The sequence below is a fragment of the Pseudomonas sp. REP124 genome (assembly GCF_020164475.1).
Lineage (GTDB): Bacteria > Pseudomonadota > Gammaproteobacteria > Pseudomonadales > Pseudomonadaceae > Aquipseudomonas.
The window spans coordinates 1-57,671 of the sequence record NZ_JAIQWX010000013.1 but is presented as its reverse complement, the minus strand read 5'-3'; the positions used below and the strand labels follow the sequence as shown (position 1 = coordinate 57,671).

Annotated in this window: 43 protein-coding genes and 1 pseudogene (1 of these 44 running past the window's edge); 18 read left to right on the top strand and 26 right to left on the bottom strand. The window is 61.4% G+C overall.

The features are described 5' to 3' along the window. Together msbA and K9857_RS05560 are read right to left on the bottom strand one after the other, a co-directional pair. On the bottom strand, positions 1–1,504 hold the 5' portion of the coding sequence (msbA, locus tag K9857_RS05565; RefSeq protein WP_224533858.1) for a lipid A export permease/ATP-binding protein MsbA. The gene continues 302 nt to the left of window position 1, outside the view; 1,504 of the gene's 1,806 nt are visible here — the first part of the coding sequence; the start codon lies at positions 1,502–1,504; its stop codon lies off the left edge, out of view. Between the two features lie 15 nt (positions 1,505–1,519). After that, positions 1,520–2,692, bottom strand: a complete 1,173-nt coding sequence (locus K9857_RS05560; RefSeq protein ID WP_224533857.1) for an O-antigen ligase family protein — start codon at positions 2,690–2,692, stop codon at positions 1,520–1,522. A gap of 148 nt (positions 2,693–2,840) precedes the next feature. Here K9857_RS05560 and K9857_RS05555 point away from each other — a divergent pair, with 148 nt between their 5' ends. After that, positions 2,841–3,410, top strand: coding sequence for a toluene tolerance protein (locus tag K9857_RS05555; protein ID WP_224533856.1), 570 nt, complete (start codon positions 2,841–2,843; stop codon positions 3,408–3,410). On the opposite strand, the gene K9857_RS05550 is transcribed toward K9857_RS05555, so the two are convergent. From K9857_RS05550 to glnE, 15 genes are all read right to left on the bottom strand, one after another. Further along, positions 3,402–4,496: a glycosyltransferase gene (locus tag K9857_RS05550; protein WP_224533855.1), complete on the bottom strand. Its 1,095-nt coding sequence runs from the start codon at positions 4,494–4,496 to the stop codon at positions 3,402–3,404. The genes K9857_RS05555 and K9857_RS05550 overlap by 9 nt on opposite strands. 32 nt (positions 4,497–4,528) lie before the next feature. Further along, positions 4,529–5,485 (bottom strand): glycosyltransferase, encoded by a 957-nt coding sequence (locus tag K9857_RS05545; RefSeq protein ID WP_224533854.1) that lies wholly within the window; start codon positions 5,483–5,485, stop codon positions 4,529–4,531. Between the two features lie 83 nt (positions 5,486–5,568). Next, positions 5,569–6,969, bottom strand: coding sequence for a PIG-L deacetylase family protein (locus K9857_RS05540; RefSeq protein ID WP_224533853.1), 1,401 nt, complete (start codon positions 6,967–6,969; stop codon positions 5,569–5,571). Between the two features lie 8 nt (positions 6,970–6,977). After that, positions 6,978–7,874, bottom strand: coding sequence for an antimicrobial resistance protein Mig-14 (locus K9857_RS05535; protein WP_224533852.1), 897 nt, complete (start codon positions 7,872–7,874; stop codon positions 6,978–6,980). Then, complete coding sequence (locus tag K9857_RS05530; RefSeq protein ID WP_224533851.1) at positions 7,874–9,004, bottom strand: glycosyltransferase; 1,131 nt, start codon at positions 9,002–9,004, stop codon at positions 7,874–7,876. Before K9857_RS05530 ends, K9857_RS05535 begins: the two co-directional genes overlap by 1 nt. After that, positions 8,988–10,745: a carbamoyltransferase gene (locus K9857_RS05525; RefSeq protein ID WP_224533850.1), complete on the bottom strand. Its 1,758-nt coding sequence runs from the start codon at positions 10,743–10,745 to the stop codon at positions 8,988–8,990. Before K9857_RS05525 ends, K9857_RS05530 begins: the two co-directional genes overlap by 17 nt. A gap of 164 nt (positions 10,746–10,909) precedes the next feature. Continuing rightward, the gene (locus K9857_RS05520; protein ID WP_224533849.1) at positions 10,910–11,245 is read right to left on the bottom strand and encodes a YceK/YidQ family lipoprotein; all 336 of its coding nucleotides are present in this window, start codon (positions 11,243–11,245) and stop codon (positions 10,910–10,912) included. A 192-nt stretch (positions 11,246–11,437) separates the two neighbouring features. Then, positions 11,438–12,889 (bottom strand): lipopolysaccharide kinase InaA family protein, encoded by a 1,452-nt coding sequence (locus tag K9857_RS05515; RefSeq protein WP_224533848.1) that lies wholly within the window; start codon positions 12,887–12,889, stop codon positions 11,438–11,440. Continuing rightward, positions 12,889–13,641, bottom strand: a complete 753-nt coding sequence (locus tag K9857_RS05510; RefSeq protein WP_224533847.1) for a lipopolysaccharide kinase InaA family protein — start codon at positions 13,639–13,641, stop codon at positions 12,889–12,891. Before K9857_RS05510 ends, K9857_RS05515 begins: the two co-directional genes overlap by 1 nt. Continuing rightward, positions 13,638–14,372, bottom strand: coding sequence for a lipopolysaccharide kinase InaA family protein (locus tag K9857_RS05505; protein ID WP_175375403.1), 735 nt, complete (start codon positions 14,370–14,372; stop codon positions 13,638–13,640). Before K9857_RS05505 ends, K9857_RS05510 begins: the two co-directional genes overlap by 4 nt. Further along, positions 14,372–15,178 (bottom strand): lipopolysaccharide core heptose(I) kinase RfaP, encoded by an 807-nt coding sequence (rfaP, locus tag K9857_RS05500; protein ID WP_224533846.1) that lies wholly within the window; start codon positions 15,176–15,178, stop codon positions 14,372–14,374. The genes K9857_RS05505 and rfaP overlap by 1 nt, the downstream gene beginning before the upstream one ends. Further along, the gene (locus K9857_RS05495) at positions 15,179–16,300 is read right to left on the bottom strand and encodes a glycosyltransferase family 4 protein (RefSeq protein ID WP_175375401.1); all 1,122 of its coding nucleotides are present in this window, start codon (positions 16,298–16,300) and stop codon (positions 15,179–15,181) included. Beyond that, positions 16,300–17,361, bottom strand: coding sequence for a lipopolysaccharide heptosyltransferase I (gene waaC / locus K9857_RS05490; RefSeq protein ID WP_224533845.1), 1,062 nt, complete (start codon positions 17,359–17,361; stop codon positions 16,300–16,302). The genes K9857_RS05495 and waaC overlap by 1 nt, the downstream gene beginning before the upstream one ends. 1 nt (position 17,362) lies before the next feature. Then, complete coding sequence (gene waaF / locus K9857_RS05485; RefSeq protein ID WP_224533844.1) at positions 17,363–18,397, bottom strand: lipopolysaccharide heptosyltransferase II; 1,035 nt, start codon at positions 18,395–18,397, stop codon at positions 17,363–17,365. Between the two features lie 183 nt (positions 18,398–18,580). Beyond that, positions 18,581–21,520 (bottom strand): bifunctional [glutamate--ammonia ligase]-adenylyl-L-tyrosine phosphorylase/[glutamate--ammonia-ligase] adenylyltransferase, encoded by a 2,940-nt coding sequence (glnE, locus tag K9857_RS05480; protein ID WP_224533843.1) that lies wholly within the window; start codon positions 21,518–21,520, stop codon positions 18,581–18,583. A gap of 384 nt (positions 21,521–21,904) precedes the next feature. Between glnE and aceE the strand changes: the two genes are divergently transcribed. From aceE to msrA, 5 genes are all read left to right on the top strand, one after another. Beyond that, complete coding sequence (gene aceE / locus K9857_RS05475; protein ID WP_224533842.1) at positions 21,905–24,550, top strand: pyruvate dehydrogenase (acetyl-transferring), homodimeric type; 2,646 nt, start codon at positions 21,905–21,907, stop codon at positions 24,548–24,550. Between the two features lie 11 nt (positions 24,551–24,561). Then, positions 24,562–26,523 carry a dihydrolipoyllysine-residue acetyltransferase gene (aceF, locus tag K9857_RS05470; RefSeq protein ID WP_224533841.1) on the top strand — a complete coding sequence of 654 codons (1,962 nt, stop codon included), beginning with the start codon at positions 24,562–24,564 and terminating at the stop codon, positions 26,521–26,523. Between the two features lie 239 nt (positions 26,524–26,762). Continuing rightward, positions 26,763–28,142 carry an alkaline phosphatase D family protein gene (locus tag K9857_RS05465; protein WP_224533840.1) on the top strand — a complete coding sequence of 460 codons (1,380 nt, stop codon included), beginning with the start codon at positions 26,763–26,765 and terminating at the stop codon, positions 28,140–28,142. 265 nt (positions 28,143–28,407) lie between these two features. After that, the gene (locus K9857_RS05460; protein WP_224533839.1) at positions 28,408–31,101 is read left to right on the top strand and encodes a GGDEF and EAL domain-containing protein; all 2,694 of its coding nucleotides are present in this window, start codon (positions 28,408–28,410) and stop codon (positions 31,099–31,101) included. 197 nt (positions 31,102–31,298) lie between these two features. Continuing rightward, positions 31,299–31,949, top strand: coding sequence for a peptide-methionine (S)-S-oxide reductase MsrA (msrA, locus tag K9857_RS05450; RefSeq protein WP_224533838.1), 651 nt, complete (start codon positions 31,299–31,301; stop codon positions 31,947–31,949). Positions 31,950–32,044: 95 nt separating this feature from the next. Here the strand turns inward: msrA and K9857_RS05445 are convergent, their stop codons facing one another. Further along, the gene (locus K9857_RS05445) at positions 32,045–32,881 is read right to left on the bottom strand and encodes a 23S rRNA (adenine(2030)-N(6))-methyltransferase RlmJ (RefSeq protein ID WP_224533837.1); all 837 of its coding nucleotides are present in this window, start codon (positions 32,879–32,881) and stop codon (positions 32,045–32,047) included. Between the two features lie 283 nt (positions 32,882–33,164). Beyond that, complete coding sequence (gene putP, locus K9857_RS05440; RefSeq protein ID WP_224533836.1) at positions 33,165–34,649, bottom strand: sodium/proline symporter PutP; 1,485 nt, start codon at positions 34,647–34,649, stop codon at positions 33,165–33,167. A gap of 459 nt (positions 34,650–35,108) precedes the next feature. Here putP and putA point away from each other — a divergent pair, with 459 nt between their 5' ends. Further along, positions 35,109–39,062: a trifunctional transcriptional regulator/proline dehydrogenase/L-glutamate gamma-semialdehyde dehydrogenase gene (putA, locus tag K9857_RS05435; protein WP_224533835.1), complete on the top strand. Its 3,954-nt coding sequence runs from the start codon at positions 35,109–35,111 to the stop codon at positions 39,060–39,062. Positions 39,063–39,307: 245 nt separating this feature from the next. Then, complete coding sequence (locus tag K9857_RS05430; RefSeq protein WP_224533834.1) at positions 39,308–41,110, top strand: acyl-CoA dehydrogenase; 1,803 nt, start codon at positions 39,308–39,310, stop codon at positions 41,108–41,110. Between the two features lie 141 nt (positions 41,111–41,251). Here the strand turns inward: K9857_RS05430 and K9857_RS30495 are convergent, their stop codons facing one another. From K9857_RS30495 to K9857_RS05415, 4 genes and pseudogenes are all read right to left on the bottom strand, one after another. Next, positions 41,252–41,983 carry a methyl-accepting chemotaxis protein gene (locus tag K9857_RS30495; RefSeq protein ID WP_411961546.1) on the bottom strand — a complete coding sequence of 244 codons (732 nt, stop codon included), beginning with the start codon at positions 41,981–41,983 and terminating at the stop codon, positions 41,252–41,254. A gap of 135 nt (positions 41,984–42,118) precedes the next feature. Next, positions 42,119–43,144, bottom strand: a pseudogene (locus K9857_RS30490) (cache domain-containing protein); the annotation flags it as partial. A gap of 145 nt (positions 43,145–43,289) precedes the next feature. Then, positions 43,290–43,589, bottom strand: coding sequence for a cell division protein ZapA (locus K9857_RS05420; protein ID WP_224533832.1), 300 nt, complete (start codon positions 43,587–43,589; stop codon positions 43,290–43,292). Then, positions 43,586–43,816, bottom strand: coding sequence for a hypothetical protein (locus tag K9857_RS05415; protein ID WP_224533831.1), 231 nt, complete (start codon positions 43,814–43,816; stop codon positions 43,586–43,588). The genes K9857_RS05420 and K9857_RS05415 overlap by 4 nt, the downstream gene beginning before the upstream one ends. A gap of 419 nt (positions 43,817–44,235) precedes the next feature. Between K9857_RS05415 and K9857_RS05410 the strand changes: the two genes are divergently transcribed. Genes K9857_RS05410 through selO form a run of 3 tightly spaced genes read left to right on the top strand, consistent with a single transcriptional unit; the run spans position 44,236 to position 50,879 of the window. Continuing rightward, on the top strand, positions 44,236–45,978 hold the full coding sequence (locus K9857_RS05410; RefSeq protein ID WP_224533830.1) for a potassium/proton antiporter: 1,743 nt from the start codon (positions 44,236–44,238) through the stop codon (positions 45,976–45,978). A 35-nt stretch (positions 45,979–46,013) separates the two neighbouring features. Beyond that, positions 46,014–49,367, top strand: a complete 3,354-nt coding sequence (gene mscK, locus K9857_RS05405) for a mechanosensitive channel MscK (protein ID WP_224533829.1) — start codon at positions 46,014–46,016, stop codon at positions 49,365–49,367. A 48-nt stretch (positions 49,368–49,415) separates the two neighbouring features. Continuing rightward, positions 49,416–50,879 carry a protein adenylyltransferase SelO gene (gene selO, locus K9857_RS05400; protein WP_224533828.1) on the top strand — a complete coding sequence of 488 codons (1,464 nt, stop codon included), beginning with the start codon at positions 49,416–49,418 and terminating at the stop codon, positions 50,877–50,879. Positions 50,880–50,885: 6 nt separating this feature from the next. Here selO and K9857_RS05395 read toward each other — a convergent pair whose 3' ends face one another. Together K9857_RS05395 and K9857_RS05390 are read right to left on the bottom strand one after the other, a co-directional pair. Next, on the bottom strand, positions 50,886–51,287 hold the full coding sequence (locus tag K9857_RS05395) for a type II toxin-antitoxin system HigA family antitoxin (RefSeq protein ID WP_224533827.1): 402 nt from the start codon (positions 51,285–51,287) through the stop codon (positions 50,886–50,888). Next, the gene (locus K9857_RS05390) at positions 51,284–51,580 is read right to left on the bottom strand and encodes a type II toxin-antitoxin system HigB family toxin (protein ID WP_224533826.1); all 297 of its coding nucleotides are present in this window, start codon (positions 51,578–51,580) and stop codon (positions 51,284–51,286) included. The genes K9857_RS05395 and K9857_RS05390 overlap by 4 nt, the downstream gene beginning before the upstream one ends. 191 nt (positions 51,581–51,771) lie before the next feature. Here K9857_RS05390 and trxC point away from each other — a divergent pair, with 191 nt between their 5' ends. Beyond that, positions 51,772–52,206, top strand: coding sequence for a thioredoxin TrxC (trxC, locus tag K9857_RS05385; RefSeq protein ID WP_224533825.1), 435 nt, complete (start codon positions 51,772–51,774; stop codon positions 52,204–52,206). A gap of 50 nt (positions 52,207–52,256) precedes the next feature. Here trxC and K9857_RS05380 read toward each other — a convergent pair whose 3' ends face one another. Beyond that, positions 52,257–53,027 (bottom strand): ParA family protein, encoded by a 771-nt coding sequence (locus tag K9857_RS05380; protein ID WP_224533824.1) that lies wholly within the window; start codon positions 53,025–53,027, stop codon positions 52,257–52,259. Between the two features lie 362 nt (positions 53,028–53,389). On the opposite strand from K9857_RS05380, the gene K9857_RS05375 reads away from it, so the two are divergent. The 6 genes from K9857_RS05375 to K9857_RS05350 are packed head-to-tail and all read left to right on the top strand — an operon-like array spanning position 53,390 to position 57,632. Further along, positions 53,390–54,109, top strand: coding sequence for a beta-ketoacyl synthase chain length factor (locus K9857_RS05375; RefSeq protein WP_224533823.1), 720 nt, complete (start codon positions 53,390–53,392; stop codon positions 54,107–54,109). Then, positions 54,085–54,897, top strand: coding sequence for a lysophospholipid acyltransferase family protein (locus K9857_RS05370; protein WP_224533822.1), 813 nt, complete (start codon positions 54,085–54,087; stop codon positions 54,895–54,897). Before K9857_RS05375 ends, K9857_RS05370 begins: the two co-directional genes overlap by 25 nt. Beyond that, complete coding sequence (locus K9857_RS05365) at positions 54,875–55,150, top strand: phosphopantetheine-binding protein (RefSeq protein ID WP_175375378.1); 276 nt, start codon at positions 54,875–54,877, stop codon at positions 55,148–55,150. Before K9857_RS05370 ends, K9857_RS05365 begins: the two co-directional genes overlap by 23 nt. 9 nt (positions 55,151–55,159) lie before the next feature. Then, positions 55,160–55,414, top strand: coding sequence for an acyl carrier protein (locus K9857_RS05360; RefSeq protein ID WP_007992314.1), 255 nt, complete (start codon positions 55,160–55,162; stop codon positions 55,412–55,414). Further along, entirely contained in the window at positions 55,411–55,956 is a 546-nt protein-coding gene (locus K9857_RS05355; protein WP_224533821.1) for a hypothetical protein, read from the top strand. The genes K9857_RS05360 and K9857_RS05355 overlap by 4 nt, the downstream gene beginning before the upstream one ends. Continuing rightward, positions 55,953–57,632 (top strand): acyl-CoA synthetase family protein, encoded by a 1,680-nt coding sequence (locus tag K9857_RS05350; protein WP_224533820.1) that lies wholly within the window; start codon positions 55,953–55,955, stop codon positions 57,630–57,632. Before K9857_RS05355 ends, K9857_RS05350 begins: the two co-directional genes overlap by 4 nt. Positions 57,633–57,671 lie beyond the last annotated feature (39 nt).

The following is a 57,671-nucleotide window of genomic DNA, read 5'->3' as shown; positions in this document are numbered from 1 at the left end:
GACGCTGACGCTGGCCGCCGGAAAGCAGCACGCCGTTTTCCCCGACCTGGGTGTCCAGGCCATCAGGCATTTGCGAGATGAAGTCCATCGCGAAGGCATCGGTGGCGGCTTTTTCAATGTCGGCGCGGGGAGCGCCAGCCAGGTCACCGTAGGCGATGTTATTGGCAATGGTGTCGTTGAACAGGGTCACGTGCTGGGTGACCTGTGCCACATGCCGGCGCAGATTGCGCAGTCGATAATCTTCGATTTCGACGTCATCAAGGAGGATTTCGCCAATATCGTGATGATAGAAACGCGGAATCAGGCTGGCCAAGGTCGACTTGCCGCTGCCGGAACGGCCGACCAGGGCAATCATCTGTCCAGGCGATGCCGTGAAGTTGATGTTTTTCAGCACTTCACGGTCGGTTCCAGGATAAGAGAAGCTGAGATTGCGCACTTCCAGATGGCCGCTGATGCGCTCACGCTCGACGGTGCCGTTATCGACCTCGGGCTCGACGTCCAGCTGCTCGAAAATGCTTTCGGCACCGGCAACGCCCTTCTGGATGGTCGAACTGACTTCCGACAGTTGCCGGATCGGCTTGGGCAGCAGGCCCGCAGCGGTGATGTAGGCCACCAGATCACCGGCGGTGGCATCACCGCGCAGGAACAGCACTAGGAACATCAACACGGCCATGGCGGTGTAGATCACCAGCTGCAGCATCGGCGTGTAGACCGCGCCGGTCTTGGTCATGCGCAGTTGCTTGTCGGTGTTGCCCTGGCTCGCGGCGGCAAAACGCTGCTCTTCATAGCTCTCGCCACCGAAGCTGCGCACCACGCGATAGCCCTGGATGGTCTCGGAAGCGACATGGGTCACGTCGCCCATCGCCACCTGGATCTTCTTGCTCTGTTTGCGGAATTTCTTGCTGGTGTTGCCCACCATCAACGCGATCAGCGGCAGGATCGCCAACATCACCAGAGTCAGCTTCCAGTTCATCCATACCAGGTAGGCGAACAGGAACACCACCGTCAGGCCTTCGCGGATCACCACCTTGATGGCATCGGTGGCGGCACCCGTCACCATGGTCACGTTGAATGTGATGCGCGAGATCAGATGTCCGGAGTTGTGGGTATCGAAATAGCGATTGGGCAGAACCAGCAGCTTGTTGAACAACTCGACACGCAGGTCATGGACCAGGCCCAGCGAAACCTTCGCCAGGTAATAGTTGCCGAGAAACGAGCCGAGGCCTTGCCATGCGGCGATCAGGATGATCAGCAACGGCACCGCCATCAGCAGCTGCAGGTCTTTGAGGTAAGGAACGTTGGGGAAGAGCACCGCTTCGGGATTGCTCAAGCCATCGACGAAATATTTGAGAATCCCGGCGAGCATCGGCTGCGTGGAGGCAAAAATGACGAAACCCACGATACTCAGCAGGAAAAGGCCGATATAGGGTTTTACATATCCCAACAGCCGAAGATAGATTTTCAGGCTGGAATCCTGTCCCGCGTCTGGCGGTGCATCACTCATCGTAGGGCTCACTAATCAGGAAGAACGCGAAATTTTATCACAAGCGCCGGACTTGGCCCGTGACCATACCAGGACACTGGCCAGGCCAATGGGCAGCCAACTGATGAACCACTCGGCTCGCGGCGTGCCACTCATGCTGGCGGCGTCGAATTGCATGGCCAGGGTCGAGAACAGCCAGATGCCAATGATGCCTTTGCCATACAGCGTCTCGCGGGCCTTCCAGGCTTCGCGCAGTACACCCAGCCAGACCGCACACCACAACAGCAACCCCGGAATGCCCAGTTCGATGGCTACGTGGGAAAACAGGTTGTGCGCATGGTCGAAATAGATACCGGAGGAGAACACCCTGTAATCGCTGCCAAGACCCAAACCGCTCCAGGGACGCTCGGCGATCATTTGCAGACTGGCCATCAGGATCTGTGGCCGATAAGACACTCCACGTGCGGTGACAAAGGATTCAAAAAACCAGAAAGCAAGGAACGCAACCACAAGAGCGGCCCCTGCGACGACGCGACTGCGGTGGTCGCGGCACCAGATCGGCATGGCGAGTATGGTGAAAAACAGTGCCAGACCGGCGCCACGACTCTGGCTGAGCAGCACAAATACGCCCAGCACCACCAACGCTGAAAACCAGACCGCCTGAGTTGGACGGGTGCGTGGTGACCAGAGCAGAAGCCAGACTGCTGCCAGCCCGATGACATAGCCCCCAAGAATCGGGTGGGCCAATTCGCCCAACCCCTCGGCCCTCGCACTCAAGGGGTTGCCGTCGATCCCGTAGAATCGGACGATCGCAATCAACGCAGTGACCGCCAGCCCGACACCTCCCCATTGCATGATGCGAATCACACGGTTGGGCTGACCATTGGCGAGAATCGGGAAGAACAGCAGAAACACGGCGATGTACAACAATCGCTTGGGCTCGCGACTTATGTCCGTCGCACTCGACCATGTGAGACTGATGAGCGACCACAAAAACAGCCCGAGCAGAGGCAGATAGACCCAGCGTTGCGCGTAGAACAATTCCACAATCCGGGTCCTCGCCGACCAGGCGAAGGCCAGCGCCGGCAACCAGACAAAGGCGACGAGCCCCTGTTGATAGACCTTGTTGGTAGGCGCGATGGCGATGGCCAGCAGAAACCACAGCAGGCCCATCGTCATCCATGCTTGCGCCCAACGTTTTTCGTGCATCAAATTGCTCCTGAGAGTGTTCACCCACCCAACCGGCATGGTTAAAGCTGAAACTTTTCGGCATCATTGCCCGCCAAAGTGCCCCGTTCTCCCAACAAGGCTTTCTACGATGCAATGTTCTCGGCTTCCGCAGGCCGCTCTAAATCAAATGATTGATGGTGCCAAGGTGCTGGAAGCCGATAGCTTCGGGCCGAAAGTCTACCTGTTGCAGGACGGGAATATTCTGAAACTGTTCCGTCGCAAGCGTATTTTTTCATCGGCGTTGTTTCGTCCCTATTCAAAACGCTTCATCGACAATGCGGTCGAACTGCAAAAGCTCGGCGTACCGACCTTGCAAGTGCTCCAATACTATCGACTGCAAGCGCCAGGCATGACGGCTGTGCTTTACCAGCCATTGCCAGGAGAAACCTTGCGTCAGGTAGCCAACAAGGAAGGTTTCAGCTGGCAACAGGCCCTGCCGGACCTGGTCGGCCTGATTCGCAGTCTTCATCAATCGGGGATCTATTTCCGGTCCTTGCATCTGGGCAACATCGTGATCACCCCTGACCAGCGCATGGGCCTGATCGATGTGGCCGACATGCGATTTCTGCGAAAGCCGCTGCCTGCGCACTTGATCAAGCGCAATCTGCAGCACTTCGCCCGTTACATTGCACGGGAAAACCTGAACGAGAGCTTTCCAATGCAGGCACTGGAACAGGCGTTGCTGTCTTCAAAGTAGTAGTGATCGGGCGGTCTGACTGAAATTCTGCCAGGCCTTTTCCGGCGCCAGCGCCTGATACTGTTGTGCCGCGATCGCCTGGGGAGTGGCTTCAACGGCCCGCACGATGGCCGCGTGCCAACTGCTCACATCCTCAACAGGCGCATACCAGCCAGCAACTCCCAGTTGCTCGCGAAAGACTTCAAGATCGCTGGACAGGACCGGAACGCCCGCCAGAACCGCCTCCTGCATGATCAACCCAAGCCCCTCGCTCAAGGAAGGAATGGCGATCCAGTCGAATGCCCGGTAAAGCTGCGCAGCGTCGTTCAAGTGACCGGGCAACGAGACCTTGTCGCGCAACCCCTTGGCCTCGATCTGCGCTTGCAACGCCGATCGCTCTGCGCCTTCGCCGACAATCACCAAGCGCAGATTCGGCCGCTCGCGCAATGCCTGCGCGAATGCATCGATGAGGCAGGCAAACCCCTTCCCCGCGACCAGTCGCCCTACCGCACCCAGCACCTGTGAATCGTCAGCGGGCAATCCCAATCGCGAACGCGCCTGCTCGCGGGTCAGCAGTGCGGATTGGACGGCGGCAGGATCGAATGCGCTTCGCAAGGTCACGACAGGCAGTTGCAGGTCCGCGCTCAACTCTTGCGCCAGGGTGTTCGAGACGGCAGCCAATGTGAGCTGCGACGTCGGGGTCTTCTTGAAAAGCGCGCGATCGGCAGGAGACAGCCGGGTCGAACCGTGGAAAACCACCACGGCACGCAATGACGGCAATGACGCAAGCAGCGGCACCATCGTGCGCGCAACGCCCAGGCCATCGAGCAGCATCAGACGCACATCGCTTTCCTTGAGGGCCTTCTTGAATCCTGCTTGCATCCAGGGCTTGGTAAAGCGCCAGAAACTCCGCCCCTTGAGCTGAGCGGAAGACAACCCCCACTCACGAACCTCGCCGACAGTCGCCCCGGATTGAGAGGCGCTGCCCTGAAGCAACCAGGTATTGACCGGCACGGATGGCGAGGCGTGGGCGAGAATCTGCTGATGCACTTTATGAGTGGAGGCGAACGCAGCGCCGCTTGCCCACATGACGTTAAGAATGCTCATAGAACGAAAAGCCAGTGTATGGAGTGCTGTTGTCAGATGCCCAGTTTCAGGCGGATTTTTTCGAGCAGGCTCAGCGGCGCTCGGGGGCGCAATGCAGGCTCCATTACCTCGACGATACGCTGGCCTATGCGGGCGAAACTGAACTGGCTCACCGCCAGTTCCCGACCGTTGTGCGCAATACGCTGCGCCAGCTCCGGGTCGTTGCGCAAGACGGCCAGCTTTTCCTGCAGTTGCGCAATGCTCTGGTAGAACACCACGTTGTGCATATCCTGCAGACCCAGCGCCTGGCTTTCCTCTGCGCCCTGGTCAAAGGCCAGCAAGACACAGCCACAGGCCATGGCTTCGAAGTTCTTGATCATGAATTCGCCCATGCCGACATCGGCACTGACGAAAAAGCGAATGCGGTTGAGGGTGTCGCGGTATTCCTCGCCGGACTTGGTGCGGGTCACCACCAGAGGTTCGACCTGCGCCAACTCGTCGAGCAACGCCTTGCGCCCGCTATAGGCGACGCTGTTGGTGCTGCCGACAAAGGCCAGCTCGATATCCCGTTCACGTCCCTGATCTTCGAGTTGGGTCTGGTCGTAGCCCTTGGGCACGAACACCGCATCGAAACCTTCCTGACGCAGGCGCTCGGTGACCACGAAACCGGAGCTGATCACCCGCGCCCACGGCAGGCGGCGGTAATGCGCGCTGAACTTGCCGGTGTATTTGCAAGGAATGTAGTTCTGGTAAGCGTCGTGCTCGAGAATTACCAGGTTGGGGATCGTGCGGATGAACGAGGCCTGACGGATTTCCTGCTTGAAGCGCAGGAAAAACACGATGCGGTCGTACCGCGACACATCGACTTCACGTCGGAAATAGCTGCGCAGGTTGCGCTGCTCATCGCTGCTCAACCACCGCAGATCGCATTCGCAATGAGCCGCCACGCCTTCGTACAGACGGTCCAGGATGGCCCGCTGTTCTTTCTGCACCAGAAATAAAACTTTCATCGTTTTCCTTGCCGCAACAGGCAAACCGAGCAATACCTGAATGAACCCCGCCCGAAGCAGATGCCCGTCAGGCCCGAAACACCTTACAAACGCCAGAACAGTTCGTGGCGACGCACAGCCTTGCGAAAAAACTCATTCTCGCCGTAAGGCGAACCGGAACGCCCCGCCAGCAGCCGCTGCAAACCGCGGCGCAAGCGGCGCTTGAACGGTGCGGGAGGTTGCAGGTCATGCATCATGCCCAGAGCCATGGCCTTGTCATGCTGTTGCGCCGTGGACAACGAGAGGCAGCAGGGATGCAGCGAAGCCGCCGGGTCGAATACAGGAGGAAGGGTGATACCGGTGCCATTGTCACCCATCGGCCAGCGATCGTTGTCGTGCAGGTGATTGGCGTAACCCAGCAGGGTCGGTTGCCATTCGAGCCCTTTCAGGGCTTCGAGCACCGCTTGCTGGGCGCAGATGTGATCGGGATGAGGATCGAGGGTCGGATGCGGCATCACGATCACTTCCGGCTGCGCCCGCTGCAACAGTGCTCGCAGATCGGCCACAAGATTGTTCCAGGTCGGCGCGCCATCGACGTCACCCGGCAGGGTAAACGGATTCAACTGACGGAACAGACGCGTGTCGCTCAAATCCGCTTCGCGAGAACCCACCGGTTGCGAAGGTGAGGCCTGCATGGCTTGCAACTGAAGACAGAAATAACCCAGCTGCACGCAGTGCGCCTCGGGCACTCCGGCCCAGCGCGGCACGGCAATGCTGTCCCAGGCGCGCAAACGGCCTTTGAGCCGCGCCGCCTCGACCTTGCCCAGCCCCATCTGCTGATAGTGCTCGGCTTCGATTTCACCGGCGGTGAGGGTGACGATCCAGGCTTCTTCGGCCTGGCTGTACAAACCGTAGGCTGCCAGCTCGGCATCATCGGCATGGGGAGCGATGACCATCACCCGCTGCCGGCGGTAATCGGGATGCTCAATCGCCCAGAGCACTGGCTCGCCGACCAACCGGCAGTGACGTCCGCGCAAACGCAACTCACCCTTTGACAACACCTTTGCCTGACCGCTGAGGTTTAGAAAACGCAGGCCATTGACGCCGCGCTCGAAAGTCTGACGGTCCGGATTTTCGCCACCGACCAGTTCCACTACCGGATCAAGGAAACGCCCCAGCCAGGTGCTCTTGATTCGCAGCGCCAGCACCAGCGTCGCGTCGTCGACCAGCATCACTCCTTCGTCCAGCCGCAGGTGCTCGCCGTTCAGATGAACCTTGGGCTGCGGTGTGAAGGGAGGAAAGTTGTACTGGTAATCGTCTTTCGGCGAATAGAACAGATGATCGGCAAACCAGGCCTCGTGGGCGATCCAGCCCAGCACTGCCAGCAGCAGCGGCAACCACCAGGCCACCCAGATGCCGCAGACGATCAACAGCGCCAGGGCAACCAGCAGAGCGAGGCGTTTGTTGCGTCGATGGCGCTTGAGCAATTGTTGTTTGCGGCTCATGGGCTGACTCATACGGTGTAGACCGGCACAGGATTGCACCAACGATCCTTGTATTCGCGATCGGCGCGGCCGAAGGAGAAGCGCAAGGGTTTGTCCAAGGCCCGGGCATGTTCCCAGGCGCTTTGGGTGTTGAGGAAACTCAGCACGCTGCCGGGGCTGAACTCGCGGGTTTCAGGGTCGACGCCGCCATTGATGTATTCGACGCTGATCCACTGCGGCGCCTCTACGCGGTAAACCAGCTGGATCGCGATCGGTGCATCGTTGAGGAAAATCACCGAGCCGATCAGCAGTTCGCGCAACAACTCGACGACATCGGCCATGCGCGCAGCGCCCGTAGCCGGGAAACCCCAGCGGCGCTGGAACAGATCGCAGTAGATCGCCGCCAGCTCGGCAGCGGAGAAATCGGTGACCGGTCGAACCACGCCCCCCGCCTCTTCCAGCAACCTGAGTTCGCGGCGCTGGTTGTAGCGAAACTTCTTCGACAGTTCTTCCGGCGTGCGGGCCATGGCCAGTTGTTCGGCCTGCAACTTGATGTCGCTGAAGCGGTTTTCGTTCAGCGCCGACAGGTAGCGGCCACGATGCCGCAGAGGCGCCTGGGCATTTTCGGCGGCGGGCAGGATGATCTCGGCGTTGCCCAGATCGAACAGGCCCTTTTTGCCGTTGCGTTTGAGCACTTCCTTGGACAGGGCCAGATCGCGGCCCCAGGTCGGAAGCGCCGCCTTGATGTCGCCGCCCTGTTCCCAGACCAGATAGCGGACGGGGATGCCGGCCAACTGCGCCAGTCGCGCGACCACCAGCGGGTGAGTCGCGACGCTGCCGCCATAACGCTGCCAGGTTTCGGCGTAGGTCGAGGCATCAGTTACGGACCAGCCGCGTTCGCGCCAGCCTTGAAATCGGTTGAGCATCAGCCCCTCGGTGCCAGTTCGATAACGTGCGGCAGATGCCAGAAAGCATCGCGTACCGCGCGGTCGGAGAAACGCTCGTGCAGGCGGTCGAGCATCAGCTCGGCGCATTGCTGACGTTGCCGGGCGTCCATCGCGGCCAGATGTTGCAGCCCCTGGGCCAGATGTTCGGCGTCCCCCAGCGGGAACAGAATGCCGACACCTTCGACCACTTCCTTCGCCCCGCCGCACGCAGTGGCCAGCAACGGCACGCCGGCGGCCATGGCTTCGAGCAGCACCATGCCGAACGGTTCGTTATCGGAGCTCAGGGCGAACACGTCGAAGGCACGGAAGTAGCGTCGCGCATCGGGCACCTGGCCGAGGAACAGCACACGGTCGCCAATGCCCAGCTCGCGGGCCTGGGCCTTGAGATCTTCTTCCAGCCGGCCTTTGCCGAGAATCACCAGCTGACTGTTGGCCGGCAGGCCCGGCAATGCCTGGGCAAAACCGTCCAGCAGCGTGGCCTGATCCTTGTCCGGATGCAGGCGCCCGACATTGCCGACAATCCAGGCATCGCTGGCCAGGCCGAGGGTTTCCCGGGCTTCGTCAGCCGATACCTGGCTTTGCTGCAATGCCGGCACGTCGATACGGTTGTACAGCGTCTGGATTCGCGTCGCCGGCCACTTCGGCAGGCAACGGCGCATGTCGTCGCGCACGGCATCGGAGACACCGAGCAGGCTCAGGCGCTTGCGGAAAATGTGGGCGAACAGTTTGCGCGAACCGCGTTTGTAATCGTCAAACGCGTGGTGCACGCCAATCACCGGCAGCGAAGTGCCGAGCAAGGCGATGTAGATCGGCTTGAAGCGATGGGCGATGCAGAAACTGAAATTGCGTGAGGCGGCGATCTTGCGCAGATCGCCGATGGCACCCAGCTTCAGGCCACGAATGGCCTTGGAGCTGTATTCCATGAACAACACTTCGTCGGAGGCGCAACCCGCGGCGACTTCGGCATCGGCGACCCCGGTGAGAAACACCGTGGTCACGCGATAGCCGGTCCCCGCGAACAGGCTGGCGTACTGCCGGGCGCAGTCCAGGAACGGCCCGTCATAGCCGTGGCAGAACTGCAGCACATGGCGTTCAGCCGAGCGTGTCATAGGCGTTCGCGCCCTCTTTGACCACCAGGATGTCTTCCATGATCAGGTACTGCAGATCGGAGCCGAAGAACATGTTCAGGGCGTCGGTCGGCGAGCAGATCATCGGTTCGCCACGACGGTTGAGCGAGGTGTTCAGAGACACGCCGTTGCCGGTCAGGTTCTCGAGCGCCTTCATCATGTCGTAGTAGCGCGGATTGTATTCGCGCTTGAGCACCTGGGCGCGGGAGGTGCCGTCTTCGTGAACGACTTCCGGTACGCGGGTCTTCCACTCTTCCGCCACTTCGAAAGTGAAGGTCATGAAAGGCGCCGGGTGGTCGATCTTGATCATCTGCGGCGCGACGGTGTCGAGCATCGACGGGCAGAAAGGCCTCCAGCGCTCGCGGAACTTGATCTGATGGTTGATGCGGTCGGCCACGCCGGCCACGCTCGGGCAACCGATGATCGAACGACCGCCCAGTGCGCGCGGACCGAACTCCATGCGGCCCTGGAACCAGGCCACCGGGTTGCCGTCGACCATGATTTTGGCGATCTGCTCCGGCATGTTGTCGAGCTTGCGCCAGGTCGGCTTGTTCTCGTGGCGGGCGCAGGCGGCGATCACGTCTTCGTTGCTGTACGACGGGCCGAGGTAGACGTGTTCCATCTTCTCGACCGGCACGCCACGGGCGTGGGACACATAGGCCGCAGCACCCACCGCGGTACCGGCGTCGCCGGACGCAGGCTGCACGAACAGTTCCTTGACGTCGTCGCGGGCGATGATTTTCTGGTTCAGCTTGACGTTCAAGGCGCAGCCGCCGGCGAAGGCCAGCTTGCCGGTTTCCTTGAGTACGTCACCCAGGTAGTGGTCGATCATCTGCAACGCCAGTTTCTCGAACAGCGCTTGCATGCTCGCGGCGTAGTGGATGTAAGGCTCGTCGGCGATGTCGCCTTCGCGCTTCGGACCCAGCCACTCGATGAGTTTCGGCGAGAAGTAGAAACCCTTGCCCTTCTCTTTATAGCGACGCAGGCCGATCACGTTGGCGTATTCGGTGTTGATCACCAGTTCGCCGTTCTCGAACGAGGCCAGGCGCGAGAAATCGTATTTGCTGGCGTCGCCGTACGGCGCCATGCCCATGACCTTGAACTCGCCGTCGAGCATTTCGAAACCGAGGAACTCGGTGATCGCGCCATACAGGCCGCCCAGGGAGTCCGGATCGAAGAATTCCTTGATCTTGTGGATCTTGCCGTTCTGACCGTAGCCGAAGAAGGTCGTGGCGTACTCGCCCTTGCCGTCGATACCGAGGATCGCGGTTTTCTCTTTGAAACCGGAGCAGTGGTAGGCGCTGGAGGCGTGGGCCAAGTGGTGTTCGACCGGCTCGATCTTGATTTTCTTCGGATCGAAGCCCAGTTGCTCCAGGCACCAGACGATCTTGTTGCGATAGCGCTTGTAGCGACGGTTGCCCATCAGGATCGCGTCGAGGGCGCGGTCCGGGGCGTACCAGTAACGTTTTGCGTAGTGCCAGCGGGCCTTGCCGAAAAGACTGATCGGGGCGAACGGAATCGCCACCACATCAACGTCCGAAGGCTTGATGCCGGCCTGTTCCAGGCAGAACTTCGCCGATTCGTAGGGCATGCGGTTCTTTGCATGTTTATCGCGTACGAAGCGCTCTTCTTCAGCCGCCGCGACCAGCTTGCCGTCGATGTACAAGGCTGCTGAAGGATCATGGCTAAGGGCGCCGGACAGGCCAAGAATCGTCAATGCCACAGGGGTCTAGCCTCTTTAGTCTGCATGTCAGGCGCCGTAGCGCCTCAAAAATGATCTGCCCTCGCCGGGAGCGTGGGGCAGCTAAAGGGCGGGATTATAGCTTAAAAGCAGCTGCAAGCCGCTAGCTGCAAGCTGCAAGGGGGTTGAGCGGTGACTTTGAGGGCTTATCCGGGGGATGGGCGCCAGTAAATGGAGATATTGCCGTCGGTGGCTTGGCGGTAGAGGGTGTAGGGCAAGGCTACTGTGTCCAGGGCGCCGGAGAGGGCCATGTCGGCCAGGATGAAGGGAAGAAACATGCCCGTGGGGTCAGGTGGCGCGTTCAATACGCAGAAATCGTAGGCCAGGCCGCTGTAGGTCCTGGGAATGGATTGGCAATAGGTTTTTTGCTTGCGCAGCCCCTGGGCTGCTTCAGCTTCGTCCTGAAATACCGTTGCGAAGGTGCCGCATCCGGTCAGAGTCAGCGAGATGACACCTGCTGCGACGGCCATTTTGATGGTCAAGGTCTGTCCTCCATGAAGGACAGCCAAGCTAGCATCGCGGTTGATCAGGCCACAGTTCATGGTTTCCCAAGATTGTGTAGGACCATTCTGGCCTCATCGCGGGCAAGCCCGCTCCCACAGGTTTATGTGTTGCTCACACATGCTGCGACCGACACAAAACCTTGTGGGAGCGGGCTTGCTCGCGAAGACAGCTTAAGCTGCGCCGGAAATATCCTTGGGCAACCGCTGATCAATCACCTCATGCAGAGCACTGCTCTCAGGCCAGTTACGCATGAACCGCGCACGATCCTTGGCATAGGCCGGAGCAAAGTTGCCGAGAGAGCGATGCTGACACATCGAATCCAGATCGATCAGCGCCCAGCGATCCTGCTGCCAGAACAGGTTGTGCCCCTTGAAGTCGCCATGGCTGATGCGCAGGCGAATCAGTTCGGCGAACAACCGGTCCAGCGCCGCCAGTTCCGCCTCGGGGGCATCGCCGCTTTCCACGTAAGGCGCAAAGCGCTCGATGATGTCCGGCCCCGCCAGATGCTCGGTGATCAGGTAAGCCCGACCGCGCAGCCAGAGAAAACGCTTTTCCAGCAGCGCCAGGGGTTTGGGCGTGGCAATGCCGAGAAACGCCAGGCGATTGCCTTCGTGCCACGAGTGCCAGGCGCGACTCGGACGCCAGAAGCGCTTGAGCCAGTGGGCGAAGCCCTTGATGTTGTAGCGCTTGATCACCAGCGTGCGGCCATCCACCTCGACTTTGCCGACGCTCGCCGCGCCACCGGTTTTATAAAGGTGACCTTGATCGAGCAACGCATCGGCCCGATCCAGAACCGGCAGCATCGAAGCCTCTTCTTCACGCCGGATCGCGCGCAAGCCGAACGCACCGCGCTGGACGCTGAACAGCGTGCACTCGCGCCCGACCTTGATCAGGTAATCCTTCAGCCGCCAGCTGCGCACCTTGTCGATCTGCTTCTGCAAGGCTTCCATCGGCAAGGCATGCTCGCCGTTGCTCAGCAGGTAGTACACCAGCAACTCTTCGGTGAACGGCTCCAGCGCCTGGGGCAACTGGGCGAAAAACACCCCGAGGTTTTCCAGGACTTTCTGCCGCGACAACGGCTGGCCCGGGGTTTCGGCGCGGATCCCCGCACCGTCGATCAAATACAGGCGACTGCCCTGGCGCAGCAGGTTGTCCAGGTGCAGATCTTCCTGCCACAGGCCTTTGCGGTGCATTTGCCCGATCGCGCCCAGCGCTTCGGCCAGCACCGCCGATTGCTCATCGGCCAGCGCCGGCAGGTGTTCGACCTGCTTCCAGGCGTCGCCCAGGCTCGCGGCCTCTTCCAGAAACTCGAACAGCAGCCAGCCGCCCTCGCCGTCCTTGAGCCCGTCGGCCAACAGCAGCGGCGTGGTCAAGCCTTGCGCCGCCAGCAGGCGCACGCCGTCCAGCTCCCGCTGGAAATGCCGCGCTGCCTTGCCGCCGACCAGCAACTTGGCCAGCACCGGACGACCGCGCCAGATGCCAGCGCCGACGTAGCGCTGCCCCGGCAAAACCCGCAACAGACTCAGTAGCTGCAAATCCGCGGGACCGGCGGCATCGGCCAACGAAACACTCAGCGGCAACGTCGGGCTGCGACCGGCATTCTTCAGCTCGGACAAACGCATCAGCGCTTCTCCTTATGGCTGCGTCGCGCGGTCAGGCGCGTCAGCCAGCTGTCGATCAGCGTGCTGTTTTGAGGCTGGTCCAGATAGGCGCCCAGCAGAATGCGCAACTGCGCGTCACTCCACTCCGGCGCCCGGCGCAACAGCGGCTCCAGATCCTTGACCCGATCACGTTGACCTAACAGCAGCGGCCGGGTCTTTTCCAGATCGATCAACTGCGCCTGGTAGCCGTCACCGGTGGCGCAGAGGAAAATATGCTTGGGGTAAAAGCAGCCGTGCACCTGACGCACGCCGTGCAGGCGCCGCGCCAGTTTTCCACAGGCTTGAAGAATCGCGACATGTTGCGCCTCGCCCAGGTCAGACCAGCGCTGCAGCAGCGAATCCAGGTCATCCCAGCCGTCCAGGGCGCGGGTCAGCAGAATCGCCCGGACTTCGCCGTCGACCTTGCGTTCACCAAAGAACGCCGCTTTCAGCGCCGGAATACCGAGTTTTTCATAGCGGCTGATGTTGCGGAATTCACGGGCGAAGCTCGGCTCGCCAAAGGGCGCGTGCAACGTGTGCATCATGTAGTTGCTCTGACGCTTGAGGTAGAAGCCCTGACCCTCCAGATCCAGTCGAAACACGCTGCTCCAGCCACCACGAATGGTGTTGGGTTCATCCACGGCGTCGAGTTGCCGGGCCCAGAGTGCGTCGAAAGTGCCCAAGCCGTGGCGCTCGAGCAGCGCACGGTCTTCGGCAGCCAGAAAATCAGTCATTCGCGTCCCTCGAAAAATCTCACCACGTGCCGGATCCGTTTCTTGTCGGCGTCGTTGAGCCGGTCCCGTTGGCGGTATTGCAGGTAAAAGCGCAGGCGCTGGGTGGCCGACAATTGATACTTGGCGACCTTGTCCAGGCAGGCCAGGTCCTTGGTGATGCGGTACTTGAGCCAGAAACCGCTCCAGAAATCACCGTTGGGGCAATCGATCAGGAACAGTTTGGCCTGATCGTCGATCAGCAGGTTGCGCCACTTCAGATCGTTATGGGTAAAACGATGCTCGTGCATGGTCCGGGTGTGGCTGGCCAACTGACGGCTGACCTGGTCGACCCAGGCGCGATCCGCCAGTTTCGGGTCGTGCCGCTCGGCCAGCGCGGACAGATCCTCGGTATGCGGCAGCTCGCGGGTGATCATCGCCCCGCGATCATAGGCCGCCCCGCGCCGCTCCAGACCCCAGGCCACCACCTCGGCCGTGGGAATGCCCCACTTGGCGAAGCGCTTGAGGTTCTGCCATTCCATTTTTACCCGGGGTTTGCCCAGATAACGACGCAAGCCCTTGCCGGCCCCCGAGTAGCGCTTGACGTAATAGTTGACGCCGTTGCGCTGCACGCGGATGACCTCGGACAGCGGGTCGCGGGTCAGGCGCTCGCCCTGCAGCGCAAACACCGCATCGAGGCTGCCGAAATCTTCTGCCAGATCGCTGTAGGCCGGCTCCAGTGTCCAACCCGCCATCAGAGCGCATCCCCGTAGCGTTGCTTGCGGTCGTAAAGCTTGTTGGCCTTGCCTTCGAGCCAGCTCAGCAGCCCGGCCTCTTCACTGAGGATCTGCCGCAGCGGCCGCTGGAAGTAGCCCTTGAGAAAACGCAGTTTGTCGCGACGGGTCAGGCCGATATCCAGGGCCGAAAAGTACAGCGCCGCCAGATCCTTGTTGCGCCAGCGCGAGGTAATGGCCGGGCGTGTCTGGGCGCGGTGCAGGTCGATCACCGAGAGTTTGAAATCGTCTGCCGTCACCGGTTTGTCGGTGTGCAGCAGGAAATGGCAGATGTAGCAGTCACGATGGTTGACCCCGGCGCGGTGCATCATGCCGGTCATGCGCGCCACTTCGGCGATCAGCGCGCGTTTGAGCCTCGGCTCCGGCGGCTGCTTGAGCCAGTTGATGCTGAAGTCTTCGAGGCTGACGGTCGGCGCCAGCTCTTCGGTGACGATGAACGAATGCTGGTCCGCCGGATTGCTGCCCTTCTCGCCGTAAGCCACGGCGGTCATGGTCGGCACACCGACTTCCTGCAGGCGCTGGATGGCTTTCCATTCCTGGCCCGCGCCGAGGACCGGCAACTTGGCGGTCAGCAGGTTCTTGAAGATCTCGCCCCAACCGATGCCACGGTGGATTTTCACGAAAAAACCATTGCCGTCCACTTCAGTGCGCAGGGTCCGGCGCGCTTCCAGTTCGCGGTAAACCTCGCCCTGCAAGCCTTCGACTTCGGTGAACGCATCGCGTCCGGCCCAAAGGCTCTTGAACGGTTCAGCCAGCATCAACTTCATTTAAGCGTGCTCCGCCAGAATCACATCGGCCGCGTGCTGCGGCATGCTGTAGAGGTCGGCCGTTTCGGCAAAGGCCAGACCGTTGCGGCTCCAGGCCGCCCGTGCTTGATCGTCGTTCAACATGCCGGTCAGGTATTGGGTCAACTGCCCCTGATCGAACGGCTCGTCCAGCACCAGGCCGGCATCGGCCTCGGCAATGTAATGGGCGTAACCGCAGACCGCGCTGACCAGCACCGGCAGACCGGCCACCAGCGCTTCAAGCAGCACGGTGCCGGTGTTTTCGTTGTAGGCCGGGTGGATCAACAGATCGGCGCCAAGCAGGAAACGCGGGATATCGCTACGCCCCTTGAGGAAGGTCACGTTATCGCCCAGGCCCAGTGTGGCGCTCTGCATCTGGAACAATTTGGGGTCATCCTGGCCGATTACAAATAGCCGGGTACGTTTCTTCAGATCGGCGGGCAACGCCGCCAGCGCCTTCAGACTGCGATCCACGCCCTTGGTCTTGAACCCGGAGCCGATCTGCACCAACAGCAGCTCGTCGTCCTTGAGGTTGAATTCGGCGCGAAAGCCGGCGCGGATCTGGTCGGCATCCGCAGGCCGGCGGCGGTCCTGGGCGATGCCCGGCGGCAGCAGGTGAAAGCGCTTGAGCGGGGTGTCGTAATGCTTGATGAACAGCGGCTGCTGCACTTCGGAGATCATCAGCACTTCGGTCTTGGCGTCCTTGGCGAACACCGCCCGCTCGTACTCGGCGAAGTGGCGATAGCGGCCCCAGCGGCGGTACAAAGAGTTGCGCAGGTTCTGCGCCTTGTCTTCGAAACAGCCGTCGGCGGCGTAGTAGACGTCCAGGCCCGGCATTTTGTTGAAGCCGATCAGGCGATCGACCGGGCGCTTGGCCAGGTCCGCCTCCATCCATTCGCTGAGCTTTTCATTGCGCCGATGATTGAAGAACGCCTTGACCGGCGCCACCAGCACTTCGAAGCCCGGCGGCACGTCGCCTTCCCAGATCAGCGTGTAGACGCGAATCTGGTGGCCGCGCTTCTGGCACTCCAGGGCAATGCGCATGAAGTCACGCTGCAAACCGCCGAAGGGAAAATACTTGTAAAGGACAAATGCCAATTGCATCAGCGCAGCTCCTCGGTGAGTAACAACGTGCTCAGCCGGCTGGCGACGCGTTCGGGATTCACGCGGGTGAAGCACAACGGCCACTCGCGTTTGAGGTCGAACCGGCGGGCATCTTCGGCCGTCGGTTGATAGGTGCATTTCTTCGACATGCAGGGCGCGCAAGGAAAATCGCTGGCCAGATGGATCTGCGACTTGCCGTAGGCACCGGTCAGGCCGGGGTTGGTCGGACCGAACAGCGACAGGGTCGGCACGTCCAGCGCCGCGGCCAAATGGCCGAGGCCGGTATCCACCGCCACGCAGGCCTGAGCGCCGGCCAGCACCTTGCCAACACCGGCCAGATTCAGCTTGGGCAGCACTTCAACGTGCTTCATGTCCTTGGCGATGCGTTCGGCGCGGGCCTTCTCGACCGCATTGCCCCAGGGCAGCTTCACCCCGACACCCAGGTAACCGACACGCTCGGCCAGCTCGCGCCAATAGGCTTCGGGCCAGTGCTTGGTGTCCCAGGTGGTGCCGTGCAGGAACAGCACGTACGGATTCTTGCGCGGCAATTCCACCAGGCGCTCGACGTTCAGGCCGTAGTCGCCCAGGCCTTTGGGCAAGTCGTAACCCAGGGCCACGGCGAACAGCTGACGCACCCGTTCCACCGCATGCTGCCCACGGGCCACGGCCAGGCGACGGGAATAGAAGCGCGCGGCAATCGGCTCACGGGCCGAGTCCTTGTCCAGCCCGGCGATCGGGGCTTTGACGTAGCGCGTCAGCAAGGCACTTTTCAAAAGGCCCTGGGCATCGATGACCAGATCGTATTTCGTCGCGCGCAGGCTTTGCTTGAAGCGCTTCCACTCGCCGCTCTTGATGGTTTGCCAGATGTTCTTGCGCCAGCGGCGGATCGCCACCGGGATCACCTTGCCAACGGCCGGGTGCCAGGTGGGAATTTCGGCGAAGCCCTCTTCCACCACCCAGTCGAAGGTGATGCCGGGAATTGCCCGCGCCGCGTCGGTCAGCGCCGGCAACGCGTGAATCACGTCGCCCAGCGATGAAGTCTTGATCAGCAGTACCCGCAAACTATTGAACCTCGACCACAGTGCCCTGCAACCGCTGCAAGGCTTCGTTCACCGCTTGCGGCATCAATTGGCGCAGGCAGTTGTAATGACCGAACCGGCAGGTGCGATCGAAGCACGGGCTGCATTCGATGCCCAGGCGCACGATCTCCACCTGCTCGGCCAGCGGCGGCGTGAAGCCCGGCGATGTCGAACCGTAGATCGCCACCAGCGGCCGATTCAATGCGGCGGCGACGTGCATCAGGCCCGAATCGTTGGACACCACCGAATCGGCGCAGGACAGCAGATCGATCGCCTCGGCCAGGGAGGTGCCGCCGCTGAGATTCATCGACTCTTCACGCAGGCCTGGGATCAGCCGCGAACGGATGTCTTCGCCCACCGCATGATCGTTTTTCGAGCCGAACAGCCAGACCTGCCAGCCTTCGCGAATCTTCGCCTCGGCGACCTTGGCGTAATGCTCGGACGGCCAGCGCTTGGCTTCACCGAATTCGGCACCGGGACACAGCGCCAGCACCGGACGGTCGAGTTCCAGGCCGAATTTGGCCAGTGTCGCTTCGCGGGTTACCGGGTCGATCTGCAAACTCGGGCGAGGATAAGGCTTGGGCAGGTCCGTGCCCGGCTCATAGGCCAGGGCCATGAAACGCTCGATCATCAGCGGGTAGCGTTCTTTATCCAGCGTGCGCACATCGTTGAGCAGGCCGTAGCGGAACTCGCCACGCCAACCAGTGCGCTTGGGGATGCCGGCGAAGAACGGCACCAGCGCCGACTTCAGGGAGTTGGGCAGGAGGATCGCCTGGTCGTACTGGCCGGCCAGGGATTTGCCGATGCGCCGACGCGTCGCCAGCTCCAGCGCGCCGTGGCCGAGCGGAAAGCTCAAGGCCTGGCGGACTTCGGGCATGCGCTCAAGAATCGGCCGGCTCCACTCGGGGGCCAGCACGTCGATTTCGCATTGCGGGTGGCGCTGTTTGAGGCACTGAAACAGTGTCTGCGCCATCACCATGTCACCGACCCAACTGGGCCCAACGATCAGAATATTCATGTGGCTTCCATAAACGAACCGGGGAGGCATACGCCTCCCCGCCTCGATAATTCTACAAAACACTGCATTGCAACTGTAGGAGCGAGCTCGCTCGCGATAAGGCCGTCACATTCGACATTCATGGCGCCTGACACTCCGCTATCGCGAGCAAGCTCGCTCCTACAGTGGACCTGTGTACGCCGTTCAGCTTAGCCCCAGCTCTCGCCAGATCCGCATGACCTGTCGCCGTTCGTCCGCAAACTGATCGCCCGGTATCACTCCCGGATCCTTCTGCAAGGCCTGTCGGTGAGCGGCGGAGCGGTAAGCTTTATAGGCTTCGCGCAGCAGGCTGGCATCTTCGGCGGGCATCAGCCCTTCGTGCTCCAGCTCTTCCAGAATGCGGATATTGTCGGTCCAGCGCAGCAATGGCGGGTGTGTTTCGGACCACGCCAGGGCCGCGTATTGCACCATAAATTCAATATCGACGATACCACCGGCATCCTGCTTGAGATCGAACGGCGCCGTGGCCTCGAAGGCATTTGCCCCAGTGCCGGCCGCCGTGCTCTTGCTGCCCAGGTTATCGCGCATCTTGGCGCGCATCTCGCTGACTTCCTGACGCAGCTTCGCCAGATCCCGCGCCTTGCCCAGAATCGCCGCCCGCACCTGCTCGAACGCACGCCCCACATCTTCACTGCCCACCAGCACCCGCGCCCGCACCAGCGCCTGATGCTCCCAGGTCCAGGCTTCGCCTTCCTGATAACGGGAAAACGCTCCCAGCGAACTCACCAGCAACCCCGCCGCACCGGACGGCCGCAGACGCATGTCCACTTCATACAATTGCCCGGAATTGGTCTGTGCCGTGAGCAAATGAATGATTCGCTGCCCAAGACGGGTGAAAAATTGCGCGCCATCGATGGATTTCGGTCCGTCGGTTTCCGCCTGCGGGTCGCCATCATGGATAAACACCAGATCCAGGTCCGAACCATGCCCCAGTTCCAGGCCGCCGACTTTCCCATAACCGACAATGATGAAGCCCGGATCGCACAAGGTGCCGTCGGTGCGCAGCGGCGTGCCGTACTTGGCCACGGTCTGGCGCCAGGCCAGGGCCAGCACTTGCTCCAGAATCGCCTCGGCGAGCCAGGTCAGGTAGTCGCTGACTTTCATCAGCGGCAGGTGCCCGGCGATTTCCGATGCGGCAACCCGCAGGCGGTGCGCCAGCTTGAAATGGCGCAGCGCTTCCATCTGCTGTTCGAGGTCGTCCTCGGGAATCCGCGTCAGGCGTTCGCGCAACTCGGCGGCCAATTCCGGCGCCAGCGGCGGCTTGAACAGCCGTCCTTCGTTAAGCAGTTCATCGAGCAGCAGCGGGAAACGAGTGATCTGTTCGGCGATCCACGGGCTGGCCGCGCACAAGGTCAGCAGGCGGCGCAGCGCACCCGGGTTTTCGGTCAGCAACACCAGATAAGCCGAACGACGCGCCACGGCCTCCACCAGGGGCAGCACCCGCTCCAGCACCAGATCCGGATTGGCGTGTTCCACCGCCTGCGCCAACAAACGTGGAATAAAGGCATCGAGACGTTCGCGCCCCAGACGCTGCATCGCGCGCAATTGCGGGCTGCTGCGCAGGCCGGCCAGTGCCCTCAGGGCTTTCGGCGCGTCGGTGAAACCGCCTTCCTGCAATTGCCGGCAGGCCGCTTCTTCATCCTGAGCTTCTTCCCACAACGGCAGCCATTCACCGCCGACCACCACTTCGCTTTCGGCGCCTTGCTCTTCATCGGGATCGGCAATGACCTGGGCGAAGTGCCAGGCGATACGACCGCGCCAGAACATCAGCTTTTCATGGAAGGACGCCCAGTCGTCGAAGCCCAACATAAAGGCAATGCGCGCCTGATCCTCAGGGCCAACCGGCAGCATCTGGGTCTGGCGATCGGCAATCGCCTGGATCGCATGTTCGGTGTAACGCAGAAATTCATAGCCTTCGCGCAGCTCGCTGACCACCGCCGGCGGCAGGTAGCCCTGACCTTCCAGAGTGCTCAGCACTTTCAATAGAGGACGCTGCTGCAGACTCAGGTCGCGACCACCGTGAATCAGCTGGAAGGCCTGGGCGATGAACTCCACCTCGCGGATGCCGCCGGAACCCAGCTTGATGTTGTCGGCCATACCCTTGCGCCGCACTTCCTGCTGGATCAGCTGCTTCATGGTGCGCAGCGCTTCGATCGCGGAGAAATCCAGGTAACGCCGGTAAACGAAGGGCCGCAACATCTCTTGCAGTTGTGCGCCAGCAACTTGATCGCCAGCGACCACCCGCGACTTGATCATCGCGTAGCGTTCCCAGTCGCGACCCTGATCCTGGTAGTACTGCTCCAGCGCGTTGAAACTCAGGACCAGCGCGCCGGACGAGCCATAAGGCCGCAGGCGCATGTCGACGCGGAACACAAAACCGTCGACGGTCATCGGGTCCAGGGCCTTGATCAGGCGCTGGCCGAGACGGATGAAGAATTCCTGGTTATCCAGCGCCCGCTTCACGCCGACGGTTTCGCCGCCTTCGGGGTAGGCGAAGATCAGGTCGATGTCGGACGACAGATTGAGCTCCACCGCGCCGAGTTTGCCCATGCCGAGCACGACCATCTGCTGCGGTTCGCCGCTGCGGTGGCCGGTGGGCACGCCGAATTGCTGGCAATGCCGCGCGTACAACCATTGATAGGCCTGATCGATGCTGGCATCGGCCATGTCGGAAAGGTCGCGGCAGGTCTGGATCAGATCGGCCTGGCGCGTCAGGTCACGCCAGATGATCCGCACTTGATGACGGGCGCGCTGCCGGCGCAGGGCACGGCCCAGCAGATCGTCGGTTTCGGCGACGCTCGCCGCGGCGGCGATCTGGGCGCACAGCTCGCCGGGGGCATAGGCGCGATCCAGTTCGCCTGAGCGCACCAGTTCCAGCAGCATCACCGGATCACGCACACATTGTTCGGTCACGAAGTCGCTGGCGGCGGTCACCCGGGCAAATTGTTCCCAGCGCTCGGGCGTCCAGGCAGACAGCCCGTGATCGTCATCCAATGCCTCCACCGCGGCGCGGAACGACTGCTCGGCGCGGGTGACAAACGGCAGCAGGACAGGGGGGAGTTGGGCAAGCAAAGGAAGGCTCATGGTCTATCCTTGATCGGCGAGTTATCAGCCAAATGTAGTGATTTGTACGAATGCACTACCAAAAGGACTGTCGAACAAAAGTTAGAAATAGCTGAAATTTCTTTATTTTTGGCAGCCAACATCAAAGTTTCACCTTTCCTTATTGGAAAAAGACCAACCTTAACGATTATTCTCACAACCCAGTTGGAGGCTATAAGCCAATCATCTGTAGTTTTACTACTCGTATATACATTCGGATAGCTGAAATGCCCGATGATTTGTAGTAAAACTACACGCCGCCGGAACCTACCTCTCGGCAATCCAAGAATTCATAACGTCTGCCCACAAGGCCAGTCGCTAACTCAGGCAACCGATTCTGGTAGCCTTTCCGCCCTGGAGCAAGCCATGCAAGACCTCGATCCCGTCGAAACCCAGGAATGGCTGGACGCCCTGGAATCGGTTCTCGACAAAGAAGGCGAAGACCGTGCTCACTATCTGATGACCCGTATGGGCGAACTCGCGACCCGCAGCGGCTCGCAACTGCCTTACGCCATCACCACGCCTTACCGCAACACCATCCCTGTTACCCACGAAGCACGCATGCCAGGCGACCTGTTCATGGAACGCCGCATCCGCTCGCTCGTGCGTTGGAACGCGATGGCCATGGTAATGCGTACGAACCTGAAAGATTCTGACCTGGGTGGTCACATCTCCAGCTTCGCTTCCAGTGCGACCCTGTATGACATCGGCTTCAACTATTTCTTCCAGGCTCCGACCGACGAACACGGCGGCGACCTGATCTACTTCCAGGGCCACACCTCCCCAGGCGTTTATGCCCGTGCGTTCATGGAAGGCCGCATCAGCGAAGACCAGATGAACAACTTCCGCCAGGAAGTGGACGGTCAGGGCCTGTCGTCCTACCCGCACCCTTGGCTGATGCCTGATTTCTGGCAGTTCCCGACCGTATCCATGGGTCTGGGTCCGATCCAGGCGATCTACCAGGCACGCTTCATGAAGTACCTGGAAGCCCGTGGCTTCATTCCGGAAGGCAAGCAGAAAGTCTGGTGCTTCCTGGGCGACGGCGAGTGCGACGAGCCGGAATCCCTGGGCGCGATCTCGCTGGCTGGCCGCGAGAAGCTCGACAACCTGATCTTCGTCATCAACTGCAACCTGCAGCGCCTCGACGGCCCGGTTCGCGGCAACGGCAAGATCATCCAGGAACTCGAAGGCGTGTTCCGCGGTGCTCAGTGGAACGTATCCAAAGTCATCTGGGGCCGTTTCTGGGACCCGCTGCTGGCCAAGGACGTCGACGGCATCCTGCAACGTCGCATGGACGAAGTCATCGACGGCGAATACCAGAACTACAAGGCCAAAGACGGCGCGTTCGTACGTGAACACTTCTTCAACTCGCCAGAACTCAAGGCGATGGTTGCAGACCTGTCCGACGACGAGATCTGGAAACTCAACCGTGGCGGCCACGACCCGTACAAGGTCTATGCGGCCTACCACCAGGCGGTCAACCACAAAGACCAGCCTACCGTCATCCTGGCCAAGACCATCAAGGGTTATGGCACCGGTGCCGGCGAAGCGAAGAACACCGCGCACAACACCAAGAAAGTCGACGTCGACAGCCTGAAGTTGTTCCGTGACCGCTTCGACATCCCGGTCAAGGATGAAGACCTGGAGAACCTGCCGTTCTTCAAGCCTGAACCGAACAGCGCCGAAGCCCGCTACCTGAGCGAGCGTCGCAATGCACTGGGCGGTTTCGTGCCTCAGCGCCGCGCGCAAAGCTTCAACATCCCGACTCCGCCACTCGATACCCTCAAGGCTATCCTGGACGGTTCGGGCGACCGTGAAATTTCCACCACCATGGCGTTCGTGCGGATCCTCGCGCAACTGGTCAAGGACAAGGAAATCGGCCCGCGCATCGTTCCGATCATCCCGGACGAAGCCCGTACCTTCGGTATGGAAGGCATGTTCCGTCAGTTGGGCATCTACTCGTCCGTCGGCCAGCTCTACGAGCCAGTCGATAAAGACCAGGTGATGTTCTACAAGGAAGACAAGAAAGGCCAGATTCTCGAAGAAGGCATCAACGAAGCGGGCGCCATGAGCTCCTTCATCGCTGCCGGTACTTCGTACTCCAGCCACAACCAGCCAATGCTGCCGTTCTACATCTTCTACTCGATGTTCGGCTTCCAGCGTATCGGCGACCTGGCCTGGGCCGCTGGCGACAGCCGTACCCGTGGCTTCCTGATCGGCGGCACCGCCGGCCGTACCACCCTCAACGGTGAAGGCCTGCAGCACGAAGACGGTCACAGCCACCTGCTGGCTGCCACCATCCCGAACTGCCGCACCTACGATCCAACCTACGGCTACGAGCTGGCGGTGATCATTCAGGACGGCATGAAGAAGATGACCGAAGAGCAACAGGACGTCTTCTACTACATCACCGTGATGAACGAGTCCTACCAGCAGCCAGCCATGCCGGCCGGTGCCGAGGAAGGCATCAAGAAAGGCATGTACCTGCTTGAGGAAGACACCCGCGAAGCGGCGCACCACGTTCAGCTGATGGGCTCCGGCACCATCCTGCGTGAAGTCCGTGAAGCGGCGAAGATCCTGCGCGAGCAATTCAACGTCGGCGCTGACGTGTGGAGCGTTACCAGCTTCAACGAACTGCGTCGCGACGGCCTGGCCGTAGAGCGCAGCAACCGTCTGCACCCAGGCCAGAAGCCTCAGCGCAGCTATGTTGAAGAGTGCCTGAACGGCCGTAAGGGTCCGGTCATCGCCTCTACCGACTACATGAAACTGTTCGCCGAGCAGATCCGTCAGTGGGTACCATCCAAGGAATTCAAAGTCCTGGGCACCGACGGTTTCGGCCGCAGCGACAGCCGCAAGAAACTGCGTCATTTCTTCGAAGTCGACCGTCATTTCGTGGTGTTGGCAGCCCTTGAAGCACTGGCTGACCGTGGTGATATCGAACCTAAGGTGGTGTCCGAAGCCATCGCCAAGTTCGGGATCGACCCGGAAAAACGCAACCCACTGGACTGCTGAGGAGAGTTTCTGTGAGCGAACTCATTCGAGTACCTGACATCGGCAGCGGTGAAGGTGAAGTAATTGAACTGTTTGTGAAGGTCGGCGACCGCATCGAAGCCGACCAGAGCATCCTGACCCTGGAATCGGACAAGGCGAGCATGGAAGTGCCTGCGCCGAAGGCCGGTATCATCAAGAGCCTGAAAGTGAAGCTGGGCGATCGCCTGAAAGAAGGCGACGAACTGCTGGAGCTGGAAGTCGAGGGCGCCGCAGCTGCGGCTCCTGCGCCTGCCGCTGCTCCGCAGGCCAAAGCTGCGCCGGCTCCGGCCGCCGCACCTGCTGCCGCCGCGCCAGCCGCTGCCCCAGCAGCCGCTTCGGTTCAGCAAGTGCACGTGCCGGACATCGGTTCGTCGGGCAAGGCCCAGATCATCGAAATCCAGGTCAAGGTCGGCGACACCGTCGAGGCTGATCAATCGCTGATCACCCTGGAATCCGACAAGGCGAGCATGGAAATCCCGTCGCCTGCCGCTGGCGTGGTCAAGGCCATCAGCGTCAAGCTCAACGACGAAGTCGGCACCGGCGACCTGATTCTGGACCTGGAAGTGGCGGGTGCCGCGGCGCCTGCCGCTGCCGCGCCAGCCCAGGCTGCAGCCCCTGCACCAGCCGCGGCGCCAGCTGCGGCCGCCGCACCGGCAGCTCCGGTTGCCGACAGCGTTCAGGACATCCACGTTCCGGACATCGGTTCGGCGGGCAAGGCCAAGATCATCGAAGTGCTGGTCAAGGCCGGCGACAGCGTCGAAGCCGACCAGTCGCTGATCACCCTGGAATCCGACAAGGCGAGCATGGAGATTCCATCGCCTGCCGCTGGCGTGGTGGAAAGCGTTTCCATCAAGCTCGACGATGAAGTCGGCACCGGCGACCTGATCCTCAAGCTGAAAGTCAAAGGCGCAGCGCCTGCTGCAGCCCCTGCACCGGCTGCTGCTGCGAGCGCTCCTGCTGCCGCTGCTGCACCTGCTGCCGCTCCGGCTGCCGCGCCTGCCGCTGCTCCGGTTGCTGCACCAGCCAAGCCAGGCGCGAAAGTTCACGCCGGCCCAGCCGTGCGCCAACTGGCCCGCGAGTTCGGCGTCGAGCTGAGCGCTGTCGGCGCCAGCGGCCCGCACGGTCGCATCCTCAAGGAAGACGTGCAGGCTTACGTCAAGGCGATGATGCAGAAGGCCAAGGAAGCTCCAGCCGCTGCGGCCGGTGCAACCGGTGGCGCAGGCATCCCGCCGATTCCGGTCGTGGACTTCAGCCGCTTCGGTGAAATCGAAGAAGTGCCGATGACCCGCCTGATGCAGGTCGGCGCCGCCAACCTGCACCGCAGCTGGCTGAACGTGCCGCACGTGACGCAATTCGACTCGGCGGATATCACCGAACTCGAAGCGTTCCGTAACGCCCAGAAAGCCGTCGCAGAGAAGGCCGGCGTCAAGCTGACCATCCTGCCGCTGCTGCTCAAGTCCTGCGCGCACCTGCTCAAGGAACTGCCGGACTTCAACAGCTCGCTGGCACCAAGCGGCAAGGCGATCATCCGCAAGAAATACGTGAACATCGGCTTCGCCGTCGACACTCCGGATGGCCTGCTGGTACCGGTCATCAAGAACGTCGACCAGAAGAGCCTGCTGCAACTGGCCGCCGAGGCCGCTTCCCTGGCTGAAAAAGCCCGGACCAAGAAGCTCTCGTCGGACGAGATGCAAGGCGCCTGCTTCACCATTTCCAGCCTCGGCCACATTGGCGGCACCGGTTTCACGCCGATCGTCAACGCGCCGGAAGTGGCGATCCTCGGTGTTTCCAAGGCAACCATGCAGCCAGTCTGGGACGGCAAAGCCTTCCAGCCGAAGCTGATGCTGCCTCTGTCGCTGTCCTACGATCACCGTGTGATCAACGGCGCCGCTGCTGCACGCTTCACCAAGCGTCTGAGCGATCTGCTGGCGGACATCCGCACCATCTTGCTGTAACTCCCGAAAGGCCCTCCCTCACCGGAGGGCCTTTTGCGTTTCACGTTTCCGAGCGCCACGCTCGTACCTCAACCCCGCCAATTTGGCGGGGCTTTTTTTGCCTGCAAGAAAAACCTTCCTACGTTTGTGGCTGATATCCCCCACAACCTGCGTCGCACTCTGCCGCGCTTTTTTTCCCGCCCAGAACAGTAGGCTCGATTCGAAAGGACTCACACGTAACCTTCACGGAATCGAAGAATATGTTGAAACCTACTGTAGGACCGATCGTCGGCCATACGACATCGCACCAAACCCGCCTGTTTCTGCGTGGCGGCTGGCAGAAAGGCACTCAGGCATTCGCCGCTGTTCGCTGTCGAAGAGCCGGTGAGGAACACTGGAACAAAGCGATTTTCACCCCGCTGTCGGAGGCGAATGACGGGGCTGCAGTGATTGACCTTCAGGGCCTTGTCGCCGATGCCGAATACGAATATCAGGCAGGCTGGTTCAGCTCGACGCTCGGCCTGGAAACATTGCGCGAATTGCCGCTGCAATGGCCCGAGCCCCTATACCGCTTTCGCACGCAATCCAGTGATGTCACTTCCCCGCGGGCCTACATCGTCGGCTCGTGCCGCTACTTGCAGATGACCGCCGGCGTGCCCTGGGCTCCACAGTTGGGCGACCGGATCTTCGCCTCGATCAACACGCTGGCCCGAAATGCCAACCCGCCGATCAGCGCCCTGCTGATGACCGGTGACCAGGTTTACATCGATGATCTGAATTTCATCGCTCCCGACCGGGAGTACGAGGACATCCTCGCCAAATACCGCACGGCGTTTTCCCAGCCGCATATCGCAGCCCTGATGTCCGGCACACCGACCTACATGATCCTCGACGACCATGAAATCGAGGACAACTGGCCGGTCAACAAGAGCCGGGGCGACGAGCACCTCTATGACAACGCCATGCGCGCCTATGAGCTGTATCAGGCAAGCCATGGACCCGCCGGCGTGGGGGAAAGCCTCGGACAGCCGCTGGCTCGATACTGGTATCAATTCAGCCATGGCGATATCGAATGGTTCGTCACCGACAGTCGCACTCGACGCGACCTGGCATCGCCTGAACCGCGCATGCTCGATCTCGAGCAGGAACAGGCATTGCGCGACTGGCTGGTCCAAAGCCCCGCCAGGGTCAAATTCGTGGTCACCAGCGTGATGTTCTATCCCGACCGCAAAAGCCTGCCGGATGACGCCTGGAAGGCTTTTCCGGAGCAGCGATTGCGACTGCTGGAAACCATCCGGACTCACAGGATCAAAAACGTGGTCTTTGTCTCGGGCGACGTCCACGGCTCATTGACCAGCCGCCTGACCCACAGCGAAGCCCCGGACTTCGACGTCCACACCATCGTTTCCTCGCCCCTGTGCAACAGCAGGCTGCTGCCCTATGCCAAGGCCTCCACCTTCATTCTCGACCAACCGCTGGTGCGAACCGCCGCCGGGGACTACCGGCATGAACTCACCAGCGGCGTGATCAGCCAGGACAATTTCGCCCACGTCATCGTCGATACCGAACAGATTCATGTGCGTTTTCATGATCGCGATGGCAACCTGCTGCAATCGACCAGTATTGCTTTAACCCTGTAGGAGCGAGCACGCTCGCGATGGTCGTCAACGATGACGCTGGGCACCTGACACCCCGCGGCGTTCTTGAATCCATCGCGAGCGTGCTCGCTCCTACAGGTTCGGGAAAAAATTGCAGAAAACTTGTCTGCTGCCGACATATTCTTATAGCACTTGGCCTTCATCTCTCTTGTCAGTCGGTAGCGCAATGATGCAACCTTGCCGCAGGCAACAGTAAGAGGGCGTAAGCCCGGCGCGTTCAGCAAATTCGAAGCGAGTTTTCCTTCATATGAAAAGCCAACCCGATGCCGCCAGCCGAATGGTGGCCGAGGTAGTGACGCAGTTGCCTGTGCCCTCGCGGCTCGGCATGCTGCGTTTCGAGCGGCTGAATGAACCAAGCTGGGCGCTGCTGTTTCTCGATCCCAATTGCGAACGACAGTTCGGCTTGCCGGCCGTGGAGCTCTGCGCCCTGGTCGGCTCGCCCTACGCCAGCCTGATGGAGCCTGAAGCGCGCTATGAGCTGCACGACGCGATTCAGTTGCAACTGAGCGAAGGCTCGCATTACCTGATCCGCTACACCCTGCACACCGCCACCGGCTCCTTGAACCTGCTGGAGCTGGGCGAAGCCTACAAACAGCACAATCGGCACCTGTTGCGCGGCTACTTGCTGGTCATCGACGGCCTGTTCGAGGATGACCCGCTGCTGCCCGCCCTCGATCTGGAAACCCAGAACTCGCGCCTGCAAATCGCCCTGGAGCTCAACCAGCGCGCCCAGCAGGAACAACTGCAGCATCTGGACCGTGTGCGCGCGCAGCAGGATCTGATCCTGTTGCTGACCCGCCAGCGCTATAGCAGCGGCAACTCCCTGCAAGAAGCGGCCGAACTGATTACCCGCAGCGCCTGCGAGATCTACGAAATCGACTGCGCCAGCCTGTGGAACCTTGAAGGCTCGACGCTGGTGCCGATCTCGGCCTTCCACCGCGCCAGCCAGGAATACGTGCTGCCGCAACCGATCGACGCGAGCAGCTTTCCCGACTATCTCGACGCCCTGCACACCGGTCGCGCCATCGATGCGCACAATGCCATGCGCGATCCACGGACCCGGGAAATCGCCGAAGCCCTGCGCCCGCGCGACGTCAACGCCATGCTCGACGCCAGTATCCGCGTCGATGGCCAGGTGGTCGGTGTGCTGTGCCTTGAGCAGACCGGCGCCACCCGCGCCTGGCAGTCGGATGAAATCGCCTTTGCCGGCGAGCTGGCGGACCAGTTCGCCCAGGTCATCAGCAACCACAACCGCCGCACCGCCACCAGCGCCCTGCACCTGTTCCAGCGTGCGGTCGAGCAAAGCGCCAACGCCTTTCTGCTGGTCAATTGCGATGGCGTGGTGGAATACGTCAACCCGAGCTTCACCGCGATCACCCAGTACAGCACCGAAGAAGTTCACGGCCAGCGCCTGTCTGAGCTGCCGGCCCTGGAAAACCTCAGCGAGCTGCTGTTCGATGCGCCCTCGGCGCTGGCCAAGAGCAACAGCTGGCAGGGCGAATTCAAGAGCCGCCGCAAGAACCTCGAACCCTACTGGGGCCAGTTGTCGATCTCCAAGGTCTATGGCGATAACCGCGAACTGACCCACTACATCGGCATCTACGAAGACATCACCCACACCAAGCTCGCGCAGCAACGCATCGAGCGCCTGGCCTACACCGACAACCTGACCAATCTGGGCAACCGTCCGGCGTTCATCCGCAACCTCGACGAACGCTTTGCCCGGGACAGCGATGCGCCGATCAGCCTGCTGCTGGTGGACATCGACAACTTCAAGCGGATCAACGACAGCCTCGGCCACCAGACCGGCGACAAGCTGCTGATCAGCCTCGCCCGTCGCCTGCGCAACAGCCTGAGCCCGAGCGGCAGCCTGGCGCGATTCGCCAGTAACGAGTTCGCGGTGCTGCTGGACAATACCGACCTGCACACCGGCCAACAGATCGCCAGCCAGTTGCTGACCACCCTCGACAAGCCGATGTTCGTCGACAACCAGTTGATCAGTGTGACCGGCTCGGTAGGTCTGGCCTGCGCGCCGCTGCATGGCCGCGACCCGCAGACCCTGATGCGCAACGCCGGTCTGGCGCTGCACAAGGCCAAGGCCAACGGCAAACATCAGGTGCAGGTCTTCACCGAAGCGTTGAACGCCGAGGCCAGCTACAAGCTGTTCGTCGAGAACAACCTGCGCCGCGCCCTGACCCAGAACGAGCTGGACGTGTTCTATCAGCCCAAGCTCTGCCTGCGCAGCGGTCGCCTGCTGGGCATGGAGGCCTTGCTGCGCTGGGATCATCCGGAAAAAGGCATGATCCGCCCGGACCAGTTCATCAGCGTCGCCGAGGAAACCGGCCTGATCATTCCGATCGGCAAATGGATCGCCCGCCAGGCCTGCCGCATGAGCAAGGCGCTGACCGCCGCCGGGCTAGGCAATCTGCAGGTGGCGATCAACCTGTCGCCCAAACAGTTCTCCGACCCGGACCTGGTCGCCTCGATCACCAACATCCTCAAGGAAGAAGCCCTGCCGGCACACCTGCTGGAGCTGGAACTGACCGAAGGCCTGCTGCTGGAAGCCACCGAAGACACCCACCTGCAACTCGACCAGCTCAAGCGCCTGGGCCTGACTCTGGCGATGGACGACTTCGGCACCGGTTACTCATCGCTCAGTTACTTGAAAAAATTCCCCATCGACATCATCAAGATCGACCGAAGCTTCATTCACGAAATCCCGGACAACCAGGACGACATGGAAATCACCTCCGCGGTGATCGCCATGGCCCACAACCTGAAACTCAAGGTCGTGGCTGAAGGCATCGAGACCGCCGAGCAGCTGTCCTTCCTGCGCCGCCACCGCTGCGACGTCGGCCAGGGCTACCTGTTCGACCAACCGATCCCGGGCGCCGAACTGATCGAGAAACTCAAGCGCTACCCGCGCGGCCCGATTGCCTGATTGCCTGATTGCCTGATTGCACAAACCCTGTGGGAGCGGGCTTGCTCGCGAAAGCGTCGTATCAGTCGACATCATCGCTGACTGACACACCGCCTTCGCGAGCAAGCCCGCTCCCACAATGGGTAGTGCGTAACTCGCGGGCATTGGGCACACTGACGACCTGCTTACTTAACTCCCATCCTGACTGAGGACTGATAATGGTTCTGCGCTCGGAAATTCTGGTGAACAAAAACGTGCTCCCTACCAAAGAACAAGCTCTGCCTGGCCGTGAAACCCCGATGGTTCTGCCCGAGAAACACTTCGTTTTCGAAGACACCCCGCTGCTGGGCCCATTCTTCCAGGACGTAGATTTCGCCATCTTCGGCCTGGGTTGCTTCTGGGGCGCCGAGCGGCGGTTCTGGCAGCGTGAAGGCGTGGTCAGCACCGTGGTCGGTTACGCCGGCGGCTTCACCCCGAACCCGACCTACGAAGAAGTCTGCTCGGGCCTGACCGGCCACGCCGAAGTGGTGCTGGTGGTGTATGACAAAGACAAGGTCAGCTACGACGAGCTGCTGAAGATGTTCTGGGAACTGCACAACCCGACCCAGGGCATGCGCCAGGGCAACGACATCGGCACCCAGTACCGTTCGACGATCTACTGCACCAGCCCTGAGCATCTGGATAAAGCCCTGGCCAGCAAGCAGGCGTTCCAGGCCGAACTGAACAAGTCCGGTTTCGGTGAAATCACCACCGAAGTCGAACAGGCACCGACCGTGTACTTTGCCGAGACCTATCACCAGCAGTATCTGGCCAAGAATCCTGAAGGCTACTGCGGGATCGGCGGCACCGGCGTGACCTGCCCTATTTAATCGCTCGAAGCAAAAGATCGCAGCCTGCGGCAGCTTCTACACATACATCTGTAGGAGCTGCCGCAGGCTGCGATCTTTAGATCCTGGTCCAGGCTTTACTCAGCGATCAACCAGTCCATCTTCCACCCACCCTGCGTCTGCCCAAGCTTCTCGGCCAACCACGGCAGCAGCTCTCGCAATTCTTCCTCCAGCCCCCAAGGCGGATTGGCAATCGCCAGACCGGAGCCGTTCAGGCTGTTCGGCGTGTCCAGCGGATGCACCAGCAACTCCACGCGCAACAACTTCGGCGCGCCGGTGCCGGCCAGGTCCTGATAGAAGCGGCGCAGTGCACGCTGATCCTTCACCGGGTACCAGATGGCCGCCACGGTCTGGCGCATCCGGCCGATCGCTTCTTTCATCGACAGCGCGCAACGCTGCATCTCGTCGAGCTTTTCGAATGGCGGGTCGATCAGCATCACGGCGCGTTTTTCCGGCACCGGTAGCAACGCCCGCGGCACATGCCAGCCTTCGCCCAGGTGCACTTTGACCCGGCGGTCTCCGGCCATGTTTTCCTTGAGCAGCAGACCGTCTTCGGGGTGTTTCTCGTTGATCAGCACGCGATCCTGCCGGCGGGTCAGGCGCCGCGCCAGCTCCGGTGAGCCCGGGTAGTAACGCAACTGGCCATCCGGGTTCATCTCATGCAGCACCTGCATGTAGTCGGCGGTCAGGATCGGCAGGTCCGTCTGATTCCAAAGACGCGCGATGCCTTCCAGGTACTCGCCGGTGCGATTGGCCTGATCGCCCTGCAGGTCATACAGACCAATGCCGGCGTGGGTGTCGAGATAGGCAAACGGCTGCTCCTTGCGCGACATCAGGGCGATGAGGCGGGTCAAGGTCAGGTGTTTGAACACGTCGGCGTGATTGCCGGCATGGAAGGCGTGACGATAATTCATGGCTGCTCCTGCGAAGGCCGGGAAGTTTACCTTCTGCCGGCCTGCAAGTCAGGAGTTGGCGGCCGGGCGGCTTACACATCAATCCAACATGACTGGGACTCCTGTGGGAGCGGGCTTGCTCGCGAAGAGGGCGTGTCAGTCACATCATTGCCGGCTGACACACCGCTTTCGCGAGCAAGCCCGCTCCCACAGGAGTATGCATTCCACAACACCGACGCAAAAAAACGGCCCGCCTCCATCACGGAAGCGGGCCGTTTTCATTCAAGCCGTCGGCTCTCGCCAATTACTTGTTCAGGCGGTAATCACTCTCCGCCGCCGCAAAACGCTGCAGCATGCCGGCAGTCGGCGCGCCCATCTTGCTGACGATGTAGATCGCCAGGCTGGCGAAGATGAAGCCAGGGATGATTTCGTACAGACCCAGCAGTTCGAAATGCTTCCACACGATCACAGTGATCGCACCCACCAGGATGCCGGCCAGTGCGCCGTTGCGAGTCATGTCCTTCCAGATCACGGAGATCAGCACAACCGGACCGAACGCGGCACCGAAACCGGCCCAGGCGTAGCTGACCAGACCCAGCACGCGGTTTTCCGGATTGGCGGCCATCGCGATCGCAATCAGCGCCACCAGCAACACCATGGCGCGACCAACCCAGACCAGTTCCAGCTGGGAAGCCGATTTGCGCAGGAAGGTCTTGTAGAAGTCTTCGGTCAAGGCGCTGGAGCACACCAGCAACTGGCAGCTCAGGGTGCTCATTACCGCCGCCAGAATGGCCGACAGCAGCACACCGGCAATCCATGGGTTGAACAGGATTTTCGCCAGTTCGATGAACACGCGCTCATGGTTTTCGGTTACAGGACCGGCCATCTCTGGGTTGGCCGAGAAGTACGCGATACCGAAGAAGCCGACAGCCACGGTGCCGCCCAGGCACAGGATCATCCAGGTCATGGAGATGCGACGGGCGTTGGCGATCGACTTCACAGAATCCGCCGCCATGAAACGCGCCAGGATGTGCGGTTGGCCGAAGTAGCCCAGGCCCCAGCCCATCAGCGAAATGATGCCGATGAAGGTCGTGCCCTTGAGCATGTCGAAATTGCTCGGGTCCTGCGCTTCGATGGCCAGGAACGTGGTATCGACGCCGCCGGTGGCCAGCAGCACGATAATCGGCGTCAGCAGCAGGGCGAAGATCATCAGCGTGGCCTGTACGGTGTCGGTCCAGCTCACCGCCAGGAAACCACCGACGAAGGTGTAGGCGATGGTCGCCGCGGCGCCGGCCCACAGCGCAGTCTCGTAGGACATGCCGAAGGTGCTTTCGAACAGACGGGCACCGGCCACGATGCCCGAGGCGCAGTAGATGGTGAAGAACACCAGAATGACCACGGCGGAGATGATCCGCAGCAGGCCGCTCTTGTCTTCGAAGCGGCTGGAGAAGTAGTCCGGCAAGGTGAGGGCGTCACCATTGTGCTCGGTCTGCACTCGCAGACGGCCGGCAACGAACAGCCAGTTCAGGTAGGCACCGACGATCAGGCCGATGGCGATCCAGCTTTCGGACAGGCCGGACATGTAGATGGCGCCCGGCAGGCCCATCAGCAACCAGCCACTCATGTCGGAGGCACCGGCGGACAGCGCGGTCACGACGCTGCCCAGGCTGCGACCGCCGAGGATGTAGTCAGAAAGGTTGTTGGTGGAGCGATAGGCCATGAAGCCGATCAGCACCATTGCTGCGATGTAGATCACGAACGTGATCAGGGTTGGATTCATTACGCTCATTAAGTGACGCCCTGGCTTTGTTTTTATGTAGCTGCGGCGGGTGAAACCGCTGGCAAACGCTGATGTTTGACAGACGGATCTGGATGCCGCGCATTTAGGACTGATGTTTCCCCAGGAAAGCCATCAGCCGGCGCACCTGTTTTAGGCAGGTTGCACCTTGGGGCACGAATGCTATTCGCCAAAGCAAATACGGTGCAACCCATTTCTTGAGAATAAGTTGCACCTACGCGAAATCACCGACAAACCGTATTTTTTACTCCGTTTTGATCTAGCACTTCCATGCCCTCAGAACCAAAAGCTCCAAGCACGGGTTGCACTTTCGTACCAGAATTTATTTCCCGACGAGGCGCCGAATATTCCTACAAAAAAGGGTTGCACCGGGTTGCACCTCTATCGGCGCACAGCTAATCTTGCCGCCAGCTGATGCCACGCGGTCGTGGCAAACATGAGGATAAAAACATGGCTACCACCACCCTTGGCGTCAAACTTGACGACCCGACCCGCGAACGCCTCAAGGCCGCCGCGACCTCGATTGATCGCACGCCGCACTGGCTGATCAAGCAGGCAATTTTCAATTACCTGGAAAAACTCGAGGGTGGTGCAACCCTGACCGAGCTGAACGGTTCGGCCACCGCAGTCGCTGACGACGCCGGTGAAGTCCACGCCGATCACGCCCACCAGTGCTTCCTCGAATTCGCTGAAAGCATCCTGCCGCAATCGGTACTGCGCGCCTCCATCACCGCCGCTTACCGTCGCCCGGAGCCGGAAGTGGTACCGATGCTGATCGAGCAGGCGCGCCTGCCGGCACCGATGGCCGAAGCCACCAACAAGCTCGCCGCCTCGATTGCCGAAAAACTGCGCAACCAGAAGAGTGCCGGCGGCCGCGCGGGCATCGTTCAGGGCCTGCTTCAGGAATTCTCCCTGTCGTCCCAGGAAGGCGTGGCGCTGATGTGCCTGGCCGAAGCGCTGCTGCGTATCCCGGACAAAGGCACCCGTGACGCGCTGATCCGCGACAAGATCAGCACCGGCAACTGGCAGCCGCACCTGGGCAACAGCCCGTCGCTGTTCGTCAACGCCGCCACCTGGGGCCTGCTGCTGACCGGCAAACTGGTTTCGACCCACAACGAAGCCGGCCTGACTTCCTCCCTGAGCCGCATCATCGGCAAGAGCGGCGAGCCGATGATCCGCAAGGGCGTCGACATGGCCATGCGTCTTATGGGAGAGCAGTTCGTCACCGGCGAAACCATCGCCGAAGCCCTCGCCAATGCGAGCAAGTTCGAAGCCAAGGGCTTCCGCTACTCCTACGACATGCTCGGTGAAGCGGCGCTGACCGAACACGACGCCCAGAAGTATCTGGCCTCGTACGAACAAGCCATCCACTCGATCGGCAAGGCCTCCCACGGTCGCGGCATTTATGAAGGCCCGGGCATTTCGATCAAGCTGTCCGCCCTGCACCCACGCTACAGCCGCGCCCAGTACGAGCGCGTGATGGACGAGCTGTACCCGCGCCTGCTGTCGCTGACCCTGCTGGCCAAGCAATACGACATCGGCCTGAACATCGACGCCGAAGAAGCCGACCGCCTGGAGCTATCGCTGGATCTGCTCGAACGCCTGTGCTTCGAGCCGCAACTGACCGGCTGGAACGGCATCGGTTTCGTGATACAGGCTTACCAGAAGCGTTGCCCGTACGTGATCGACTACGTGATCGACCTGGCTCGCCGCAGCCGTCATCGCCTGATGATCCGTCTGGTGAAAGGCGCTTACTGGGACAGCGAAATCAAGCGCGCCCAGGTCGAAGGTCTGGAAGGCTATCCGGTCTACACCCGCAAGGTGTACACCGACGTTTCCTACATCGCCTGCGCCCGCAAACTGCTGTCGGTGCCGGAAGTCATCTACCCGCAGTTCGCCACGCACAACGCCCACACTCTGTCGGCCATCTACCACATCGCCGGTCAGAACTATTACCCGGGCCAGTACGAGTTCCAGTGCCTGCATGGCATGGGTGAACCGCTGTACGAACAGGTTGTAGGCAAAGTTGCCGAAGGCAAGCTGAACCGTCCGTGCCGCGTTTACGCTCCGGTCGGCACCCACGAAACCCTGCTGGCATACCTGGTTCGTCGCCTGCTGGAAAACGGCGCCAACACCTCGTTCGTCAATCGCATTGCCGATCAGTCGATTTCGATCCAGGAACTGGTAGCCGATCCGGTGGCGAGCATCGAGAAGATGGCCACCGCCGAAGGTGGTTTCGGCCTGCCGCACCCGCGCATTCCGCTGCCGCGCGACCTGTACGGTGCCGAGCGCGCCAACTCCAGCGGCATCGACATGGCCAACGAACATCGTCTGGCGTCGCTGTCCTGCGCCCTGCTGGCCACCGCACACAACAACTGGAAAGCCGCGCCGATGCTCGGTTGCGCCTCCAGCAACGAAGCGCCGAGCGCCGTGCTGAACCCGTCGGATCTGCGTGACGTGGTCGGCCATGTGCAGGAAGCCACTGTCGATGACGTCGACAACGCCATTCAATGCGCCCTGAACGCCGCACCGATCTGGCAGGCCACCCCGCCGGCCGAGCGCGCCGCGATCCTGGAACGTGCCGCCGACCTGATGGAAGGCGAGATCCAGCCACTGATGGGCTTGCTGGCCCGCGAAGCCGGCAAGACCTTCGCCAACGCCATCGCCGAAGTGCGCGAAGCCGTGGACTTCCTGCGTTACTACGCGGTGCAGGCACGCAACGATTTCACCAACGACGCTCACCGCCCGCTAGGCCCTGTGGTGTGCATCAGCCCGTGGAACTTCCCGCTGGCGATTTTCAGCGGTCAGGTCGCTGCAGCACTGGCTGCCGGTAACCCGGTACTGGCCAAACCTGCCGAACAGACGCCGCTGGTGGCGGCTCAGGCCGTGCGCCTGCTGCTCGAAGCCGGCATTCCGGAAGGCGTGCTGCAACTGCTGCCGGGCCGCGGCGAAACCGTCGGCGCCGGTCTGGTGGGCGATGATCGCGTCAAAGGCGTGATGTTCACCGGCTCCACCGAAGTTGCGCGCCTGTTGCAACGCAACATCGCCGGTCGCCTGGACAGCCAGGGCCGCCCGATTCCGCTGATCGCCGAAACCGGCGGCCAGAACGCGATGATCGTCGACTCCTCGGCGCTGACTGAACAAGTGGTCATCGACGTCGTATCCTCGGCCTTCGACAGCGCCGGCCAGCGTTGCTCGGCCCTGCGTGTACTGTGCCTGCAGGAAGATTCCGCCGACCGCGTCATCGAAATGCTCAAGGGCGCGATGGCCGAAAGCCGTCTCGGCAACCCTGAGCGCCTGTCGGTAGACATTGGCCCGGTGATCGACGCCGAAGCCAAGGCCGGCATCGAGAAACACATCCAGGCCATGCGCGACAAAGGTCGCAACGTGTACCAGGTGGCGATCGCCGATGCCGAAGAAATCAAGCGCGGCACCTTCGTGATGCCGACCCTGATAGAACTGGAAAGCTTCGACGAACTGCAGCGGGAGATCTTCGGTCCGGTGCTGCACGTGGTTCGCTACAAGCGCAAGGACATCGACCAGCTGATCGGCCAGATCAATGCCTCCGGCTACGGCCTGACCCTGGGCGTGCACACCCGAATCGACGAGACCATCGCCAAGGTGATCGACACCGTCAATGCCGGTAACGTCTACGTCAACCGCAACATCGTCGGTGCCGTGGTCGGCGTGCAGCCGTTCGGCGGCGAAGGTCTGTCGGGTACCGGTCCGAAGGCCGGTGGTCCGCTGTACCTGTACCGCCTGCTGTCGACTCGTCCTACAGACGCAATCGAACAATCCTTCGCCCGCGCCGATGCAGCCGCGGCGCCGGACGTGCGTCTGCGTGAAGCCATGAGCAAACCGCTGACCGCCCTGAAAGCCTGGGCCGACAGCAACAAGTTCGCCGACCTGAGCGCCCTGTGCGTGCAGTTCGCCGCGCAATCGCAAAGCGGTGTCACCCGCGTCCTGGCCGGCCCGACCGGCGAGCGCAACAGCTATGCGATCCTGCCGCGTGAACACGTGCTGTGCCTGGCGGAAGTCGAAGGCGATCTGCTGAGCCAATTGGCGGCAGTCCTGGCTGTCGGCGGTTCGGCGGTATGGCCGGAAGGTGAATTGTCCAAGGCGCTGCTTGCACGTCTGCCGAAGGAGATTCAGGCGCGCATCAAGCTGGTGGCCGACTGGAACAAGGACGAAGTGGTGTTCGATGCGGTTCTGCATCATGGCCATTCCGACCAGCTGCGCGCGGTATGCCAGCAGGTCGCCAAGCGCGCCGGCGCGATCGTCGGGGTGCAGGGTCTGTCCCAGGGCGAGTCCAACATTGCGCTGGAGCGTCTGGTGATCGAGCGGGCGTTGAGTGTCAACACGGCTGCGGCGGGTGGTAATGCGAGCTTGATGACGATCGGTTAATCCGCAATACCTCCGGGCACCCACAAGATGCCCGGCTTGCACAAATCCTGGTGGGAGCGGGCTTGCTCGCGAAAGCGGTGTATCAGTCGACATCAATGTTGAATGATCAGCCCCCTTCGCGAGCAAGCCCGCTCCCACATTTGATTAGCGGTGCCCGCAACTCACCATCACGCTCATCAATCATCCTGTACCTCCTCCATTCCCCCACCTTAGACTCGGCCCACTTCAATAAAAGGTAGGCCGCCATGTCCGAGACGTTGCTCAGTTCCCGCAATCTGGCTTTCGAGCTGTACGAAGTCCTCGATGCCGAAGGCCTGACCCAGCGTGAGCGTTTCGCCGAGCACAACCGCGAAACCTTCGATGCCGCCCTTGGCACCGCCCGCAGCATCGCCGAGAAGTTCTTCGCACCGCACAACCGCAAGGGCGACGAGAACGAGCCGCGCTACGAGGACGGCCGGGCGATTCTTATTCCGGAAGTCAAACCGGCGGTGGACGCCTTTCTTGAAGCCGGCTTCCTCAACGCCGCGCGCAGTTTCGAGGCGGGCGGCATGCAGCTGCCTACCCTGCTGTCCCAGGCCTGCTTCGCACATTTCCAATCGGCCAACGCCGCCTCCACCTCGTACCCGTTCCTGACCATGGGCGCGGCAAACCTGATCGAAAGCTTCGGCACCGACGAACAAAAGCAGCGCTTCCTGCAACCAATGATCGACGGCCGTTTCTTCGGCACCATGGCCCTGACCGAACCCCACGCAGGCTCATCCCTGTCGGACATCCGCACCCGCGCCGAGCCTGCGGCCGACGGCACCTATCGCCTGAGGGGCAACAAGATCTTCATCTCCGGCGGCGATCACCCGCTGTCGGAAAACATCGTGCACATGGTACTGGCCAAGCTGCCGGACGCACCCGCCGGGGTGAAGGGCATCTCGTTGTTCATCGTGCCCAAGTTCCTGGTCAACGACGACGGCAGCCTGGGCCAGCGCAACGACGTGCTGCTGGCCGGCCTGTTCCACAAGATGGGCTGGCGCGGCACCACCTCCACCGCGCTGAACTTCGGCGATAACGGTGAGTGTGTCGGCTATCTGGTGGGCAAGCCGCACCACGGCCTGAGCTACATGTTCCAGATGATGAACGAGGCGCGGATCGGCGTCGGCATGGGCGCGGTGATGCTCGGGTATGCGGGCTACCTGTACTCCCTGGAGTACGCTCGCGAACGCCCGCAGGGCCGCGTGCCGGACAGCAAGGACCCGAACACCGCACCGGTGGCGATCATCCAGCACGCCGACGTCAAGCGCATGCTGCTGACGCAAAAGGCCTACGTCGAAGGCTCGTTCGACCTGGGTCTGTATGCGGCGCGACTGTTCGACGACACAACCACCCTCGAGACCGAAGCCGAGCGCAAGCAAGCCCATGAGCTGTTGGATCTGCTGACGCCGATCGTCAAATCCTGGCCGTCGGAGTTCTGCCTGAAGGCCAACGAACTGGCGATCCAGATCCTCGGCGGCCACGGCTACACCCGCGAATACCCGGTGGAGCAGTACTACCGCGACAACCGCCTGAACCCGATCCACGAAGGCACCCACGGCATTCAGTCACTGGACCTGCTGGGCCGCAAACTGGCGCAGAACGGCGGTGCGGGGCTCAAGCAACTGATCCGCCTGATCGCCGACACCGCCGAGCGCGCTCAAGCGTTCGAGTCCCTGACACCGTTGCGTGAACCGCTGGAAAAACTGGTAGCCCGCCTGCAAACCGTGACCATCGGCCTGCTGACCGACCTAGCCCAAGGCAAGGTCAACAGCAGCCTGGCGAACTCGGCGCTGTACCTGAAGGTGTTCGGGCATACGGTGATCGGCTGGCGCTGGCTGGAACAGGCAATTCGTGCCGAGCAAGGGCTGGCCAAGGGGAATGCGGCGGATGTGGCCTTCTATAAAGGCAAGCTGCAGGCGGCGCGGTATTTCCTGACCTGGGAGATTCCAGCTTGCCACCATGAGCTGGCGATTCTCGAGGCGCGGGATGATGTGTGTTTGAACATGCAGGATGAGTGGTTCTGATCAAAGTTTTGTAGTGATGCAGAAATCCATTCGCGGGCAAGCCCGCTCCCACAGGTTTTCGGGCGAAACACAGATTGTGTGAACACCGAAGATCCCTGTGGGAGCGGGCTTGCCCGCGAAGGCGTCAGTCCGATTAGCACATCAACCCAACTTGAACCCACCCATCTGCCGCGCCAGGTCATCCGCCAACCGCTGCAAAGTCTGGCAATCCTCACGACAAGCCCTGACCTCCCCCGCCGTCGCCCGCGCCAGGTCGGAGATCCCCTGCACGTTGCGGTTGATCTCCTCGGTCACCGCCGACTGCTCTTCCGTCGCCGTCGCCACCTGATGGTTCATGTCGCTGATGCGTTCTACCTGCCCGGTGATCGCGGTCAGCGACGCACCGGTGCGCTGGCTGGACTCGACGCCAGTGCCGGTGGCTGCCTGCCCGCTGTGCATCGACGACACGGCATTCTCCGCACCCTGTTTGAGGCTGCCGATCATCTGCTGAATCTCGTCGGTGGACGACTGAGTACGCCGGGCCAGGGTCCGTACCTCATCAGCCACCACGGCAAATCCACGCCCCATGTCCCCGGCCCGCGCAGCTTCAATGGCAGCGTTGAGCGCCAGCAGGTTGGTCTGCTCGGAAATCCCGCGGATCACCGCCAGCACCTGATCAATCGACGCCACTTGATCGGCCAGCTCGCCCACGGCGCTGGCGGCGACGCCGATTTCGTCGGACATGCTTTCGATATGACGAATCGAGCCGCCGACCACTTCCCGCGCCTGCATGGCTTCATCCCGCGCCGTTTGCGAAGCCACTGCCGCGTTTCCGGCGTTTTGCGCAATTTCCTGCACCGTCAGACCCATTTCGTGGACAGCGGTGGCGACCATGTCGGTCATTTCCTGCTGGCGCCCGGAACGCTCGGCAGTGTTGTCCACCACCCGCGCCACCTGGCCCACCGCGGTGCGCAGTTGTTCGCTGGTGGTCAGCACTTCGCTGATCATGCCGCGCTGGCTGTCGAGGAAGCGATTGAAGCCCCGTGCCAGGTCGCCCAGTTCATCGGCGCGGCTGGAATCCAACCGTTGAGTCAAATCTCCACCACCGCTACCGATGGCCACCAGCGCCGCTGTTACCTGACGAATCGGTCGCACCAAACCACGGGCCAGCAATACCACCAGCAACAGGCACACCAGCGCCACCGCCAGGCCGATGCCGCTGCTCATCCACAGGGCGCTGCGAGCTTCGGCATAGATCTGCGCCTGTGGCACTTCGGCCACCAGAGTCCAGCCCAGGTCCCGCAATGGCAGACTCAAGGCCAGATAGTCCTCACCATCGCGAGTAAAGCTGCTGTTTGTGGCAGTTTTTTGACCAATGATCGTTTGGGCCGCCGAGGCGCCTATCTGCTCGGCCAGGGTGCGCTTGCCGCTGAATTGCGCTTCGGGATGGACCTGGATCAGACCGTCGGAACGCACGAGATAGACCTTGCCGCGCTCGCCGAAGCTGAAGTTGTGAATCAGCTCAGAGAGCTCTTTCATGCTCAGGCCAAGGCCGGCGACACCCACGACTTTGCCGGCCTGCTCGACTTTCAGGTCGATGAACAGCGCCAATTCTCCGGTGGCAGTGTCATTGTCGATGTTGAGGGTGCGCGGCTGGTTGCTATCAAGGAAGGAATAGAACCAGGCGTCCTTGGGATTGGCGCGACTGAGCGAGCGATCCAGGCCTTTTTCGGTGAAATAGTGGTTGGTGGCGGTGCCGATGATCAGCGCGGTAAACGCCTTGTGTTCAGCGCGGATGCCTTCCAGATACTCAACGAATGCGGGAGTTTTGCTGCTGTCTTCGCCGCTGGCCAGCCAGTCGCGGACCATGCTGTTGCTGGCGATGTCCTTGGCGGCGGTGAGGGGCTGGACGAGGATGCGCTCGATGTCGTTGCGCATCGCTTCGATGCTCGACGGCAGCGCCTGTTCGACCAGATAACTCTGGGCAAGACGGTTGACCACGAGGGTATAAATGCCAACCACGATCAGGATGCTGAACAGCAGGGCAGCGCCCATGCTCAGGATCAATTGCCATTGAATACTGCGTCGCCAGAACTGCATGGAGCACCCCCAAAGAATAAGAGGCTGAAACACTGCAACAGCCATGCCGAATGTATACAACTAGTTCGACAATTTATTCTTTGGTTGTGCGCAAAGCCGATCAGGCCTGATTGATCGTCTTGGAAATCACTTCAACCGTGGCGCTGACTTGCTCTTGGTAACGGTCGAGTTCGAGTTTGTGCTGCTTCTTCATTTCGATCTGCTGGGAACACAGGTTCATCGCAGCCAGCACCAACAGTCGGTCACCGATCAGGGTCGGGTACTTCTTTTTGGTTTCGGCCAGGGCTGCCTTGAGCATCAATGCGGCGTCGAGCAGGGTCTGCTCTTCACCTTCCGGCGCCTTGATCGAATAGTCCTCCCCCAGAATCGAGACGACTTTTACCCCAGGACCGTAACTCATGCGCTAACGGGGCCTGCGCTGACACGCTCGACCAGGGCCTGGATGCGCGCGGTGGTGGCGCCTTGTTTCTCTTCCTGTTCCATCAGGCTCAGCTGCAGGCTTTCGTTTTCATCCTTGGCCTGGGCCAGTTCTGCGCTCAGGGCTTGGTTGCTGCCGAGCAGGGTCTGATTCTGTTGTACCAGGTCGCTGACCAGCTGTTCCAATTGGCTTAGGGATGCTTCCAACATTTTGATTTTCCAGGCATTTTCAAAGGGCGCGTACGATAAAGAAAAGTCACCGGGGATGCCAGGGTTAAACAGGCGCAAGGCCTTGATTTTGCTGGCCAGTGAGCTTTCTCGCGAACTTTAGAGACTGTGATTGGCGGATCTGGTTCCTGCACTTCGTCGCCAAAGCACTCCACGCTTGCGCTTCACCCTGTGGCGAGGGTGCTTGCCCCCGTTGGGCTGCGTAGCGGCCCCCAAAAAAATGGGACTGCTGCGCAGTCCAACGGGGGCAAGCCCCCTCGCCACAGAACCCACAGGGCTTGTGATACCGGCACTCGCAAAAAAGCTTTTTGACAGCATCACATTTCAACAGGTTAGAATCGCTGGCACGCAGACTGCATGGTCAGTTTGTGCCCGTCTTTCAGCTTTCCGGAGTACTGCCTTTGAATGCGACGACCATCAACAGCCTGTTCTTGATCGGCGCGTTGCTGGTGGGTGCAAGCATTCTGGTGAGCTCACTTTCCTCCCGTCTGGGCATCCCGATCCTGGTGATCATCCTGGCCGTGGGCATGACGGCCGGCGTCGATGGCGGCGGCATCATCTTCGATAACTACCCGACGGCCTACCTGGTCGGCAACCTGGCGTTGGCGGTGATCCTGCTCGACGGCGGCTTGCGCACCCGGGTCTCGAGTTTCCGCGTGGCGTTATGGCCGGCGCTGTCGCTGGCCACGGTCGGGGTGCTGATAACCACCGGGCTGACCGGCATGGCCGCCGCCTGGCTGTTCGACCTGAACATGATTCAGGGCCTGCTGATCGGCGCCATCGTCGGCTCCACCGACGCCGCGGCGGTGTTCTCGCTGCTGGGCGGCAAGGGCCTGAATGAACGGGTCACGGCCAGCCTGGAAATCGAATCCGGCAGCAACGACCCGATGGCGGTGTTCCTCACCGTGACCCTGATCGACATGCTCGCCAGCGGCCAAACAGGCCTGCACTGGAGTCTGCTGACCCACTTGCTGCGCGAGTTCGGCATCGGCGGCGTCATCGGTCTGGGCGGCGGCTGGCTGATGCTGCAACTGGTCAACCGTATCAATCTGGCCGCCGGTCTTTATCCGATTTTGGTCATTGCCGGCGGCCTTGTTGTGTTTGCCCTGACCAACGCCCTGCACGGCAGCGGTTTCCTCGCGGTGTACCTGTGCGGTCTGGTGATCGGCAACCGCCCGGTGCGCAGCCGCCACGGCATCCTGCACATGCTCGACGGCATGGCGTGGCTGGCACAGATCGGCATGTTCCTGGTGCTTGGGCTGCTGGTCACGCCCCACGATCTGCTGCCGATCGCGCTGCCCGCCCTGGCTCTGGCGCTGTGGATGATCCTGTTTGCCCGCCCGCTCTCCGTACTGGTCGGCCTGCTGCCGTTCAAGGCGTTCCACGGGCGCGAGAAAGCTTTTATTTCCTGGGTCGGTCTGCGCGGCGCGGTACCGATCATTCTGGCGGTGTTCCCGCTGATGGCGGGCCTGCCTCAAGCCCAGCTCTACTTCAACCTCGCCTTCTTTATCGTGCTGGTGTCGCTGCTGGTGCAGGGCACGAGCCTGCCGTGGGTCGCCAAGCTGTTGAAGGTGACGGTTCCGCCGGAGCCCGCCCCCATTTCCCGCTCGGCGCTGGAAGTGCACGTGACCAGCGAATGGGAGCTGTTCGTTTATCGCCTCGGCGCTGAAAAATGGTGCATCGGTTCACCCCTTCGCGAGCTGAAAATGCCCGAAGGCACCCGTATCGCGGCCCTGTTTCGTGGCCAGCAACTGCTCCATCCGTCGGGTAGTACGGTGCTGGAAGTCGATGATTTACTGTGCGTAATCGGCCATGAACACAACCTCGCGGCCCTCGGAAAACTGTTCAGCCAGGCGCCGCAACGGGGCCTCGATTTGCGCTTCTTCGGCGACTTCGTACTCGAAGGAGACGCCCAGCTGGCCGCGGTTGCTGCCCTGTACGGGTTGAAGGTCGAAGGCATCGATCCGGACATGTCCCTGGCCCGCTTCATTGCCCAGAAAGTGGGGGGCGCGCCGGTGGTCGGTGACCAGGTGGAATGGAACAACACCATCTGGACCGTCGCGGTCATGGACGGGAACAAGATCGGCAAAGTGGGCGTCAGATTCCCCGAAGGAAGTCGCCCGGGTCCCGGACTCTTCCTCTAAACTTCATTCTTCGCCTCGTACTTCGATCGGTCTTTATGTCAAGTCTGCGCACCTTTTTTGCCCTGGTTCTGCTGGGGCTGAGTCTTTCTGTCGGCACGCTGCAAGCCGCCGAACCACCCACCCGCGAATCCGTGCAGACGAGTCTGGACAAGATCGCCGACCGCAAGCTGGCGGAGGCTGATCAGAAGGCCCTGCAGTCCGTGCTGCAAGGCACGCTGACCCAGCTCGACAACCGCCGCGATTACGAGCAGAAACTCAACGATCTCAAGCAACAACTGGCGGCCGCGCCCAAGCAGACCATCGAGAACCAGCGCGAGCTGACCCGCCTCAAGGCCAGTCCCGTGGTGCCGGTCTCGCAACGCTTTACCAAGGAGTCGATCCAGCAGCTCGAGCAAATGCTCACCGAGCGCGCGACCCAGCAAAGCGATCTGCAAAAGGCCCTGGCCGACGCCAATACCCTGGTCATCACCTCCCAGACTCGCCCCGAGCGCGCCCAGGCGGAAATCGCCACCAGCCAGACCCGCATCCAACAGATCAACAACATCCTCAAGGCCGGCAAGGACGGCGGCAAGACCCTGAGTCCTGAGCAGCGCGACCAGCTCAACGCCGAACTTGTGGCTCTCAACGCGCTGATCCCGCTGCGTCGTCAGGAACTGGCCGGTAACACCCAACTGCAAGACCTGGGCAACAGCCAGCATGATTTGCTCTCGGAACGCTCCGACCGCCTGGATCAGGAAATCCAGGAGCTGCAGACCCTGATCAACCAGAAGCGTCTGGCGCAGTCTCAGGAGACGGTGACCCAGCAGTCCATCGAAGCGCAGAAGGCCGGCGGCAGCAGCCTGTTGGCCACCGAGAGCGCGTTGAACCTCAAGCTCTCCGACTACCTGCTCAAGAGCACCGACCGTCTCAACGAAGTAACCCAGCAGAACCTGCAGACCAAGCAGCAACTGGACAGCGTGACCCAGAGCGATTCGGCCCTGGACGAACAGATCAACGTGCTCAAGGGCAGCCTGCTGCTGTCAAAGATTCTCTATAAGCAGAAACAAGCCCTGCCGCGCCTGAAGGTCGACAAGGATCTGGCCGACCAGATCGCCGACATTCGCCTGTATCAGTTCGAAGTCAGCCAGCAGCGCGAGTTGCTCAGCAACCCGGCCACTTACGTCGACAACCTGCTGTCCAGCCAGCCACCCGAGCAAGTCACCCCGCAGCTGCGCAAAAGCCTGCTGGAACTGGCGACCACGCGCGCCGACCTGCTGGAGCGCCTGAACCGCGAGCTGAGCGCGGTGCTCAACGAATCCATCACCCTGCAACTCAATCAGAAGCAATTGCTCAGCACCGCGCAAAGCCTGCGGGCGACGCTGGATGAGCAGATGTTCTGGATTCCGAGCAACAAGCCCATCGATCCTGAATGGATCCGCGCCGTGCCGGATCGCCTGATGCGCCAGATCGATACCCTGCCCCTGGCCTCCAGCCTGAGCGAGCTGACCGACGGTTTGACCCAGCGTCCCCTGCTGTTCCTCCCGTTGGCGCTGCTGATTGGTGCCCTGCTGTGGCGCCGCAAGCAGCTGTACTCGCGCCTGAACAAGGTTCACCAGGATATCGGCCACTTCAAGCGCGACAGCCAGTGGCACACCCCGCAGGCGATCCTGATCAATATTCTGCTGGCGATGCCGGTGTCGCTGGGCCTGGCGCTCTGCGGCCTGGCCCTGCAGATCGACGCCCGCGGGCAGAACGCCAACATGGGTGCGGCCTTGCTGCAGATGGCCCAGGCATGGCTGGTGTTCTACACCGCCTACCGGGTGCTGGCGCCGGGCGGCGTGGCGGAGTTGCATTTCCGTTGGGAGAAGCCGCAGGTCGAATTCCTTCGCGGCTGGGTCCGCCGGCTCGGCATGGTGGTGATGGCCCTGGTTGCCGTGGTGGCGGTTGCCGAACTGCAACCGGCGGCACTGGCCGACGACGTGCTGGGCATGCCGGTGGTGCTTATCTGCTACGCCCTGATGACCTGGCTGCTCGGCCGCCTGCTGTTCAGCAGCCCGACCCACGAGACCGCGCCGCTGTTCCGCAAGGCGGTGGCCCTGATGTTCACCGCCCTGCCGGTGGCGCTGTTCGTGGCGGTGTGCTTCGGCTACTACTACACCGCGCTGAAACTCAGCGACCGCTTGATCAACACCCTGTACCTGCTGATGTTCTGGCTGGTGATCGAAGCCACCTTCGTGCGCGGCCTCAGCGTCGCCGCACGCCGCCTGGCCTACCAGCGCGCCCTGGCCAAACGCCAGGCCGCGAAGGAAGCCGGCGACGGCGAAGCGATCATCGAAGAACCGACCATGGACATCGAGAAGGTCAACGAACAGTCCCTGCGTCTGATCCGTCTGGCCCTGCTCGGCGGCTTCATGGCCTTGCTGTACTGGGTCTGGGCCGACCTGATCACGGTGTTCTCGTACCTGGACAACGTCACCCTCTACGAATACACCAGCGGCACCGGCGCCAACATGAGCATGGTGCCGATCAGCATCGGCGACATGCTCGGCGCATTGATCATCATCGGCATCACCTTCGCCCTGGCGCGCAACCTGCCGGGCCTGCTGGAAGTGTTCGTGCTGTCCAAGCTCGACCTGGCCCAGGGCAGCGCCTACGCGACGACGACGTTGCTGTCCTACGTCATTGCCGGTGTCGGCTTCGTCTCGACCCTGTCGACCCTTGGCGTGAGCTGGGACAAGTTGCAGTGGCTGGTGGCAGCGCTGTCGGTCGGCCTGGGTTTCGGCATGCAGGAAATCTTCGCCAACTTCATCTCCGGCATCATGATCCTGTTCGAACGCCCGGTGCGGATCGGCGACACCATCACCATCGGCAACCTGTCGGGCACGGTGAGCAAGATCCGCATCCGCGCCACAACCATCACCGATTTCGACCGCAAGGACATCATCGTTCCGAACAAGACGTTCATCACCGGGCAACTGATCAACTGGTCCCTGACCGACACCATCACCCGGGTGACGCTCAAGCTCGGTGTGGATTACGGCTCGGACCTGGATCTGGTCAAGGAACTGCTGCTCAAGGCCGCGCGGGAAAACCCGCGGGTGCTCAAGGAGCCGGAGCCGCACGTGTACTTCCTGAACTTCGGCGAAAGCACCCTCGACCACGAGTTGCGCATGCACGTGCGCGACCTTGGCGACCGCAACCCGGTTCTCGACGAAGTGAACCGCTTCATCAACCGCGAGTTCAAGAAGCAGCACATCAACATCTCGTTCCGCCAGATGGAGGTCTACCTCAAGAACCTGCACGGCCAGGAATACAAGATGGTGCCGATCGAACCGGAAGCGAAAACCATCGTGCCTCTCAACGATGACAAGCAACCGCCGCTCGCACCGCCTGCCGCCAAACTCGACTAAGCGGCCATTCCCCAGCAGAATGCTCGGACATTCTGCTGGAGACGGCCTTTGAAAGCCCTCGACGAACTGACCTTCGATAACCGCTTCGACCGCCTGGGCGATGCATTTTCCGCCCACGTCCTGCCCGAGCCGATCGACAATCCACGCCTGGTCGTCGCCAGCCCCGCCGCCATGGCGCTGCTGGATCTCGACCCGGCCGTGGCCGAAACCCCGGAATTCGCCGAGCTGTTCAGCGGCCACAAGCTATGGGCCGACGCGATCCCGCGGGCGATGGTTTATTCCGGGCATCAGTTCGGCTCCTACAACCCGCAGTTGGGCGACGGGCGCGGTCTATTGCTGGGCGAGGTGTACAACGAGGCCGGCGAGCACTGGGACCTGCACCTGAAGGGTGCCGGGCAGACACCGTTTTCGCGCATGGGTGACGGACGCGCGGTGCTGCGTTCCTCGATCCGCGAATTCCTCGCCTCCGAAGCTCTCCATGCGCTGAATATCCCGACCACCCGGGCGCTATGCGTGATCGGCTCCGACACCCCGGTGTGGCGCGAGAAGCAGGAACGCGCAGCCATGGTTTTGCGCATGGCGCCGAGCCATGTGCGCTTCGGTCATTTCGAGTTTTTCTACTACACCAAGCGTCCCGAGTTGCAGAAAGCCCTCGGCGACCATGTGCTCGCCATGCATTTCCCGGAATGCCTCGAGCAGCCGGAACCTTATCTGGCGATGTTCCGCGAAGTGGTCGAGCGCAACGCCGAGCTGATCGCCAAATGGCAGGCCTATGGCTTCTGCCACGGCGTGATGAACACCGACAACATGTCGATTCTGGGGATTACCTTCGACTTCGGCCCGTTCGCCTTCCTCGACGACTTCGACGCCAACTTCATCTGCAACCATTCCGATGATCGGGGCCGGTACTCCTTCAGCAACCAGGTGCCGATCGGCCAGTGGAACCTCAGCGCCCTGGCCCAGGCCCTGACGCCGTTCATCAGCGTCGAGGCCCTGCGCCAAACCCTCGGCCTGTACCTGCCGCTGTTCCAGGCCCAGTACCTGGACCTGATGCGCCGCCGCCTGGGCCTCACCACCGCCGAAGAAGACGACCAGACCCTGCTGGAACAGCTGCTGCAACTGATGCAGAACAGCGGCGTCGACTACAGCCTGTTCTTCCGCAGGCTGGGCGAAGAGTCCCCACAAGCGGCAATCGCTCGCCTGCGCGACGACTTCGTCGATCTCAAGGGCTTCGATGCCTGGGGCGAGCTCTACATCGCTCGGGTGGCCCGCGAAGGCGAACTCGATCAGGAACAACGCCGCGCCCGGATGCACGCGGTCAACCCGCTGTACATCCTGCGCAACTACCTGGCACAAAACGCCATCGACGCTGCAGAAAATGGCGACTACGAGGAAGTCCGCCGGCTGCATGCGGTGTTGAGCAATCCGTTCGTGGAACAGCCTGGGATGGAGAGCTATGCGCAGCGGCCGCCGGAGTGGGGCAAGCATTTGGAGATCAGTTGTTCTTCCTGACGCTGCCTAGATAAAGGTCTCCAAAGACGTACCGAAGCGTTCGGCCAGCCAGCGGATCTGCCGCAGGTTGAGCTGACGCTTGCCGCTCAGGATCTCCGAAACAACCGATTGGGGGCCTACGCCAGGCAGATCACTCTGGGTCAGGCCGTGTTCACGCATCAGGTAAGCAAGAGCCTCGACACCACTGCATTCGGACATGGGGTGATGCTTGTGATCCCACTCCTCGATCCAGTCGCCAATGATGTCCACAAGGCTCATCAGTGGATGCGATTCATTGTCGCCAGTTATCTCCAACAACTCATCGAGCGCCAGAGCCAGCCTGTCGTAGTCATCTTCGTTTTTCGGCTTGCGCAGCAGTGGTGCAACAAACTCCCAATGCTCGGCTGCCTGTTTGATCAGTGCACTCATTGTTTTCCCTCCTTCCATTTGCCTCGATCGTATTCGCGATGATCCAGTACGTCCTTGATGTACAGCTTCTGATGTCGATATCGGACAAATGCGATCAAGCGCAGCTTGTTGCCTCCGATATCGAATACATGAAGGTCACCGACCTTGTCGGTCGCAGCAAACAGCGATTTCATGGCAGCAAAATCACCAGGGTTGTTGCGCTTGATCAATCTGTACCAGTGATCGATTGCCGTCGCCGCATGTGGCCATTTTTCTTTTGCTTCCCGAATCCGCTTTTCAGTGAACACACGCATGCAATTTCCTTATCGCACTTTGCTATGGATGAGTTAAACACAAAATGCATGTATCGCAAACTGCGATACTTTTACCGACTGATGATGCGTCGACCTCTCCAGCCTAGATAGGCTGTGCGCCGTCCAGCGATTGAAAATATGAGTAAACGTCTCCAAATAGCATCGACCGGCTTTCCATCAGGACCTTACCCATGACCGACCCACTCCTAATCCCCTGCCCTCACTGCAACGGCCTCAACCGCATCCCCGCCGAGCGCCTGGGTGATCATCCCAAGTGCGGTCGCTGCAAGGCCGAGGTCTTGCTGAACAAGCCTTTCGAACTGAATCAGGGCGACTACGCCAGTCAGATCAAGGGTGATCTGCCGTTGCTGGTGGATGTTTGGGCGGATTGGTGCGGGCCATGCAAGTCGTTTGCGCCTGTGTTCGAGCAGGCGGCCGGGCAGTTAGCGGGCAAGTGTCGGTTGGCCAAGCTGGACAGCGAGGCGAACCAGCAGTTGTCGGCCCAATTGGGGATTCGTTCGATTCCGAGCCTGATTCTGTTCAGGAACGGGCGGGAAGTGGCACGCCAGAGCGGTGCGTTTCCGTTGCCGCAGTTGATGAGTTGGCTGCGTAGCCAGGGGATCTGATTCAGCATTGAAGAGATCGCAGCCTGTGGCCGGCTGCGATCTGAAGATTTTCAGGCGTTTTCGAGCAGGTTATGCAGCTCGACAAACTGCTGCGTCAGTTTGTGCCGTGGATCGAGGTGGATCAGCGGCGTGTTGGCCTGGTGGGATTCGCGCATGCGCACCGAGCTGCCCAGGTACACCGGTAGCACTGGCAAACCTTCGGCAATCAGTTCGTCGAGCATTTGCTGAGGCAGGCTGGCGCGGGCCTGGAACTGGTTGACCACGATCCCTTCGACCGCCAGTTCTTCGTTGTGGTCTTCCTTCAACTCTTCGATTTCCGCCAGCAGACCGTACAGCGCCTGGCGCGAGAAACTGTCGCAATCGAAGGGAATCAATACGCGATCGGCGGCAATCAGCGCCGAAACCGCATAAAAATTCAGCGCCGGCGGCGTATCGAGATAGATGCGGTCGTAATCCTCGTCCAGCTCTTCCAGCAACTTACGCAGCTTGTTTATCTTGTGCTTGGCCTCGAGCTTGGGCTGTAAGTCCGCAAGTTCCGCCGTGGCGGTGATGACGTGGAGGTTGTCGAACGGGGTTTCGTAGATGTCGACCTGATTCTTTTTGGAGAAAGGCCCGGAAGACAGGGTCTGCTTGAAAAAGTCGGCGATTCCCATCGGAATATCGCTGCCGGTGAGCCCCGTCAGGTATTGGGTGGAGTTGGCCTGGGCATCGAGATCCACCAACAGGGTGCGATAGCCCTCGCTGGCGCTGACCGCCGCCAGATTGCAGGCAATGCTGGACTTGCCCACGCCACCTTTCTGATTGAACACCACGCGCCGCATGTCTAAACCTCCGTGTATCAAAGAATGACCGAGTGTAGTGGTCCATGGCATGGCTTAGCTAGACCGCAAATCCAGGGACTACAGGGTCATCGGAAATATCCCGCGGAAAAAGCGGCAAACACCTCTATCCGCCTCGGACGGAGCCGACAGACGGACCAGTGACCATGTGAATAATTCGCAAACGTTCGATTTTTGCGAACCGAGCATTGCCACCCACTGTGCAAAATGTAACCAGCATTTGCTACACGTTCCCGGCACCGGGATAATGCGCAGCACTCTGCGCCAGGCGCCACGCAGAGCGAGTCGTGGTTAACCGCCACTTGCCGCGTCAAACAAGCCCTCCAGGGGCGGGATGAAGGTCTGTGATCAATTTCAACATCGCCCAATGGCGCGCGTGGGCCCCGGGGCTCGAAAGCGTGGACGATTGGCAGGCCTGGAGCCGGCAACCGGTCGAGTTGCCGGTCAGCGATGCCGCACCGGACGTATCATTTCTGCCCGCCATGCAACGCCGGCGCCTGAGTCGACTGGCACGGATGGCGTTCAGCGTCGGCTGGCCATTGGCCGAGGGCCATCAGGGACTGCCACTGGTCTTCGTATCCCGCCACGGCGAAACCCCGCGTACCGTCGATATCCTCAGCGATCTGGCAGCCGACCAGCCGTTGTCGCCGACCCAGTTCAGCCTGTCAGTGCATAACGCGATCATCGGCCTGTGGTCGATCATGCGCGGCGAAACCAGCGAAATGACCGCTTTGGCCGCCGCCGGTGATGGCCTTGAGCACGGCATGCTGGAAGCCGCTGCCCTGCTCGATGAAGGCGCGCCGGCTGTGTTGCTGGTGGTTACCGAGGAGCAGCCACCTGAGGCGTACTCGACCTGGATCGACGACGTGCCCTTTCCTTACGCTGTCGGCCTGTTGATAACTCCCGGCAATGACTGGCAGCTGTCCATGAACAGGCCCACGGATGCGTTGTCCAAACCCCGATGGCCGCACGCGTTGAATCTTCTGCGCGCACTGCTGGGCCAGCAGACCACCTGCCAACATGCCTGGAAAAATCGTGTATGGACCTGGCAACGCAAGCCATGACCGAGAAAACCCGCGACGCCTATTACTGGCGCCTGCTGGCCACCGCCGCAAGCTTTGCCCTTTTCGGGCTGGGCGGGCTGTGCCTGCGCCTGGTGGTTTTTCCGTTGTTGAGCTGCCTGCCGGGCGACGCCGCCACCCATCGGTTGCGCGCGCGGCGAACCGTCAGTGGCTGCTTCTGGTTTTTCATCCGCTTCATGGCCCGTGCCGGCGTGCTGACCTACGACATTCAGGGCGCTGAAAAACTCGGCAAGCCAGGCCAGATGATCGTCGCCAACCACCCGTCCCTGATCGACGTGGTGTTTCTGATCGGCCTGGTGCGCCACGCCAACTGCGTGGTCAAGCAAAGCCTCTGGGACAACCCTTTCACCCGCGCCCCGCTGCGCCGGACCGAATACATCAGCAACGATGGCAGCATGGACATGCTCGATGCCGCCGCCGACGCCCTGAAAAGCGGCCAGACCCTGATCATCTTCCCCGAAGGCACCCGCACCCAGCCGGGCGAGGCGCCGGCCTTTCATCGGGGTGGCGCGGCCATTGCCCTGCGCGGTGCGAGAATCCTCACCCCCGTGGTGATCAAGGTCAGCCCGACCACACTGACCAAGGCCGAGCCCTGGTACCGCATTCCCAAACGCCGCGTGCACTTCAGTTTCCGTGTCGGCGCCGATATAGACCCGCAGGCTTTCGCCGAGCTGGGCCCGGCCCCTCAGGCCTCACGCAAGCTCAACGATTATTTGCATTCTTACTTTATTAAGGAGCTCGCCGAAGATGAGCGATCTGAACACCGATAGCCTGAACCGGGACATCAAAAACCTGATCATCGAGGCCCTGGGCCTGGAAGACATCAGCGCCGAAGACATCGGCGACCAGCAGACGCTGTTCGGCGAAGGCCTGGGCCTGGACTCGGTGGACGCCCTGGAATTGGGCCTGGCCATCCAGAAAAAGTACGGCATCAAAATCGACGCCGACGCCAAGGACACCCGCAACCATTTCAGCAACGTGGCGAGCCTCGCGGCGTTCGTCACTGCAAAACAGGCAGCTTGAGACCGGACCATGCAAACTCGTGACGACATTTTCAACACATTGCGCGATGCCTTGGTCGAGCTGTTCGAGCTGGACCCTGAGCGGGTGAGTCTCGAATCCAACCTGTATCAGGACCTGGAAATCGACAGCATCGATGCGGTCGACCTGATCGATCACATCAAACGTCAGACCGGCAAGAAAATCGCCGCCGAGGAATTCAAATCGGTGCGTACCGTCAGTGATGTGGTCGAGGCGGTCTACCGCCTGGTTCAACCGGCCGCATGAGTCGACTGATCGGCCTCGGCCTGCTGCTGGCGGGCCTGCTCTACCCCTTCGCGGTGTATTTCGGCATGGAGCACTTCGCCCCGTGGCAGTTCGGCCTGCTGCTGGGCAGCCTGTGGCTGGCCCGGGTGCTGACCGGCAAGCGCCGTCCCGGCAGCCTGTGGATGGCCGCGGTGGCGATCGTGTTCTGCCTGCTGCTGGCGCTGTTCGACAACCCGGCGCTGCTGCGTTGGTACCCGGTGCTGATCAGCGCCTTCATGCTGGCGCTGTTCGGCGGCAGCCTGGTGTACGGCCCGCCGGTAGTGGAACGCTTGGCCCGTGTGCGTGAACCGGATCTGCCGGACGAGGGCATTCGCTACACGCGCCAAGTGACCATCGCCTGGAGCGTGTTTTTTCTGTGCAATGGTTTGTGCGCGGCCGCCCTGACGCTGTGGGCGCCGTTGAGCTGGTGGATGGTCTACACCGGGCTGATTTCCTACGGATTGATCGGCCTGATGTTTGCCGTTGAGTTGCTCATACGAATACGGGTACGAGGCCGTATATGAATTGGATAAGACTTGAGCAGCTGTTGCTCAAGGCCCGGCCGGAGCGGGTCGTCGCGACCGCACCGGCCTTGAATCACGGGCAACTGTGCGAACAGGCCCTGCGTCTCGCCGCCGGCCTGCAATCCCGTGGCGTGCGGCGCATTGCCGTGCACCTGGAAGATGCCGCCGATCTGGCGAACGCCCTGCTCGGCGCCTGGCGTGCGGAAGTCAGCGTGTTGCTGCCGTCCGACCTGCAACCCCAGACACGCCAGCGCTGGTCGAATGACGTCGACCTGTGGCTGACCGATCAGGCCGGCGATGCGCATCTGCATGACTTCCAGCATCCTCCGCTGAACGCTGCTGAACTCGATCCGGATCGCTGCACCCTGAGCCTGTGCACGTCCGGCTCCAGCGGCGAACCCAAGCGCATCGAAAAGACACTGCGCCAGCTGATCAACGAAGTCGAAGCCCTGGAGCGCCTGTGGGGCGCCGACCTGGGTCCGGCGTGCATCATCGGCAGCGTTGCCACCCAACACATCTATGGCCTGCTGTTTCGCGTGCTGTGGCCGCTGTGCGCCGGACGCACCTTTGTGCGCAAGCAACTGGCGTTTCCCGAAGACCTGCAACGGGCCAGCCGCGAACACCCCGCGTTTGCCTGGGTGGCCAGCCCGGCGTTGCTCAAGCGGATGGGCGACAACCTCGACTGGCCGGCATTGAGCGCGGTGCGCCGGGTGTTTTCTTCCGGCGGCGCATTGCCCGCCGATGCGGCGCAGAGCCTGCACCAGCGCCTGAATCAATGGCCGACGGAAATCTTCGGCAGCTCGGAAACCGGCGGCATCGCCTGGCGTCAGGGCCCCGATCTCTGGCAGCCCTTCGCCGATGTGCGGCTCACCCAGGACAGTGACGGCGCGCTACTGATCGCCTCGCCCTACCTGCCTGACGACCATGTCGAACATACCGCCGATGCGGCGCGTATCGCCGCCGATGGCCGCTTCGAGTTGCTCGGACGGCTGGACCGGATCGTCAAGCTCGAAGAAAAACGCATCTCACTGCCGATGCTCGAACAAGCACTGATGGCCCATGCCTGGGTCGCCGAAGCGCGTTTGGGCGTCGTCCAGGAAAACCGCGCCTCATTGGGCGCTTTGCTGGTATTGAGCGAAGCCGGGCTGCACGCCTTGCGCAATCAAGGCCGGCGCGCCCTCACCGAGACCTTGCGCCAGCACCTGAGCCAGCACTGCGAAGCCTTGGCCCTGCCTCGGCGCTGGCGCCTGCTGCGGCAATTGCCGCTGAACGCCCAGGGCAAACTGCCCCAGGCCGAAGTCGAAGCCCTGCTGTTGGCGCCGCGTCCCCAGACGCCGCAGGTGCTGGAGCAGACCGAAACCGATGGAGAATGGAGCCTGCAACTGGCCATCCCGCCGGACCTCGCCTATTTCAGCGGACACTTTCCCAGAGTCCCCGTACTGCCCGGTGTGGTGCAGGTCGAGTGGGCGATGAACCTGGGCCAGCAACTGATGAACTTGCCGCCGAAATTCGCCGGCATGGAGGTCCTCAAGTTCCAGCAATTGGTGCGTCCGGGGGATGAAATCCAGCTGCACCTGCGTTTCGACCCGACCCGCGGCAAACTGTATTTCGCCTACCGCAACGAAACCGCCACCTGCTCCAGCGGGCGGATTCCGCTGGAGGCGGCGGATGCTTAAGCCTTGTGAGTGCTGCGCACTCAATCGCGAGCAGGCTCG

Bases quoted from the DNA above. Each gene is read 5' to 3' on its own strand.
- K9857_RS05560 (WP_224533857.1), bottom strand. From the start codon at position 2,692: ATGCACGAAAAACGTTGGGCGCAAGCATGGATGACGATGGGCCTGCTG.
- K9857_RS05555 (WP_224533856.1), top strand. From the start codon at position 2,841: ATGATTGATGGTGCCAAGGTGCTGGAAGCCGATAGCTTCGGGCCGAAA.
- K9857_RS05550 (WP_224533855.1), bottom strand. From the start codon at position 4,496: ATGAGCATTCTTAACGTCATGTGGGCAAGCGGCGCTGCGTTCGCCTCC.
- K9857_RS05545 (WP_224533854.1), bottom strand. From the start codon at position 5,485: ATGAAAGTTTTATTTCTGGTGCAGAAAGAACAGCGGGCCATCCTGGAC.
- K9857_RS05540 (WP_224533853.1), bottom strand. From the start codon at position 6,969: ATGAGCCGCAAACAACAATTGCTCAAGCGCCATCGACGCAACAAACGC.
- K9857_RS05535 (WP_224533852.1), bottom strand. From the start codon at position 7,874: ATGCTCAACCGATTTCAAGGCTGGCGCGAACGCGGCTGGTCCGTAACT.
- K9857_RS05530 (WP_224533851.1), bottom strand. From the start codon at position 9,004: ATGACACGCTCGGCTGAACGCCATGTGCTGCAGTTCTGCCACGGCTAT.
- K9857_RS05515 (WP_224533848.1), bottom strand. From the start codon at position 12,889: ATGCGTTTGTCCGAGCTGAAGAATGCCGGTCGCAGCCCGACGTTGCCG.
- K9857_RS05510 (WP_224533847.1), bottom strand. From the start codon at position 13,641: ATGACTGATTTTCTGGCTGCCGAAGACCGTGCGCTGCTCGAGCGCCAC.
- K9857_RS05505 (WP_175375403.1), bottom strand. From the start codon at position 14,372: ATGGCGGGTTGGACACTGGAGCCGGCCTACAGCGATCTGGCAGAAGAT.
- rfaP (WP_224533846.1), bottom strand. From the start codon at position 15,178: ATGAAGTTGATGCTGGCTGAACCGTTCAAGAGCCTTTGGGCCGGACGC.
- K9857_RS05495 (WP_175375401.1), bottom strand. From the start codon at position 16,300: ATGCAATTGGCATTTGTCCTTTACAAGTATTTTCCCTTCGGCGGTTTG.
- waaF (WP_224533844.1), bottom strand. From the start codon at position 18,397: ATGAATATTCTGATCGTTGGGCCCAGTTGGGTCGGTGACATGGTGATG.
- glnE (WP_224533843.1), bottom strand. From the start codon at position 21,520: ATGAGCCTTCCTTTGCTTGCCCAACTCCCCCCTGTCCTGCTGCCGTTT.
- aceE (WP_224533842.1), top strand. From the start codon at position 21,905: ATGCAAGACCTCGATCCCGTCGAAACCCAGGAATGGCTGGACGCCCTG.
- K9857_RS05465 (WP_224533840.1), top strand. From the start codon at position 26,763: ATGTTGAAACCTACTGTAGGACCGATCGTCGGCCATACGACATCGCAC.
- K9857_RS05460 (WP_224533839.1), top strand. From the start codon at position 28,408: ATGAAAAGCCAACCCGATGCCGCCAGCCGAATGGTGGCCGAGGTAGTG.
- msrA (WP_224533838.1), top strand. From the start codon at position 31,299: ATGGTTCTGCGCTCGGAAATTCTGGTGAACAAAAACGTGCTCCCTACC.
- K9857_RS05445 (WP_224533837.1), bottom strand. From the start codon at position 32,881: ATGAATTATCGTCACGCCTTCCATGCCGGCAATCACGCCGACGTGTTC.
- putP (WP_224533836.1), bottom strand. From the start codon at position 34,649: ATGAGCGTAATGAATCCAACCCTGATCACGTTCGTGATCTACATCGCA.
- putA (WP_224533835.1), top strand. From the start codon at position 35,109: ATGGCTACCACCACCCTTGGCGTCAAACTTGACGACCCGACCCGCGAA.
- K9857_RS05430 (WP_224533834.1), top strand. From the start codon at position 39,308: ATGTCCGAGACGTTGCTCAGTTCCCGCAATCTGGCTTTCGAGCTGTAC.
- K9857_RS30495 (WP_411961546.1), bottom strand. From the start codon at position 41,983: ATGGTCGCCACCGCTGTCCACGAAATGGGTCTGACGGTGCAGGAAATT.
- K9857_RS05420 (WP_224533832.1), bottom strand. From the start codon at position 43,589: ATGAGTTACGGTCCTGGGGTAAAAGTCGTCTCGATTCTGGGGGAGGAC.
- K9857_RS05415 (WP_224533831.1), bottom strand. From the start codon at position 43,816: ATGTTGGAAGCATCCCTAAGCCAATTGGAACAGCTGGTCAGCGACCTG.
- mscK (WP_224533829.1), top strand. From the start codon at position 46,014: ATGTCAAGTCTGCGCACCTTTTTTGCCCTGGTTCTGCTGGGGCTGAGT.
- K9857_RS05395 (WP_224533827.1), bottom strand. From the start codon at position 51,287: ATGAGTGCACTGATCAAACAGGCAGCCGAGCATTGGGAGTTTGTTGCA.
- K9857_RS05390 (WP_224533826.1), bottom strand. From the start codon at position 51,580: ATGCGTGTGTTCACTGAAAAGCGGATTCGGGAAGCAAAAGAAAAATGG.
- trxC (WP_224533825.1), top strand. From the start codon at position 51,772: ATGACCGACCCACTCCTAATCCCCTGCCCTCACTGCAACGGCCTCAAC.
- K9857_RS05380 (WP_224533824.1), bottom strand. From the start codon at position 53,027: ATGCGGCGCGTGGTGTTCAATCAGAAAGGTGGCGTGGGCAAGTCCAGC.
- K9857_RS05370 (WP_224533822.1), top strand. From the start codon at position 54,085: ATGGACCTGGCAACGCAAGCCATGACCGAGAAAACCCGCGACGCCTAT.
- K9857_RS05365 (WP_175375378.1), top strand. From the start codon at position 54,875: ATGAGCGATCTGAACACCGATAGCCTGAACCGGGACATCAAAAACCTG.
- K9857_RS05360 (WP_007992314.1), top strand. From the start codon at position 55,160: ATGCAAACTCGTGACGACATTTTCAACACATTGCGCGATGCCTTGGTC.
- K9857_RS05355 (WP_224533821.1), top strand. From the start codon at position 55,411: ATGAGTCGACTGATCGGCCTCGGCCTGCTGCTGGCGGGCCTGCTCTAC.
- K9857_RS05350 (WP_224533820.1), top strand. From the start codon at position 55,953: ATGAATTGGATAAGACTTGAGCAGCTGTTGCTCAAGGCCCGGCCGGAG.